The following is a 57,671-nucleotide window of genomic DNA, read 5'->3' as shown; positions in this document are numbered from 1 at the left end:
GGAATTGTCTTCTGAAAGGCTAAATTCAACACCGCTCTCTTCGCAGGCATTATTCCAGCCGCTGCCCGACGTCAATGTGGGACCGGAGATCCAGCTTCCTTTGAGTTCATTGGGTAGGGTCTTCGCCCAGAGCAGCGCCCGGTTGAGCGTCTTTGTGAGTGTTGTTTCTGTTCCCCTTTCGGGGCGATGAAGGCGAAGCGCATCCGGCCAGGCATGGGCTTTGCGGTTGCTTAATACCACCATTGAGACAGCATCAGCATCTTCTTCCCGGGGAGACGCCGGTAACGACAGCGTGATGGCAACCAGAATGCCTGGGTTGTCCCATCGCTTGTCCAGCCAGGCATCAAACGCCCCCAGCCCTTTTCCAGGCATCAGGCGAAAAATCCTGCCCGTCTTGAGTGAGAGATCGGCTTTTAGCTGCTCTTCAACCAGGGGATGCAGGTCACTGTCACAGTCCAGCATCAGCCAGCATGGCAGCTCTGGTGGAAGTGGCTGAACGATTACATCCACACGCGTGGTCAGCTTAGTGACTGCTGCTTTGAGCGCTTTCGATAAATCCGTTTGATATTCTGTTAAGGCCGCGTACCTGACCGGTTTGTCACATCCTCTTGGGTGCGAGAAATCGATAGCGGGAGCGGCGAGTTTCATTACTTCCAGCAGATCGTCGGTTTTGTTTCCGGCCGGAGCCTGGATGTGCGTACCGAGGATCCAGCCGCAGCGCTGACCGCGCAGAATTTCACTGTCAATAAGCGCTTCTCGCTCAACATTACGGGACTCGGCTCCCACCTGTTCGGCTTTATAGGCAAACCGGCGTAAACCGAAAAGAAGCCCCCAGGTGCAAAACGGAAGCCCCATCGCGGTGAACCAGAAGACAAATCCTGTTCTTTCTGACGTCCAGCACCATAGCGTGAGTGCTATGCCCCCCAGCATGAGAAATGCCAGGAACAGTACCCAGCGAAGAGTGCCGGGGCGAGCTACCTTAGGGGCCTGTTCAGGGATGGCATCCAGCCAGACGGGCATAATCAGGCAACCTTGGCAGCGGCAAATGAACTAATCAATGTGCAACCACAGGCACATTTGTGACCGTGAAAGGCTACCGGGATACCATGATCAAGGTAATCAGGGTTTCCTTCTACGATGGTTGTAGGGCCATGCCCCGGAACCGGGCAGGACACTTTGTCGCCTTTACGGGCAACACCGATACCACCGAATGTCATCGTATCGGAAGCGGTCAGGACCGAGCCGCCGTGAGTGGTTTTATCGCCTTTACGGATAATCTGGAGCATTATTAAATTCCTCTTCCTTGTCTCTTAACTAATTCATCATTATTTAATTCCCATGTCTCAGTTGGGATCTTTTTATCCGTGCCGTCAATAGAGATTGAAGGGACTTTTATTATGAATGTTTCTGGGCCACTGGTTATTGATGGGTAATGCCCGCCACAGAAGTCAATTGTCTTCAGATGTTTGAATTTCTCATCATCCGTTTTGCTAAACACATGTAATGGGCCTCCATCGCATGCATTCCCCATTGGACTATCAATAAATATTATTATTTGTTTGCTGGCTTCGTACAAATATGAATGCGACCATACTGATGGTGCGCGATAAAACTCACACTTGTAACCATCAACAAGTTCGTCATTAATTTTTATGCTACATGTATTATTTTCTGAAGACGTGTTTATCCTTAGTGTTTCATCTGCAATAGCAAGACTATTAAATGTGATAAAATACAGAGCAATAATTGTGTTGGTCTAAATCCCATTTGACTAGCCTAAATTAACATTTATTACTCAGTTAGGGTTGAGTTTATTAACTCAACCCTGGTCGCCCTCTGATGCATGCTGTATACGAATTTTACTACTGTCGCTTTCTCGTTATGCCGGAGCTTTATGAGAGGCTCATTGGTTGTTACACCCTTCCAATGATTCTATCAATTTCACATATCTACCATTATTAAAATTAAATAAGGCCGTTTTGCATACAGGACTATCACTCTTGTTGATTGAGATAGATTGACCGGTTATTGCAATCATAGAACTATTTTTATAAGCATCCATCTCAAATGGAAGGCCAACAGGGGTACCATTATCAGAAATATCTGCATAATTATAACCACCATTATTATCTGATGGTAGTGTTGCTACAACTTCCCCTGATAGTTTATCAATAACCCAGCCACATACCCAATTATCACGAAGGCATTCTTTACCATGACCTCCAAAGTCTGTATAGATTCTAAAGTGCCCTGCAAAGTTAACAGTTTTTTTTAGTTGCTCTTGGGCTGCATTTTTCCAGTGTGGCGAGTAGTTTTTCTGCTCTTTATTAAAGTGAATATTTTGTTCAAATGGACCGTTGCTTACGGGAACCAGGTAGTCAGTAAACTGAGGATTAGAACTGTCTTGTGAGTATGCTCCAAAAGACAAGAGCATACATGACACAAAAAGCAAAAATTTGTTTGATTTTTTATTGCATCCCATTTTTAGAATCCTCAAGTAATTTGAAGCATAAATTAACCTCATAATATTCAGTTAAGTTAGATAGAAGAAAATCAAGTCCTGATTCTGGACTGTTACTCTACTTTTTCATCCATAACTATGCTTTTGATTTCATCATTTTTAAGAGCAAATGACAGTTCGTTATTTTTAAATTTATATGTCACTTTATTTTTGTCTAATTTCAAAGGATTTCCATAGGCAGCAATTATATTTTGAGTTGTATCCCCTATGGTAATGCCTCTTCTGGTCATGTATTTTTTGTTGTTGACGGTGATTGTCGTTATTCTATAAGCGTCGTAATCAGTTCCTGTCTGCTGGAAGTTGATGTTTGATGAGCGAATTGAAAATCCACTCCAGAAGTTATCAAAATATTTATACGTTTCATTCCCCGCAGTAATAAAATTACCTGAAATTCCAATGTCAGGTTGTTTATTTACTTCGCAGTCTCCCCATATTTTATAGAATTGCTCGTATGAACTACCTAGCTCGATATTTTTATATGGCGAAATAATGACAAAGTCGGACCTTGACACTTCCGGTGGAGAATTCGACGATTTAGATGGGACAACAACTAATGTTTCAGATTTTAGCCAGCCACTTACAACAGTCCCATTTTTCCTAGTGTACGTTCCAAATGTGTAACCATTACTTTTTAAATAAGAGTTAAAATCATCCCCTTTAATCAAAAAGAGATCTGGTAACTTATGTTTTTCGGATGGCGCAGAATAATAGAAAGATTTATATTGAACGATGTTTTTATTTATGAATTGTGTCTGAGAAAATGTTTCCCAATGTTCGTCGCAATTTGCAAGTGCAGAACCTGACAATAAAAAAAGAAGCATTAAAGAATTGATTTTCACAATGAAGAGTCCTTATAAACTGGTATGTCAAAGGTAATATTCGCATCAGGGAATAAATCAAACATTTTTTTCATGTCATTTTTTTGGGCTAGTGCCCAGTTAATATCCGTAGCATACTGTCCTGTTGCAGGTGCTGCGGGGTTCCACCTCATCTTATATAAAGTATTTTTTGAGATTCCTTTTTTGTTGATGAAATTTTCGGATATCCATCTTGCTCCGCCATCAATGGCTTCATCAACAGAAAACCAACCCTTATTGTAGGCTAATTTTACGCCATTCTGAGGGTTGCTATTGAAAACACCAATCCCATACATGTTGTATACAGTTCGTCCATTGTATTCCTTGCTGCCATTCGCAAATGGGGCTCTACCATTATTGGTTTCAAGTAAAGAATGGGATACAAGATACACTTCACTAACGTGATATTTTGCAGCTGCTTCCAAATATATGGATGCTTTTCCGGAGAGAACTCCTTTACCGTCTAAAATTTTCGCAAGGTCATTTTCAGTCAAGCCAGAAGGTGCTGAAAGGTCAACGAATTGATAAATATCAGCGCCATTTATATGTTGCTCAGGGTTCATGTAATTACGAACCTGAGCTCTGGTAACAGCCCCCGTGTTACCGTAAACCGGACGATTGCCTCCAGCCAACGCCATTTGCTTACTTAGGGCTTCATCCAATGTACAATCATAATTGGTATAAATATAAGTAAAGCGGCTAATTTGTTTCAAACACCCTAAAAATTGTAATGGATGCATATGCCACAACGAAGGTCCCATTTTCTCAGTGGTCACATCCTGCATCCAGGCCATTTTATCAAGAAAATCTTCGCTATATTTCTTCCATTCTGGGGCTTCTTTTTTCAGCGCATTGAGGAAAGGTTGCCAGATAGCATCACCTTTTTTGAAGTACCAGTCGCTTGGATGTTTTACGATTGTTTTCTGAATAACGTCACGATAGTCGGGATTGTGAAGTGCTCTCCAGTACTCCATTGGCGAATATCGGTCACTTCCGCTGTCAATTTTATCCAGCAGACGCTGATAATTATGCTTCACGAGAGCATGACTGGTTCGCGTATCATCTATCGCGGCCTGGTAGAGCGAATCGATGAGGTTACGGAAGAATCCAGTAGGCTGGTTTTTCCCATCCAGGTAATCAAAACTGGTAGGCTCTGAGGTTTCAGTTCTGAAGCCTAGTTTCGCCAGATCATACTGTGACAGAAGTTGAGGCTCCGCCTGGCCTTTGGGCACATAGGCATTTTCCAGCCGTAGCTGCCAGTATTCTTGCTTTGTTGAGTTATCAGTTTCAGTTGTGACCTTACTCAACGGTAGAATGCCTGTCCGCGTTGTCGACGTCGAGCCCTTTGCGAAGGTGCCCTTCGCAACATCTTTTGTGAAAAGAGCAAGGCCAGGAGAATACTTCAACCAGAGCGGGTTTTTCTCCCCCACTTTTTCCGGGTTGGTCAGGAACTTCTCCAGATTATCATCCATGCTCGTGCATTCGATATGTACCTGGTATCGTGCCTCATAACTACCGTCTTTTGGTGCCTGATAGTAGCCCATGTGGCCAATCGGGTCACCGGCCTTAATAGCAAATGGAGAACTGAGGCTTACTGTCTTATCGAATACCATGACTTCCTTTGCGGGAGGAAGCAAATGCCGCCACCAGCCTGGACCGGCCCCCGGTGCTAGCTTAATATTGTTGTTATCCACAATAACCCAATAGCGCTGACCAGGTGTGAGGGTACTGCTGGTTTCTTCTGGTAATCCTTTCAGTGTTACAAGGCCATATTGTCGCTTGTTATTTCCTGTGGCGTTAAGATTGCTGTCTGCTGGGTCCCATTCCACTCTTACCCCTTTAGGCATGTGTCCGGCAATTTGTGGAGAAGTTTTATCTGAAGTCAGTTTCGCCGTCAGCCAGTCCATTTCAGAATATGCTCTTAGAGTATCCTGAATGACCCACTGATTTTCTGCTTCAGCTTCATAAGCTGAATACGGCGCAAGATGCATATACAGGGTATAGAAATGCAGCCCGCTGGATTCCTTCTCTCCCGGTTGAATAAAGTGTTTAACCAGAACAAACGAACCGGAAAAGCTAAGCGGACCTGATTCCCATGCAATCGTCAGATAATCCTTGCAGACACGGTAAGCAACCACTTCCCCGTCAGCCATGCATCGCACAGCCTGCTCACCTTTAAAGGGGACCGGGAAATCTATCGCTTCAAGTGGGGACTTACCACTAAGCGCACACCATGGCGTTGTGGCTTCGGTGATATGGATCCCACCATGCCACATGCCGCTGCGGCCTATCATGTACAGACCGGTAGATTCTCCGCCCAAATGAGAGAGGATCTCTTCCTGATTTTTGAACTCACTTCCCCGGTTATTGGAGGGGATCGGCCAGACAATTTTGGGTAAAACAGACACGATTCACACTCCCTGTCAGTCGTTAAATGACTTGCTGCTAATTTTGCTTTCCTGAGTGATATCCGTCAGGCTGAAATTGGGTGTGTCGTTGGGGAGATTTGCGCCTGAGCCTGGTACCAGATAGTCAGACGTCTTCATAATGAACTCACCAGATGAGCCATGTTCAATGCCGTTCTTACTCAGCCTCAGGTAAGATCCGCCGCCGTTAAGCGTCAGTGTTTCAGGCGTGCTGATAATAATTTCGTCTTCACTACTGGTCACCGTCAGCTGCTTTTCAGAAAACAGGGCCATCGTGTTGTGCTGAGCCTGAATCTCGATGTCACCCTGGTTGGCAACCAGCTTCGCCCCGTCTTTATGCACAAACAGACCAAGCGCTTTTTCAACGCTCACGGACAAATTTTTCATCGCACCGACATCAAGATGCTGCCCTGCATTGATCATGGTATTGCGGGTACTGCTGAGCTGAAGGTGTTCACCTGAGGTAAATGCCACGCCCTGTGGAGCACTCCCCAGCAGGACCGCAGACTGGAGGTCTTTGATTTTGTCGGTTACGAGGCTAATCTGGGTGCTGATGTCGGATACCAGGGCACCGGCTGCTTCAGCGGCGCTGTTCAGGGCCTGCATCTGGCTGTTGGCCTGGTTAATCTGGTTAATCGCAGGCGCCATTTCCAGAACCGGTCCCTGGGCTTTGGCCTGGGCATCCGCCGTCAGGAACAGCCCTTTTGCCGCACGTACAGCGCCATGTTCATCCGTTCGCAGTTCAAAACCGGCCCCGCGCTTTTCACGCTGGCTGTTGACCAGGTGTCCCATGTTCAGCTGCGTTTTGCCGTATTCCGTCGCGAGCTTGATATGCTCTTCCTGGCGCTTATCCTCCATCCGCAGCTTATTGTTCGCCGGAGTGCGCCAGACGTTCCGCGTATGATTGTCACTGGTGACGTGGTCCGGATGTTCTGAATCATGCAGGGCATAAGCAATGTAGGGACGATCCGGGTCTCCGCCGTCAAATACGATGGCCACTTCCGTTCCGTCGATAAGCGGGGAGTGGAATCCGTAGGTATCACCGGCATAGGGTTTTGCCAGCCGAAGCCACAAATAGGCATAGCCCTGTTCCGGACTGTTGCGGTCGAAGTCCAGTTTCACCCGGTAGCGCCCTTCCGGGTCGAGCCAGGAGTAGGTATCGCCTTTCTGAGTGCTTTCCACTCGGGCCGGAAGCGAGCCGGATATGACCGGGCGATTAAGTAATGCCGGACGCCAGCAGACGGTTTCGCTGTAGGGGATGCCCTCAAACGTCAGCGTAAAGCTACTTTTGCGTGAACCGCTGGTGCGTACCGTGGTGATGACGATACCGCCTTTTACGGCATCGGGTAATGAGCCGTCCGTTTCCAGTACCTGACCCGGTGCCAGATGAGGGCTGGAGGAATGACCTTTGACGTGATACTGCGCGTTCAGAATGCGTTCGTGACGCAGACGGGCGAAGTATGCCCCGGTATCTGTACTTTCAGCGTCACCTGCTGTCAGGAAGGGTTCCGCGTAATGATACGTTTCCCCGGTGGTGATCCCCTCTTTGCTGAAAATACTTTCGGCGCTGTCCTGAGGCGTCAGTGCATCACGGTAGTTGTAGTCACGGGTGGCCACACTTCCGCTTACCACGTTATATGCGGTCTGAATATCCCAGATGCTCTCCTGCCCGCTGTCACTCATCCCGGCCTGGTTGCGTAATGGCAGCGTGACACCAAATTCATATTGCTGCTGGCTGTCCTGAAAAATCACCACGTCCTGCTCAAGACGGCTGTCCATTTCATAGCGCCAGTAAATGCCCACCTCCGCCAGCAGGCGCTGGATAAATGCCAGATCGGTTTCCCGCCACTGGGTAATGAGTTCGCGGGCCGGATAGTCACGAGACAGATGGAACTCAAAATCAGGACCTTCAAGTCCGTGCTTACGCAATACCCGTTCAACCACTTCTGTAACTGACTGATTGAGGTAGATTTCGCTCCCTTTTGTATAGTCCAGAAGGGCGATACGGGGAACGATCGTCAGTGCGTAACGGGTCTCATCATTCGAGGTGGACACGCGCCGAAATGACTTAACCACGCCGAATATCGTCCGGACCGGCAGCGCTGGTGTCCCGTCAAACACGGGTGTCTGGAAAGTAAATGACGCCGGTTTCAGCAGTAACGTGTCGCAGGCGATATCCCCAGAGGTGCAGGTCACCGCCACGTCATACTGCCAGGGCTGGCTGAGTGACTCCACCGCACTGAAGCTCACCACATCCAGAAACTCAGTGCAGCCATGCACGTCAACGCGGTAGCGTGACTGGCCCAGCAGTTGTTGTATCTGGCTGTTTGCCTTGCTTATTAAAGAATCGGTCATGACGCCACCACTTCTGTATTTTCATCGAAGGCCAGCACAATGCCCTCTTCATCATCCCAGGTCAGCTGTAACGAGGAAGGCTTTTGTTTTGCTGCCATATGGCTTAGTAACTGCTGGCTCAGAACCGGCAGAATCTGCTGATTAAGCAGGCTGTCCACGTTGCGGGCCCCGGTATCCGGTAGCAGACAGGCGGTTGTCAGCGTGTCGATGAGGCTTTCATCAATGTGAGTGGAAATACCGTAGTGGCGTTGCAGGCGTGTGCTCACCTGTGCCAGCTTCATACCGACGATGGTACGCATGGCATCCGTTGCCAGCGGGCGGTATATCACCGTCTGGAAGCGAGCCAGCAGCGCTGGCTGGAAGTGATCGCGCAGGATCGGACGTAACAACTCGTGCAGATCGCTCTCAGTGGCTTCTGGTTGTTCTTCCAGCAACTGCATCAGCGGGTCACTGCCCAGGTTGGAGGTCATCAGGATCACGGTATTGCGGAAATCAATTTCACGCCCTTCCCCGTCGCGCATAAAGCCCCGGTCAAACACCTGATAAAACAGGTTCATCACATCCCGGTGTGCTTTCTCCACTTCATCCAGCAGCACCACGCTGTAGGGCCGCTTGCGCACAGCCTCGGTGAGAATGCCGCCCTGGCCGTATCCTACATACCCCGGTGGAGAGCCTTTCAGTTGCGAAACGGTGTGCGGCTCCTGGTATTCCGACAGGTTGATAGTAATGAGCGATTTTTCACCCCCATACATAACGTCAGCCAGCGCCAGTGCGGTTTCTGTTTTACCCACTCCGCTTGGACCCACCAGTAAAAACACACCCTGCGGACCGTTTTCCGGCGTCAGTCCGGTTTTTGACGCTCTCAGGCGCTGGGCAATGGCATTCAGTGCAGGACTCTGGCCAACTACACGGGTTGCCAGCTGTTCTTCAAGCGTCAGTAATTCGGTTTGCTCGTCCTTCATCAGCGACGAGAGAGGAACCCCTGTCCAGTCGGCGATCACGGTCGCGACGGTGCGGACATCAACATCCAGACCCAGCAGTGGACTGTTATTCTGAATCTGAGAAAGCTCGTGCTGAAGGGCGGAGAGTTCCTCCTGGCGGCTAATGTCTTCACGGCAGGCTTTCAGCGAGTCGGTGAGCTGCTTCTCGGTCTCATACTGTGACTGAAGGGCCATTTTTTGCTGACTGAGCGCCTGGGTCCGTTGTTCAATCTGCGGCAGACGACTGGCATCAACACTGTTACCCAGCGAAATATCTTCCAGTAACTCCTGCTGCTCCATGCCAAGCGCAGTCAGTTCAGCCTGCAACCGGGTAAGCTGTTCCGGCAGCGTGTCCAGGCTCATCCGCACCCGGGCCGCTGCGGTATCCAGCAGGTCCACTGCTTTATCTGGCAACTGGCGTCCGGTCAGATAACGACGGGACAACGTCACCGCTGCGCGGACGGCATCGCCGGTAATATGTACACCGTGGTGTTCGGCATAGCGTGATTTCAGGCCACGCAGCATCAGGCAGGCGGTGTCATCATCGGGCTCATCAACCTTGACCATCTGGAAGCGGCGCTCCAGGGCTGCGTCACGTTCGAAATACTGCTTGTACTCACTCCAGGTGGTGGCCGCAATGGTTCGCAGTTCGCCGCGAGCCAGAGCCGGTTTCAGCAGGTTGGCTGCATCTGCCCCGCCCGCCTGATTACCGGCACCAATGATGGTGTGTGCTTCATCGATAAAGAGCAGCACCGGCACCGGGGAGTGCTGGACGGCGTCGATGATATTCTTCAGTCGCTGCTCAAATTCACCCTTTACACCTGCTCCCGCCTGAAGCAAGCCCAGATCCAGGGTCCTGACGATGACAGGCTTAAGACTTTCGGGCACATTACCTTCAGCGATACGCAGCGCCAGTCCTTCAACCAGGGCCGTTTTACCCACGCCGGGTTCACCGACCAGGATCGGGTTGTTCTTACGGCGTCTGGAGAGAATGTCCACCATCTGACGGATTTCGTTATCGCGTCCAAAGACCGGGTCAATCTTTCCTTCCCGGGCACGGGCGGTCACATCGACCGTAAAGCGATTAAGAACGGACTCTTCCTGTGAAACGGCAGGCTGCGCACTTCCTCCTTCAGCCTGGTGTTGTGCTTCATGCTGTAACGGTGCGGCCCGCCCAATAATGCTGACATTGCAAGGCTTCTCACTGAGCGCAACGTCATGCCGCTCATCCGACTGGGCTTCCAGCAAGGGACGTAACCTTTCCAGCTGGCTGGTGGTCAGCGTCATCAAAGGCCAGAGGCCATCACAGCGTGTCAGCCCGGACGTTTCAACCATGGCCGCGAGCAAATGTACGCTGCGGATCTGCTCATCTCCGGCAAGCGTGGCGGCAAGCCAGGCCTGTTTCAGCAGGGTCTGGAGAGACACTGAGAGCTCCGGTCGGGTGCGGACAGAACGTGGCTGTGCATCCAGCCAGCTCAGGAGTGACTGCCAGACGGTATCCATATCCCATTCATAACGGCGGGCGAGAACGGTCAGATCACCTTCGCCCTGCTCCAGTAATTTTAACAACCAGTGCTCAGGTGTGATTTCTGCATGCGCACGGGTCTGGCATAAAGAGGCTGCACCTTCCAGCGCTCTGGCGCAGTAAGGGTTAAGTCGTCGTAACAGGACTGCTGAATGATGTTCCATGTCGTTCCCTCGTGTTCAGGCACGCTACCGCCCCTGGCCGTCAACCGATGCCCATAAGGTTCATGCCGATAAATGGTGAAACTGCTCTGCAAAGCGTCCGTCTGGCAGGCGCTGTGCGGAACAAAATAAAAGGCGGACAGAGGGAAACTGTCCGCCTGGTTTTTACGCGGTGGTTCTTTCGTTCCAGGAATCGGAATGAATGATGTTGCCGTCTTTGTAGGTCCAGGTGATTTTTTCGTAGCGCAGCTCGATCTGCTCAAGGTGGTTATGCTTCTCGAAGGAAGCATCCTTGATGTCGTGCATTTTTGGTGCAACTTTCACCAGCTTGACGTTTTCCAGTTTGGTGTTGAAATACTCAACTTCCTGACCGGCATCGTTGATCTTGTACCACTTGAACTCAGCAGACTTCAGGGTCTGGCCCGTGGTCACGGCTTTGTACAGATACGGGCTGGAAGAGTCGATTTCCTTGGTAAACAGGAATGGCGTGTGAATGCGGGTTCCGGTCAGCTTTCCAGTGTTGTTATCAGTCGGGATATACAGTGTGTGTTCCTGAGCAACAACTTCGATGCTTCCTTCGCGATCTTTCACATCTACAGAGCCCTTAATGTCAGCGCCGCCATCGTCTTTCAGCCACAGATAAACTGGGATTGCCATGTTTACTTCTCCATTTCTTGAGTTGAAACGTCACGTACATCCTGTGACGCATGTTTTGAGCCTGGCAGACGACAGGCGTCAGCCTGCGGTACCAGACTGATCTCGACACGCCGGTTATGCGCACGGCCATCAGGCGTATCGTTTGAAGCAATCGGTCGGCTGTTGCCGTAGCCCTGAACGGCAAAGCAACTCTCCGGGACGTCCCCGGTATCACGCATCCAGTTACGGACGGCTTCAGCGCGTTGTAAAGACAAGGTCTGATTGAGCTGTATGCTACCGGTATTGTCTGTGTGGCCGCTGACCACGATCAGCCAGCCCGGTTTGGCTTTGATCCCCACCAGCGCGTTGACGAGTATTTTGGTTGACCCCTCTTTGAGCGCTGATTTGCCGGAATCGAAAAGCGACATGCTATCGAGACGAACTATTTTCGGGACCGGTTTTGGTTCAGGGGCAGGTGGAGGTGTCCAGGTATCTATGGCCTGCTGCAAGGCCAGCCACAGGCGTTGTCCCGGGTAATAGCCCAAGCTGTAACGTAAAGGCTCTCCCTGCCGTTGCCAGCGTTCAAGCAGGAGTGCATCCTGTTTCAGAGCAGCCAGCGAGTCCGCTTTAGGACGGTAGTGATTCATCGGGATCGCGTTCCAGCGCTGTAAATCGGCACTCACCTGACGGATGAGGTCACGATTATTGAGCGCGGAAATACCCAATGCGGTCAGCGCGCACAGCCACATCAGCAGCACCAGGCGGCGGGTACGCTGCCCCCCCTGAACGGTTGATGCAAAAGGTGCCAGAAGTGGCAGAACGGCATCCGGGAAAAGGGTTGCCAGAACTGACTGACCGGGCTGGCGGGAAAAGTGCAAGCAGGTCCGGGCACAAAGCCAGGTGGACCAGACTGACTGAGCCTCAGGATTGACCACGCCGAGGCGCATGGCCACGGAAAAAACACGTACAAGCGGCGTTAGCCGGTCCGGTTTCTCCAGCTCGTCAGTCAGCGTATTACGGATAAAGGAAAATGCCTGGCTGACAGTTGGCAGTAGCAGGATATTGTCTTCCGCCTGCTGCCAGTCAATAAACGCCTGAGGCGAATCATTAACCGGACAGACTATCGGCTTGTCACCGCGAACGATGATCCACGGCGTTTCGGGCCCGGAAAATTCGGCATTCACCACCACCGGCAGTGTGAAACCCGTCAGGGATTTAATTTGTTTACACTGCTGGCGGAGCGTTTTCAGTGTGGAGCGCAGTACCGCTTCATCCTGATGTTCATCTGGCAGGCAGCGATACATCACCGAAAGCTGACCAACCTGCCGAGGGAATTGTTTCTGTATGCTGCGGACAACGTCAGTTAACCGGCTGACGTCACCGGCCCGAAGCCACCATCCCTGGGCTGTTTTACGCAGAGGGCCTCCCTGAAACAACGCTTCCAGCATGTCACCACACACCAGTACAACGGGGCTCTGGGTGTCGAGTAATGGCAGTTCAGCAGCCGGGAGGGTAACGTCAGATGTGTGCTCTTCACTCAGACAGTTTTTAAAAACAGTCCAGCCTGCCAGAAGGAGGATCAGCAGAGTGGCCAGGCCTTTAAAAACGGTGCCTGTCGGGATGAAATACCACAGCAACCACAGCAACGTGGCAACGGCTACCAGGGCGTGGAGGACGACCGGAATGATGACTGTTCTACGCATTAGCCATGCAGCTCCGGTATTTGTGCCGACAACAGTGACTGGAGCCAGAGGTGACCACCCCACCAGATAACGCCGGTAAGAATGACGCCGAGCGCTATCCAGAACCAGACTGAGCGCATCAGACTCCAGCGATGTTTCCCCATCCGGTGAACAACCAGAGACAGGTCTGCATCAGGCGGAGAAACCCGTTCAGAAAGGGCTTTCACTACCTCATCACGCTCCGACTGGCTGACCGCTTTCAGGCTGTATAACCCCTGAAAACCCAGCGCTATCACCCGGTGATAGCAGGTTAAAACGGCCGGATTAGGTGAGGGCTGACGCAGAACCTCTGCAATCCGATCCCACAACGCTTCGCCTGCCCGGAATGAGCCAAAAAAACGGGCCTGAAGCGGCGCTTTACGCCAGGCCACCTGGCCTTCATCAACTTTCGGCTCCTCTCCTTCCTCGCCTTTTTCAGACTTACGGCTCATCACCGTTTCGTCCAGCAAGGCACATTGTGCGTAGGAAATATGCTCCACACTGGCTTCGTCATACCCGGCACGCTCCAGCGCTTCCCGCACACTTTCAACCTGTTTAACGCATTTGTTGTAAAGCGCAGTGCCATTAAGCGTAACGGCACCTTTTTTAAGCATAGTGACGGTGAGCCAGGTCTCCGTCATCAGCAGGTCGATGTCGATATCCTGTCTCATGAGCGCAATACCGCGAACAGTTCTAGTTCAAGAGCACCAAGCAACTCAGGCACATAGAACATGCACACGCCCTGCTCCTGCATTTCATGCGCAGCGGGGCTTTCCATATCGAGTGCGAAGTACTGGTTTTCCATGCGTACAGGCAACGCTGCCGGGACCCTGCTCACCGGGATCAACGGGATACCCTTAAGTGCCGCGCCATAGATCTCGCTGACATCATCAGGTGAACCTGCCTGACAGAGTGCAGGGAATTTCTCGGCGACCTGCCAGGCCGGGATATCGGAGCGCACAGAGAGCCAGAGGTCGGCCTCTTCACGCAGGCGGATATCGTGGAGGTTGGCTTTCCATGTCTGTCCGTCCGGGCGTGACATTTCCAGGGCAATGACCCGGGATGGCAGACTGGCCTCCAGCAAACCCGTTATCAGATCAAACAGCGGAGGAAACGCATTGGCCGGTTCCTCGTGGTCATAACCCGGAATGGCGTCAAGATCATGGTTCAGGGAAAAGGTCAGCATACTGCCTGCCAGACGTGCAAGCTCCGCCCAAACCTGTTCAGGTGGCCGGGAAGGAAAACGTTCGTATTCTGTCAGCACTCTGGCGTGAGAATTCAGTGCATTCAGCAACCAGAAAAGGGAAACATCGGCGACGGCAAAATCGGCGAGCCTTTCGTTGCTTTCACGACGCATCGTCATCAGACGCTGGCGCCGGGAGCGTAACTGACGATTGAGTAGCACCAGACGTTCGCGAAGGACAGGGCTTGCCGCAAAAGACGCAACGGGCGGAATAAAGGACGGATCCAGTCGCCATGCATTTTGTCCATCACGGATCAGTCTGGCCACCGGGCACACTTTCCAGGAATCATTGCTTTCATGGGCAAACCGGATGGTGAAATTATACCGGGCAACGGCTATGGATTCTTCTTCGGACCCGAAGGCATCCTGCAACGTCACCCATTCCTCGCGATAGCGGAGCGGGCGGTCTGCGGTAACACCTTCCTGTTCTACGTTGGCAATACCCGGCTGCATGTGAGGCAGTGCGATGACAACGGTTACGGAATCGAGACCTGCCAGCTGGCTGGCATCTAACTCCCGTGGACGTGGAGGCAGATCGCTCCTTTGAGCATCAATCAGCGATCCATCGTCCAGCCAGAGGCGTAGCTGCGTAATCTGGATCAGACCAGACGAAAGAAGGCTGTCATTAAACTCAATCTTTTCTACCCCCCAGGGGAATGGGGATGCTAGCGCTGATGCACCGGCACCGCGAAAAGACTCCCATTCAGCCTGCTGCTGGAACTGTTGAGGGGACAGTAAAGCCCCCTCGTTCCACAGTGGACGATATATTTTCATCCCTGCTCCTGCCCTATGCTTTGGCTTTCGGCATCTGGGATACCAGTGACAGATTGACGTCCATCCCTTCTACCTGGAAGTGCGGCACGGCGTACAGCTTCACGCGGAAGAAGCCCGGGTTATCTTCGATATCTTCCACCACCACTTTCGCATCGCGCAGTGGGTGGGACGCCTGCAGCTCATCGCCGGGATCGGTCATTTCCGTCACCAGACCGCGAACCCAGGTGTTCAGCTCCAGCTCCAGAAGACGACGATCCTTAGTGGTGCCGATGTTTTCGCGCTGAATGAGCTTCAGGTAGTGCGCGATACGCGACAGCAGGAAGATGTAAGGCAGACGGGCGTTGATGCGGCTGTTGGCAGTAGCATCAGCGGTGTCATACGTGGCCGGCTTCTGCGTGGAGTTCGCCGAGAAGAAACAGCTGTAATCGCGATTCTTGTAGTAGGAAAGTGGAATGAAGCCCAGATTCGCGAACTCAAATTCGCGGGTTTCCGGGATCATCACTTCAGACGGGATTTTTACCTGATTGCCGGTACCGAGGTCGTACAGATGAATAGGCAGGTCCTGAACGGCGCCACCGGCCTGCGGGCCACGAATTTGTACACACCAGCCGTTGTTAATGAAGCTGCGTACCATGTTGGATGCAAAGGCAAACGAGGCGTTGGTCCACAGGTATTTGTCATGATCCGGACCTTTCACTTCTTCGACGTAGTTGAAGCTACGCACAGGTACGGTATCCGGACCATAAGGCAGGCGCCCCAGTACACGCGGCATAACCAGACCGATATAGCGGGAATCATCCGTCTCGCGAAAGGATTTCCACTTAATGTACTCAGCGCGGTCAAAGTAATTACCGATATCTTTAATGGCCGCCACGTCCTCCATATTGTCTTTCAGGAAGAATTTCTGGCCGGCAGAACCGATAAACGGCATATGTGCAGCCGCAGACACTTTAGAGATGTTGCGCAGCAGGGCTACATCCTGCGCAGACGCATCAAATTCGTAAGCGGAAATCAGCGCAGCAATCGGCTCGCCACCCGGGGTATCATACTCATCAATATATGTATGTTTATACAGCCCACTCTGGACGATTTCCGGGCAATCTTCAAAGTCCTGACGCAGGTCTTCTTTAGACATATCCAGGAGTTCAACTTTCACGTTCTGGCGAAAATCGGTTTTGTCGACAAGAGATTTCACACCGCGCCACAGACTTTCTACCGCCTGAAAGTCTTCATGATGCATAACAGCATCAAGCTGACGGCTGATCTGGTAATCCAGTTCCGCGATATGGTGGTCAATCAGGTTTTTGTCGAGTTTCTCAACTTTTGAGCCCGCTTTTGTCAGACATTCCAGGAACACCTTCATGCCGGCAGTTAAACGTTCGTCTGCTGTTGCATCCGACATCGCCTGTGCATCCTGCCAGATATCAAGCGCACTTAGCTCAGAGACAGGGTTAAGATTGATTTTTTCAAACAGGGACGCATATACCCCGCCTGCTGCAGGACGTTCAAGCACTACACTCTCGTTACCCGCGGCATTCTCATTTTTTACAGACATCAACATATTCCTTATTAATCCGTTAAAAGCATATGGCCGTTATGGCTGTTTCGGAGCCAGGGCTGAGAGTTCGGCTCTGAGTTCTGCACTTAATGCAGGGTCGAGAAGAATTTTTTCCAGCTCTTTTCGGAAAGCCTGGTTATCAAGCAGGTTTGCTTTTAAATCGCGAAGCAAATTGCGCATGGAGAGCATGGCCTTCAGCTGAGGTATTTGCCGCGAAACCTGCTCCGGAGAGAAATCATTAATACTCTGGAATGTCAGATTGATGTTGTCTTCACTGCCATCACCAGCAAGCGTGTTTTTAACGGTAATATTTACGATTGGGGAATATTCGGAAAGTACAGAGTCAAAGTTGTTTTTATTCAGATTAACTTTTTTGCGCTCCGATAGTGGTGCAGTCTCCTGACCATTACTGAAGTCTCCCGCCACCAGTAATTTCAGGGGGAGCTCAGTTTTCTTGCTCGCTCCGCCCGTATGCAAATCAAGCTTTAAATTAATACGTGCCTTGGGTATTTCGGACTGAAAAGAAGAGTTAGACATGGCTATCCCTGTTTTATGGAGTTATAAAAACGGTCAATGCCAGTGAGAAATTAATAAGAAAGGCAAACCCAGCCAGAACAACTTCCAGGCTCACGTCATCGGACGAAAATCAAAACCCCGGAATTAAAAGCGGGCACATTCCATTCACCAGCATATCGACATTGTGTTTTTGAGTATTTGTCTGAAATGAAAAAATTTCGGATAAGACCCAATGGCCGGAGTGTAGGAACGTTCCCCACCCGATCGGAAATCAAAAAATGTAACAAAATGCTTCCAATAGAAATCCTGACAGCCAAAGATCATCTTTCTGATTTATAAGAATTTTCTTGCATACCCCTTTAACCCTTATGAAATAAGGGTGTACAGTAAGTGATCAATTTAATTTAGGGACAACTTTGTATAAAATCTCATCAATAACATGAAATATCTGATTTTGTACTTTTATCAAAAAATGAAAGGCAGAACGTGCCTGCCTGTATGAAAAATTGGCGACATTTACTGGCCTTCACCATTTTTATTATTTATTTAAATGGGTCTTATTATTTTCATCAGAAAAACAAATATCACAGGGGATTTTTGCATGCCTCGCCCCAGTACTCGTGATATGTACATCTCAGGTATCGTTCGAGGTCTGGGTACGACCTTGAACAACAACCTGTTCTGTGTAGTTTGAAAAAATTCGGAAGGGTGTCGATCGTTCCGTAAGTTATATGCATAAGGGCGTACCTGTGAAGCTGATTCCCTTAGATCGTGTGGCTACATCCGATAACCATGAAAATGTAACCAGACGACTGAATGCTCTCATTGATGAAAACAGGCACTGCAATCGTGATGAAGATGAGATGTTTGCTATTAACTATTTTGAGAAGGGAACGACTCACGTCATTAAACGACCAGAACGGGTGGATAACCCCAATGACATCATCGCTGGCATTATCCTGGAACACCAGGAGCAAGATGTAACAGATGCCGGTTACTAATCCGTCCGATGAATTCTTAGCCCCACCGATACAAGCCAGACGGCAATGGCATACTGAAAACCGACAAAAACAAAAAACCCAGGTCGCATAACGACCTGGGTTTCAAATTTGGCGGAAGCGTAGAGATTCGAACTCTAGAACCCTTTCGGGTCGCCGGTTTTCAAGACCGGTGCCTTCAACCGCTCGGCCACGCTTCCAAAGTGAGGCGCACTATAAACATCTATTAGCGCCTTGTAAAGCAGGAATTTTTCTATTTTTTTTCTGCGGGTGCTATCCATGCCCCTTAAAAGCAAAAAGCCCCGCGATATGACTATCGCAGGGCTTTTATGTCTGGCGGAAGCGCAGAGATTCGAACTCTGGAACCCTTTCGGGTCGCCGGTTTTCAAGACCGGTGCCTTCAACCGCTCGGCCACACTTCCTAAGTGAGGCGAACTATAAACACCTCTCCGCATGCTGTAAAGAGTGACCGCATTCGTTCGCTTTAAAAATAGCCAAAACGCGTTTAATCGGTTGAATAGACAACGTATCGGCCATTTTATCAGCACAAAATTCAGCGTTCATGATCAGTGTTTTTTGATATACATGTCCCTGGTGAAATAGTACCCCAGCTTGTCCGGCGTGAATCCTCCCACCCACGGTTTGACCAGGTGCGTGCGGACATAGTGATAAACCGGAATGGCAGGCACATCGCGCGCCAGCAAATCTTCCGCCTGCTGATAGAACTTACCGCGCTCTGCCGGTGTTTTGGCTTTCGCGGCGTTCACCAGCGCCTGGTCATACTCCGGATTGCTGTACTGGCTGGTGTTTTCGCTGTCACCGGTACGGAAGTTGTTCAGGAAAGTGGCAGCATCGTCGTAATCGGCAATCCAGGCGTAGCGCACTGCGTCGAAGTCGTGGGTATGCATCGTATCGAGCATCGTTTTCCACTCCTGATTTTGCAGCTTCGCCTCCACCCCAAGGTTTTTCTTCCACATCGAACTGGCGGCAATCGCGATGCGCTGGTGCGATTCAGAGGTGTTATAGAGCAGGTTAAAACGCAGCGGATGGCTGGCGTTAAAGCCTGCTTCGGCCAGCAGCTTTTTCGCTTCTTCGATACGTTTATCCATCGGCCAGCTGGCATAGTCCGGGTTCTGGAGCGTCACACCGCCAATATCTGGCTGGCTGATAAGCCACGCCGGACGCTGCCCCTGCCCTAATACCTTCCCGGCAATGATCTCTTTATCCAGCGCCATGTTCAGCGCCTTACGTACACGCGCGTCGTTGAATGGCGGCCGGGTGGTGTTGAATTCATAGTAATAGGTGGCAAGCTGCGGGGAGACATCCAGCTGGCTACCCAGGGTTTTCTTGAGCTGGGCAAACTGGTTGATCGGCACCGTATAAACAATATCGATTTCACCTGCTTTAAAACGGTTTACATCCGAGGCCTCGGAGGTGATCGGCAGATAGGTCACCTTATTGATAACGGTATGTGCGTTATCCCAGTAGCGCGGGTTACGCTCCGCCACGATGCGCTCGTTAACCACCCACTGCGACAGTTTATACGCTCCGCTGGTGACGATATGCTCCGGTTTGGTCCACTTATCACCAAACCGACCAATCAGCACCTTATCCACCGGCACCAGCGACGGGTGGGCCAGCATGGCAAGGAATGCGGCATTAGGTTGAGTCAGCGTGACCTCAAGCGTGGTATCGTTAATGGCTTTTACACCCAGCGTATCCGGTGCTTTTTTCCCCTGAGCGATATCAGCGGCGTTGACAATATGCATGTTGCCCGGATAGCTGGCATACGGTGAGGCGGTTTTGGGGTCTGTCAGACGCTGCCAGCTCCAGACCACATCCTGCGCGGTAATCGCGGTGCCGTCACTCCATGTGATGCCTGGACGCAGATGAAAAGTCCAGACGGTGTTGTCTTTGTTCTCCCATTTTTCTGCCAGCCGTGGCTGTATTTCGCCAGTCGGAGAAACGCTAACCAGCCCTTCGAAGATATCGCTGATAATATTGAATTCGACATCGCTTTCGACTTTATGCGGGTCAAGTGAGGCCGGTTCATTACCGTTGTTTCTGACCAGTTCCTGTTTATCGGCCAGCTGTGTTCCTGCTGGCACGTTAGCCGCCCAGGTCGCCGTGCTGGCGCACAGGATCCCTGCCGTTAACAAAGAGAGTGTAAAGCGCGTGCGTGCTTGTGGTTTCATTTCCTTCGCCTTATTGTCTGTTTTTTGACGATCCGGAAATAACACTTAGCGCTCAACGTGTAATAACGCAATATTTTTCAGTAACCTATAAGAGCTTGATCTGAATAAATGAAGCAAACCGTTGTTCATTCTGCTGAAAAGGTTTTCTGAAGAATAAACAACCAGCAGTAACGCTAACGTCCTGAGTAAAGATGGGTAAAACCACTTTGAGACTGGCGCGCCGTTTCCTATTCTTTCCGCTAATTACATCTGTCATAAGAGAGTGACTCATGGATCGTATAATTACTTCTTCACGCGACCGCACATCGCTACTCAGTACCCACAAGGTGCTGCGCAATACCTATTTCATGCTCAGCCTGACGCTGGCATTCTCGGCGATGACCGCAACGGCCAGCACCGTGCTGATGCTGCCGTCACCGGGTCTGATCCTGACGCTGGTGGGGATGTATGGTCTGATGTTCCTGACCTACAAAACTGCTGATAAACCGGTGGGTATTCTGTCCGCGTTCGCCTTTACGGGTTTCCTGGGCTATATCCTGGGGCCCATCCTCAACGCCTATCTGTCCGCCGGTATGGGCGACGTGATTGGCATGGCGCTGGGCGGTACCGCGCTGGTGTTCTTCTGCTGTTCGGCCTATGTGCTGACCACCCGTAAGGACATGTCCTTCCTCGGCGGTATGCTGATGGCAGGCATCGTGGTGGTGCTGGTAGGTATGGTGGCAAACATCTTCCTGCAGCTGCCTGCCCTGCACCTGGCGATCAGCGCCGTGTTTATTCTGATTTCTTCTGGCGCAATCCTGTATGAAACCAGCAATATCATTCACGGCGGTGAGACGAACTATATCCGCGCCACCGTGAGCCTGTATGTATCGCTGTACAACATCTTTGTCAGCCTGTTGAGCATCCTGGGCTTCGCCAGCCGCGATTAATCAACAATGCTGTGAACCAGAGCCCCGCTTATGCGGGGCTTTGTTTTTTGGTACACTGCTGCGGTTTTTGACTGACGCGTGAATGACTATGTTGAGTTTTGAAGGTAAAGAGATTGAAACTGATAACGACGGTTATCTGAAAGAGAGCAGCCAGTGGAGCGAGCCGCTGGCGGAAAAAATCGCCGAAAACGAAGGTATCGCCCTCTCCCCGGAACACTGGGAAGTGGTGCGTTTTGTGCGCGAATTCTATCTCGAATTCAACACCTCACCGGCGATCCGCATGCTGGTCAAGGCGATGGCCAATAAATTCGGTGAAGAGAAAGGCAACAGCCGTTACCTGTATCGCCTGTTCCCGAAAGGCCCGGCAAAACAGGCCACCAAAATCGCCGGCCTGCCAAAACCGGTGAAATGCATTTAGTAGCGAATACCGAAGTTAACGTATTCCCGGCCGGGTTGATGGGGTTCGGTTAAAACCTTATCAACCTGCGCGCTGCGCGGCCCACCTGCTTTCAGCCACGCCACCAGCTTTTCAACCTGCTCCGCATCACCACAGGCAACCACCTCAACGCTGCCATCATCCCTGTTTCGCGCGTATCCCGTGAGCCCCAGTTGCATAGCTTCGCGCTGCGTGCTGTAACGGAATCCGACGCCCTGAACCATGCCGTGTACCCAGGCAATTGTGCAGATTTTTGACATTTTTCTACTCCTTAACGTAGCGTTTTTGGCAAACAGCCATAATGTTGCCGGAAACGGGCAGTAAAACGAGAGCTGGAAAGATAACCACATTGTAATGCGATTTCGCCAATAGGTAACCGGGTTGACTGTAAGTGTGACAGCGCAACGGCCATCCTCACCTCCTCAACAAGCTGGCGAAAACTCTGCGACTCTTCGCGTAACCGTCTGCGTAGCGTCGGCACGCTCAATGCCAGGCGGCTGGCAACATCCTGTGCAGTCCAGGCCCTGGCGGGCGACAGCATGATGAACTGCCGCACCTGCTCGGACAGGTGGCTATTACGCTCTATAAGCAACGGCCCTGCGACGCCGTCATGAAGCAATGCCAGCAAAAGGCCGAAAGCCTGATGCTTTTGTAACGCCTCCGGTAAATCCTGACGCACGGCATGCAGCAGGTTACTCCACATAAATGCCAGCCCCTCACTCAGGGGAGCACAGAGGGAATGTAATTCTGTGCGCGGCCAGGATTTCAGGTAATGCGTTTTAAACTCCGCCAGAAGCTCCGGTGACAACATCAATAAGTCAGAGCGAAAGAGACCATTCGCGGGTTGATTTATGATCTCCAGCGGCGTATTGGCGGGAATAATGATCAGCGACGCTTTCGTCGCCACCAGGCGGTTATCGTCCTGAACAATCACTTTACTGCCGTGAGTGATATGGCAAATGGCAGGAAGAAAGAGTTTAACCTGGTGCAGGTGATGCATTTTACTGGCGCTCACTTCACCGGCCGTCAAATGTTTATGTTGAAACTGGACTCCCTGCACCATGCCATCCTTATCTGCTGTAGGTAACGGTTAAGCTGGCCTTCGCCAGGACGTGACTGTTAAGCATAAAACCCACCAGCGCGCCGCTGGCATTCCTGTCGACAGGCAATTTATCCACATCCAGCGCCCAGACGGTAAACTGATAACGGTGCGGCTTATCCCCTTTGGGCGGACATGCGCCGCCGAAACCAGAATAACCGAAATCATTACGCCCCTGCACAACCCCGGCCGGTAATGTCTCCCCCTTCGGGTTTCCGGCATCGGCGGGAAGCGTCAGCGTCTGGAGGGGAATATTGACCACCGTCCAGTGCCACCATCCACTTCCGGTAGGGGCATCAGGGTCAAATACCGTGACTGCGAAACTTTTCGTCCCGACAGGCGGATTTTTCCACGCCAGTTGTGGAGAGTGATTCCCACCGTGACACCCAAACCCGTTAAACACCTGCTGTTGCGACAACGGGCGTTCACTGGCCAGATCCTGACTGCTGATGGTGAACGACGATGCCGCTAAAACATGAACACTGACCACCGCCAGGGTGGTTACTGCTATCGCACGGCGCTTTTTCATTTGTGTTTCCCTTTGCTATACCGGAAACCCTACTGTAAAGCCCACTGCAGTGCAGCACTGTGCCTAAGCGATTTGATTTTGTGCCGAAACGCTCAAAGGCATCCGCAGATGATTGCGACTTGCTGAATGTGCTACTCTACGCGCCATTTCCCTGGAATCGACAGAATAGCAAATTATGAGTGTACGTTTAGTGTTAGCCAAAGGGCGCGAGAAGTCATTATTGCGCCGCCATCCCTGGGTCTTTTCCGGTGCAGTAGCCCGTATGGAAGGCAAAGCCAGCCTCGGAGAGACCATCGATATCGTTGACCATCAGGGGAAATGGTTAGCGCGAGGCGCATATTCGCCAGCGTCCCAAATCCGCGCTCGCGTCTGGACCTTTGATAAAGATGAAACGATCGATATTGATTTCTTCGTTCGTCGTTTACAGCAGGCGCAGCAGTGGCGTGAGTGGCTGGCAACGCGTGACGGTCTGGACAGCTACCGTGTGATTGCCGGTGAGTCCGACGGTCTGCCTGGCGTGACGATCGACCGCTTCGGTAACTTCCTGGTACTGCAACTGTTAAGCGCAGGGGCTGAATATCAACGTGCTGCGCTGATCAGCGCGTTGCAATCGGTTTTCCCGGAATGCGCCATTTATGACCGCAGCGATGTGGCAGTGCGCAAAAAAGAGGGCATGGAGCTGACGCAAGGTCCGGTCACCGGAGAACTGCCGCCTGCCCTGTTGCCAATCGAAGAGCACGGTATGAAGCTGCTGGTGGATATCCAGGGCGGCCATAAAACGGGTTACTACCTGGACCAGCGTGACAGCCGCCTGGCCACTCGCCAGTATGTTGCCGACAAACGCGTGCTGAACTGCTTCTCCTATACCGGCGGTTTCGCCGTCTCGGCGCTGATGGGCGGCTGTGCCCAGGTTGTCAGCGTTGATACCTCTCAGGAAGCGCTGGACGTGGCGAAACAAAACGTCGAGCTGAACAAGCTGGATCTGAGCAAAGCCGAGTTTGTTCGCGATGACGTCTTCAAGCTGCTGCGTAAGTATCGCGATCAGGGCGAGAAATTCGACGTCATCGTGATGGATCCACCGAAGTTTGTGGAGAACAAAAGTCAGCTGATGGGTGCCTGCCGCGGCTATAAGGATATCAACATGCTGGCCATCCAGCTGCTGAGCCCGGGTGGAGTGCTTCTCACCTTCTCCTGCTCCGGCCTGATGACCACAGATTTATTTCAGAAAATCATCGCTGATGCCGCAATAGATGCTGGTCGTGATGTACAATTTATAGAACAGTTCCGTCAGGCAGCCGATCACCCGGTGATCGCTACCTACCCGGAAGGGCTGTATCTGAAAGGGTTTGCCTGTCGCGTCATGTAACTTGAAAAGAGAAATATTGCCCGCACATAACGTGTAAGTAGTGTTTCCCGGGAGGTGACTATGATTGCCAGCAAATTCGGTATCGGCCAGCAGGTCCGCCACACTTTGCTAGGGTATTTGGGTGTGGTCGTGGATATCGACCCGGAGTATTCCCTTGATGAACCGTCAGCGGATGAGCTGGCGGTTAACGCAGAGCTTCGCGCCGCGCCCTGGTATCATGTGGTGATGGAGGGAGATGATGGACAACCCGTTCACACCTACCTTGCTGAAGCGCAGCTGAGTAGCGAACTGCAGGATGAGCATCCAGAGCAACCCACGATGGATGAACTTGCTCAGACTATCCGCAAACAGTTACAGGCCCCGCGCCTGCGGAACTAAGCGTGTAAAAAAAGCCCGATAAACGGGCTTTTTTTTATGACTTCGCCAGCCCCAGACGGGGAATCTCAATCGCCGGACATCGGTCCATTACCACCGTCAGACCGGCTTCTCGCGCCAGCACCGCCGCCTGCTCGTTAATGACACCCAACTGCATCCACAGCGTTTTCGCGCCGATGGCGATGGCCTCTTGTGCCACTCCCCACGCCGCCTCGGAATTGCGGAAAACATCCACCATGTCGACTTTTTCAGGTACCTCGTTCAGCGTGGCGTATCCCTGCTGACCGAGTAAGGTTTTACCGGCCACTTTCGGCGACACAGGGATGACGTGATAGCCCTGATCGAGAAGGTATTTCATCACCCGGTAGCTTGGGCGATCCGGTTTATCGCTTGCCCCTACCAGTGCAATCGTGCGCGTCGATGTCAGAATCTCGGCAATTTCGTTCTCTTTCATGGTTTTCCTCCAGGCTTTTTTATGAGTGTACGTCAAAGCGCACATCTCAACCATGCATCCCATGCAGATGCATGAGGGCAAAACGGCAGAATATGTCTATATGTTAGTAAACGTGATTATCGAAATATTTGGATACATTACCGCGGCCGAGTCATTTCAACAGGAGCCCTCTATGAAAACCGGCATTGCCACTGCTGTGATTGCGTTAGTGATGCCAGTTTGCGTCTTTGCGACCACGCTACGGCTTACAACGGATATTGATCTGCTGGTGCTGGACGGAAAAAAAGTGTCCAGTTCCTTGTTGCGCGGTGCGGACAGCATCGAACTTGATAATGGGCCACACCAGCTGGTATTGCGGGTAGAAAAAACCATCGGCCTCGCTAATCATGAACAACGCATGTATATCTCTGCGCCGCTGATTGTCAGCTTTAATACCCAGCGGGTCAGTCAGGTGAACATTACCCTCCCGCGTCTTGAAACCGAAAAAGAGTCGGCGGCCTTTGACGCCTCTCCGCGCCTTGAACTGCTGGACGGGGATTCAATGCCGATTCCGGTAAAACTCGATATTCTGGCGTTAACCTCGTCCCCGAAAGGCACCGATTACGAGGCCGCGACCGAAATCTATAACAAGGCGGGCAAACGCGCTTCCCTTCCACAGTTTGCCACCAGGATGGCCGACGACAGTACGCTGCTGTCCGGTGTCTCAGAGCTGGATGTTATTCCGCCACAGTCCCAGACGCTGACGGAACAGCGTCTTAAATTCTGGTTCCAGCAGGCCGATCCTGAGACCCGGGCCCGTTTTTTACAGTGGGTAAAGCAACAACCTTCATCATAAGCCACATTTTTTTCGCCTTTCTCTTGCAGCGTCAGGCGGTTCCCGTCATCGTGTAGTCAGTTAACCTGATGGATAAGATTATGGAACTGACAACACGCACGCTACCGGAACGCAAACACATTGCTCTGGTTGCGCACGATCACTGTAAACAAATGCTGCTTAACTGGGTTCGCCGCCATCAGCCATTGCTGGAAAAGCATGCTCTCTCAGCGACCGGGACAACCGGTAACCTGATCCACCGCGAAACGGGTCTGGAGGTCAATGCCATGCTGAGTGGCCCGATGGGCGGCGACCAGCAGGTCGGCGCTCAGATTTCTGAAGGGAAAATTGATGTACTGATTTTCTTCTGGGATCCGCTGAATGCGGTTCCGCACGACCCGGATGTCAAAGCCCTGCTGCGTCTGGCAACGGTATGGAATATTCCGGTGGCGACGAACCTGTCGACGGCAGATTTCATCATTGAATCCCCGCACTTCAACTCACCGGTTGAGATCCTGATCCCGGATTATCAGCGCTATCTTTCCGAAAGACTGAAGTAGTTTTTTGCCCGGTGGCGACACGCTTACCGGGCCTGCAATATTACCGCTCCGCTATCCCGTTAAGGCTTCCTCGCCACTGGGACATCAATACTCTTCAGAATATCGACAAACACCGACGGCTCCTCTTTGTTGAACAGCAGCCACACGCGATGACGCGCGCGGGTCATCGCCACGTACAGCAAACGCCGCTCTTCGGCATCCGGAAAATCCTCCGGGACCGGCAGTAACGCCTGTTCCATTACCGACTCTCGTGCCGGAGCCGGGAAACCATCGCTCCCCTCTTTGAGCCCCATCACTATCACATAGTCGGCCTGCTGTCCTTTGCTGGCGTGGATGGTCATAAAATCGAGCTGCAGCTTCGGCCAGCGGGTCGCGGCTTTTTCCAGCGCCGCAGGCTTAAGATGGTGATAGCGTGCCAGCACCAGAATACGTTCATCCGGCTTCGCATAGCCGCTCAGTTTGTCCAGCAGCGGCTCCAGCTGATCGTCCGCCAGCAGGGTAACGGCTTTTTTGTCCCCGGCCCGGAGGCTATTTAGCGGTTTTGCCAGCTGATGCGGGTTCTGCTGGATAAAGCGGTTAGCAACTTCACCAATCCGGGAATTGAAGCGGTAGGTGGTATCCAGATCGCTGCGATCGCCTTCGCCAAAATAGTGATGGAATGCAGTCGTCAGGGAGAGCTGTGCCCCGCTGAAGCGATAGATAGCCTGCCAGTCATCGCCCACCGCAAACAGCGAGGTATGTTTATTTTGCGCCCTTAACGCCGAGAGCAGCGCGGCACGTTGCGGCGAGATATCCTGGAATTCATCCACCAGGATATGCTTCCACGGGCTGACAAAACGGCCTTTCTCAAGAATGATAATGGCCTGATGGATCAAACCGGAGAAATCGACGGCATTTTCCTCTTTCAGCGCGGTTTTCCAGGCTTTCAGTATCGGAGCCATCAGCTTAACCCGCTTCGAAAACAGGGCGCGGATCGTCTCCGGCGCGCTTTCAATCATCTCGGCCTGCGATCCGCCGTGCATCCGCATCAGGCTAACCCAGCGGTCGAGGCGAGAGCCCAGGCGACGAGCCAGTTTTTCATCCTGCCAGAAATTGCCTTCCGGTACGTCCCAGTTGAGTTCTTCTTCCAGCCACTGACGCCACCCTTTAGCCTGCGCCTTTTTCTCACTGCACTGCTGACGCCACGTTTTAATGAACAACGCCTGACGCGCCTGCGTGTCGTTTTCCAGCTTGCTGATGGCAGGCACTTTTTTACTGCCCTGCTGAATGATATGCAGCGCCAGGGCATGGAAGGTTCTGGCGGTAATATCCCGGGTATGCAGGCGTTCCTGTATGCGTTCGTCCATCTCCTCGGCTGCCTTACGGCCAAACGCCAGCAACAGTATCTGGTCGGCAACAGCCTCACCCGTTGTCAGTAGCCAACCCGCACGGGCCACCAGCACCGACGTTTTGCCGCTTCCGGCACCCGCCAGCACCAGCAGGGAATGCTCGCCGTTAACCACGGCGCGCGCCTGTGCAGGGTTAAGCGGTGAAGATTCAACCGTGCTGAAAAAGTCGGCATAACGGGTCAGCATGGCATCTGTCCACGCCTGGTTGTGCGCCAGCCGGCTCTTGTCTGTATCGCCAAGCCAGGCCTGACACTGACGCCAGGCGTCACGGCAATTGTCGAACTCGTCAAGACGCGTCACGGATAACGGCAGTGCCGCCAGCGCCTGCCTGATCTTTTGCTGCAACCCGGCCGTCTGCTGGCGGGTGAGCCACGTTTGTTGCTCATTACTTTGTGCAATATCGTTCAGTACCTGCTGCAGTACCTGAGCGGCAATCACGCTCATATCCTGGCTCCACTGCTGCCAGAGCAGATTCAGGTGATGATGGAAGCGCTGGGTCTCAGCCCACTCGGTACCGTGAAGGCGCACGACTTTATCGTCAGGCAGGACAAACTCCAGTTCGCCCCAGACCAACCCGCGTTTACAGTGGATAGCCAGCAGTTGATTAAACGGAATGAGGTATTCGTGGCGTTCTCCGGAGACTTTCACTCCGGCATTAAGGAGGACAACCCTGTCGTAGGGGTGTTGCGCCAGGCGTTTGCCTAATGATGTTGCTTTCAGTTCCATGTCCAGCCGAATCCACGAAGAGATAATTTACCTGACAGTTTAACTGCCAGTTTTAAGGTGCTCCAGCCTAAAAAAACGTTACAATCACTGGGCGTTAATCATATCGAAAGGAACTGAGGGTTTATGCGTACTGTTCTGAATGTTTTGAATTTTGTGTTAGGCGGTTTTGCCACCACTCTTGCCTGGCTTTTTGCCACGCTGGTGAGCATCGTCCTTATTTTTACGCTCCCCCTGACCCGCTCCTGCTGGGAAATCACCAAACTCTCTTTCATCCCGTACGGGAATGAAGCCGTCCACGTTGACGAACTGAACCCGGAAAGCAAAAACGCACTGCTTAACACGGGAGGCACGGTCCTCAATATTCTGTGGCTGGTTTTCTTCGGCTGGTGGCTGTGTGTGATGCATATCTTTGCCGGTATTGCCCAGTGCATATCCATTATTGGTATTCCGGTGGGGATCGCGAACTTTAAGATTGCCGCCATCGCGCTTTGGCCAGTCGGGCGCAGGGTCGTTCCGGTAGAAGTGGCACAGGCGGCACGTGAAGCAAACGCGCGTCGTCGTTTTCAGTAAATAAGGACTGGCCGTGCTTATGCTAAGCCCACTGCTTCGCCGTTATACCTGGAACAGCATCTGGCTTTATAACGTCAGAATATTTATCGCACTGTGCGGCACGGTTGCCCTGCCGTGGTGGCTGAATGACGTAAAACTCACCATCCCGCTCACGCTGGGAGTGGTTGCGGGGGCGCTGGCGGATCTGGACGATCGCCTTGCCGGGCGCCTGCGTAATCTTGTGATTACGCTGGTCTGTTTTTTTATCGCGTCAGCCTCCGTGGAGCTGCTCTTCCCCTGGCCCTGGCTGTTTGCCATTGGCCTTACGCTCTCTACCAGCGGATTTATTTTGCTTGGCGGCCTTGGGCAGCGCTATGCCACTATCGCCTTTGGTGCCCTGCTGATCGCCATTTACACCATGCTGGGTGTTTCCCTTTACGATCAATGGTACCAGCAACCCATACTGCTGTTGCTGGGGGCCATCTGGTATAACCTGCTGACGTTAACCGGGCATCTTATTTTTCCGGTTCGCCCTCTTCAGGACAACCTTGCCCGCAGCTTTGAGCAACTGGCCCACTATCTTGAGCTAAAATCCCGGCTCTTCGATCCGGATATCGAGGAGGAGAGCCAGTCTCCGCTTTACGATTTGGCTCTGGCCAACGGTCAACTGGTCGCCACACTTAACCAGACGAAAGCCTCACTGCTTACCCGTCTGCGAGGCGATCGCGGTCAGCGCGGAACGCGAAGAACCTTGCACTACTATTTCGCGGCGCAGGATATACATGAGCGTGCCAGCTCCTCGCACGTTCAGTATGCTGCCCTGCGCGAGAAGTTCCGCTACAGCGACGTGATGTTCCGCTTCCAGCGCCTGCTGTCGATGCAGTCTCAGGCATGCCAGCAGCTGGCACGCTCCATTTTGCTGCGTACGCCCTATCAACATGACCCGCGCTTCGAACGCGTATTTAGCCATCTTGATGCGGCGCTCGATCGCGTTCAGGCCAGTGGAACATCGCCGGAACATATTAAAGCATTGGGATTTTTGCTGAATAACCTGCGGGCGATAGATGCTCAACTGGCTACCATTGAATCCGAGCAGGCGATGGTGCTCCCCGATAAAGATGTGGAGAATCAGCTTGCTGATGACAGCGTGCATAGCTTCAGCGATATGTGGCTGCGACTGAGCCGCAACTTTACGCCGGAATCGGCACTGTTTCGCCATGCGGTGAGGATGTCACTGGTGCTGTGCGTGGGTTATGCCATCATTCAGATAACCGGGTTACATCACGGTTACTGGATCCTGCTGACCAGCCTGTTTGTTTGCCAGCCAAACTATAACGCCACCCGCCACCGCCTTGCGCTACGTATTATCGGTACGCTGGTGGGCGTCGCTATTGGGCTGCCGGTGCTCTATTTCGTGCCCTCTGTCGAAGGCCAGCTGATCCTGATCGTGATCACCGGTGTGTTGTTCTTCGCCTTTCGTAATGTGCAGTACGCGCATGCCACAATGTTCATCACGCTGCTGGTGCTACTCTGCTTTAACCTGCTGGGTGAAGGATTTGAAGTGGCCCTGCCCCGCGTGATAGATACGCTGATTGGCTGCGCTATCGCCTGGGCGGCGGTCAGTTTTATCTGGCCGGACTGGCGGTTCCGTAATTTACCGCGTGTGGTAGACAGGGCGATGAACGCGAACTGTCGATACCTTGATGCCATCCTTGAGCAGTATCATCAGGGTCGCGATAACCGTCTGGCTTATCGTATCGCGCGTCGCGATGCGCATAACTGTGATGCTGAACTGGCTTCAGTGGTCTCTAACATGTCCACGGAGCCTCGCGCCACGGCAGAAATTCGGGAAACGGCTTTCCGCCTGCTCTGTCTGAACCATACCTTCACCAGCTATATTTCGACGCTGGGTGCCCACCGTGAGAAATTGACTCACCCGGCCATCCTCGCCCTGCTGGATGATGCCGTATGCTATGTCGATGACGCGCTTCATCACCGACCAGCCGATGAGCCTCGCGTTCAACACGCGCTGGATGAACTGGCTCAGCGTATTACGCATATTGACCCGGGAAGCGACAGCAAAGCACCGCTGGTTCTTCAGCAGATTGGCCTCCTTATCGCTCTGCTGCCAGAAATTTGCCGACTGCAATTGCAGATCGCTACCTGGAGGAGTGATTCTCCTGTGGCTCAGGCAGCGCATTAAACCACTCCGTTAACTCCCGGCGAATTCCCGCCGGGAGTGCCGCTTCATGAAGTCCGGCGATGGCCCCTTCCAGTGCGAAGAGCACTTTAATGCTGAGCGCTTTATTTTTCGCCCGCATCTTTAGCCAGCTCGCACGGGCACCCAACTCCCGCAGCGTCTCTTCATCAGTGATTCCGGCTTCAAAGAGCAGCACTTCAAGCTGAAAGGTGAGATTGGGCAAGTCCTTGAGGCGGTTTCGCCGATCACGCTGCGAACGCTCTTTTCGTGCCGCATTGAGTGCGAACGAGGAGAGCTGAAGCAGCCGTTCTCTGTCCTGCCACAGTCCGTCATCGACACGATAATAATTGAGCAGCACCGGGCGACCCCGTTTCATCAGGGTTAAGAATGACGAGGCATTTTTTACACAGTATTTTGCACTTTCCTCACAGGCCCGGAGATACAGTTCCCCATCGGAGACCATAGCGAAGACGGCATCATCTACGGCCAGGGTATACCCCCCGAACAGCGCACGATGGTGGATTTCACCTAAGGGTGAAAGGTATTCCTGGGATTTATAAATCCGTTCATAAGATATCTTTTTCATGATATTTCCCTTCAAAATCATAAAGTAACAACGAAATTTCTTACTAGCGGATCCGTTAGCAGGAAAATAGGCAACTTATCGTCGTTGAGCAAGATGATTTTTCCAGGCACATCAATAATGAATGAATTTTGCGAGTCGCTTTCCGAAAATGAGGTTGATCTTTATGCATACAGGGGTTACTGTATATCCATACAGTAACTACAGGGCTGGAATGAATATGTACACTTCAGGCTATGCAAATCGCTCAACCTCTCTCTCTTCTTCCGCTGGCAATGTCACGCAGAATTCCACCGGGCGTGTTTCGACAGGGCTTATCAGTGAAGTGGTTTATCGTGAAGACCAGCCCCTGCTCACTCAACTTCTGCTGTTGCCGTTATTACAACAGCTTGGTCAGCAGTCGCGCTGGCAGCTTTGGCTGACGCCTCAACAAAAACTGAGCCGTGAATGGGTGCAGTCCGCAGGCCTGCCGCTGACAAAGGTCATGCAAATTAACCAACTCTCTCCCTGCGATACTGTGGAATCGATGATCCGGGCGTTACGTACGGGGAATTACAGCGTGGTGATTGGATGGTTATCCGACGAATTGACCGATGAGGATCATTTTCGGCTGACGGAAGCGGCTGAAGAAGGTAGTGCGATCGGGTTGATCATGCGCCCGGTTCGACCAGATTCTTATCGCAGAGGACAACTTTCTGGCCTAAAAATTCACTCAAATTTGTATCATTGAGGAAAATTAAGATTATTCCTGGAATTTTTTTTGACCACAAGATGCGATTTTAGTTCCAGGCGCCAAAACTGCGGCAAGGCTTGTCTGGTGCGGTTCTCCTTAATTTTATTGCACAAAACTCGTTCGAAAAATGTTAAATAATCGGTATACGGAACTTTTTTTTTCATATGCCTGACGGACTTCACACTTGTAAGTTTTCAGCTACGTTGTAGACTTTACATCGCCAGGGGTGCTCGGCCTAAGCCGAAGATATCGGTAGATTTATATTTGACCACGCCCCCCGGTGAAGGATTTAACCGTGAATCTCTATTGAGACCTTCATGGCGAATTTTGGATGATAACGAGGCGCAAAAAATGAAAAAGACAGCTATCGCGATTGCAGTGGCACTGGCTGGCTTCGCTACCGTAGCGCAGGCCGCTCCGAAAGATAATACCTGGTATGCAGGTGGTAAACTGGGCTGGTCTCAGTTCCATGACACCGGCTGGTACAACAGCAGCCTGAACAACGATGGCCCTACTCACGAGAGCCAGCTTGGTGCAGGTGCGTTCGGTGGCTATCAGGTTAACCCGTATGTTGGTTTTGAAATGGGTTACGACTGGTTAGGTCGTATGCCATACAAAGGCGACAACGTAAACGGCGCTTTTAAAGCTCAGGGCGTACAGCTGACCGCTAAACTGGGTTACCCAGTAACTGACGATCTGGACGTGTACACTCGTCTGGGCGGCATGGTATGGCGCGCTGACTCCAGCAACAGCATCGCTGGCGACGACCATGACACCGGTGTTTCCCCAGTATTCGCTGGTGGCGTTGAGTGGGCTATGACCCGTGATATCGCTACCCGTCTGGAATACCAGTGGGTTAACAACATCGGCGACGGCAACACCGTTGGTGTTCGTCCGGACAACGGCATGCTGAGCGTAGGTGTTTCCTACCGTTTCGGCCAGCAGGAAGATGCAGCGCCAATCGTTGCTCCAGCGCCGGCTCCAGCTCCAGAAGTACAGACCAAGCACTTCACTCTGAAGTCTGACGTTCTGTTCAACTTCAACAAAGCTACCCTGAAACCAGAAGGTCAGCAGGCACTGGATCAGCTGTACACCCAGCTGAGCAACCTGGATCCTAAAGACGGTTCTGTAGTGGTTCTGGGCTTCACCGACCGTATCGGTTCTGACGCTTACAACCAGAAACTGTCTGAGAAACGTGCTCAGTCTGTTGTTGATTACCTGATCTCTAAAGGTATCCCAGCTAACAAGATCTCCCCACGTGGTATGGGCGAAGCTAACCCAGTTACTGGCAACACCTGTGACAACGTTAAAGCTCGCGCTGCACTGATCGACTGCCTGGCTCCAGATCGTCGCGTAGAGATCGAAGTTAAAGGCATCAAAGACGTTGTAACTCAGCCAGCGGCATAAGTTATCGTCTTATAAAAAAACCCCGCATTGCGGGGTTTTTTATTATCTGAATCTGAAGAAAACAAAAATCTATTTCTTACCCAACAGAGCCTGAAGATCATTCTTCAGCGTCGACATCTGGTTGGCGTACTTCTCTTTATGCTCGGCATCTTCAATCAACTGCACTATCGTTTCTGACAGCGTTTTCCCACGCCGTTGCGCAAGCCCTGCCAGACGTTGCCAGACCATAAACTCCAGGTCGATGGATTTTTTGCGAGTGTGCTGATGCTCCGCATTAAAATGCCGCTTGCGACGCGCACGAATAGTTTGCTTCATCCGGTTTAACAACGCAGGATTAATGTGTTTCTCAATCCAGCCGTTAACCTGTACCGGTTCATTTTCGAGGGTCAGCAAAATATCCACGGCTTCTTGCGCTGCGCTGGCTTCGATGTAGCAGGTGATCAGCTCCCCTTCACGGTGCTTTTTGACCAGGTACTTCCATTTCCAGCCGCTTTCGAGATTTTCCAGTTGTTGATATTTCATTGCGATCTCAGTGTTACCACGTAACTCTGTTCAGAATATCAGTTTTTTGGCAATCTGCTGAAAAGAAATCATATCCTGTGAGTGAATGCAGCCAATCACCCTGCCGAAATGCCCAATCCTGCTTGGGTAGAGCCCCCCGCTTACGGTATACTCCACGCTTTTACATCTAACTAAAAAACATCAACTTTGACCATTACGAAACTTGCATGGCGTGACCTCGTTCCGGATACCGAGAGCTATCAGGAACTGTTTGCACGACCCGATCTCGCAAAAGAACACGAATTCATCCTTAGCGATACGCAACCCCGTTTGCATTATGCGCTGGAGCAGGTGTTAAGCCCCTGGGCAACATCACCCTTCATGATGCTCAAGGCCCCGGAAGAAGCGGAATATCTGACGCTTCTGGGTGATGCCATGCGCCAGTTGCGACCGCAAGCGAACGCCGTCTTTGGCGGCCAATATCGTATCGCGGGACATGATGTCACATTCGAACCGGCAGAGCAGCCCGACGACCGCTTTGCTGCCAGGGGTGAAGTGATTACCGCTAACTGGGTCGAGGCTGAACAACTCTTTGGTTGTCTGCGCCAGTTTAACGGTGAGCTCTCGCTGCAACCTGGGCTGGTGCACCGCGCGAATGGCGGCGTATTGATCATCTCGTTGCGCACCCTTCTCTCACAACCTCTGCTGTGGATGCGCCTGAAAACGGTGGTTAATCAGCAGCGTTTTGACTGGGTTGGCTACGACGAGTCTCGTCCCCTGCCTGTCTCAGTTCCTTCAATGCCGCTGTCGCTGACCGTGGTGCTGACGGGTGATCGTGAATCGCTGGCTGACTTCCAGGAGATGGAGCCCGAACTGGCTGAGCAGGCGGTCTACAGCGAATACGAAGATAACATCCAGATTACCGATGCCGATGATATGGCACAGTGGTGCCAGTGGGTGTTGAGCGTTGCGGAACGTTTCGCACTGCCAACGCCGGCCGCCGACGCCTGGCCTGGTTTGATCCGCGAAGCGGTTCGCTATACCGGTGACCAGGAGACGCTGCCGCTCTGCCCGCTGTGGATCGGCAAGCAGTTACGTGAAGTGGGTGTCGTCAGCGGTAACGGCGCATTCACCGGTGAGCAGCTTACGCAGATGCTGGCGCAGCGTGAGTGGCGTGAAGGCTATCTTGCTGACCGTATGCAGGATGAAATTCTGCTGGAACAAATTCTGGTTGAGACCGAAGGCGAACGTATCGGGCAGATCAATGCCCTGTCGGTGATTGAATTCCCCGGCCACCCGCGCGCCTTCGGAGAGCCTTCCCGTATCAGCTGCGTTGTGCATGTCGGTGACGGTGAGTTCACTGATATCGAACGCAAAGCCGAGTTGGGCGGCAACATTCACGCTAAAGGCATGATGATCATGCAGGCGTTCCTGATGTCAGAGCTGCAGCTTGAGCAGCAAATCCCCTTCTCCGCCTCGCTGACGTTTGAGCAATCATACAGTGAAGTCGACGGTGATAGCGCCTCTATGGCGGAGCTGTGCGCCTTAATCAGCGCCCTGGCAGAAGTGCCAGTTAATCAGAACATCGCGATCACCGGCTCGGTCGATCAGTTTGGTCGTGCGCAGCCAGTGGGTGGTCTGAACGAAAAGATTGAAGGCTTCTTCTCGATTTGTCAGCAGCGTGGGTTAAACGGCAAACAGGGGGTGATTATTCCTGCCCCTAACGCGCGCCATTTGAGCCTCAGCCAGGACATTCTGGATGCCGTGGAACAGGAACAATTCACCATCTGGGCCATCGAAGGCATTGATGATGCACTACCCTTACTGACAAACCTGGTATGGGACGGCGAAGGGCAAACAACCCTGATGCAGACTATCCAGGAGCGCATTGCTCAGGCGACGCAGCAGGATGCTCGTCATCGTTATCCCTGGCCGTTACGCTGGTTAGGCTGGTTTAGTTCAAACTGATCGGACTTGTTCAGCGTACACGTGTTAGCTATCCTGCGTCCTTCACTAAAATAAGGCTTACTGAGAACATGGTAGATAAACGCGAATCCTATACAAAAGAAGACCTTCTTGCCTCTGGTCGCGGTGAACTGTTTGGCGCTAACGGCCCACAGTTACCGGCCCCGAACATGCTGATGATGGACCGTGTCGTGAAAATGACCGAAACCGGCGGCAACTTCGATAAGGGTTACGTAGAAGCAGAACTCGATATCAACCCGGACCTGTGGTTCTTCGGTTGCCACTTTATTGGCGATCCGGTAATGCCTGGGTGTCTGGGTCTGGATGCAATGTGGCAGCTGGTTGGCTTCTATCTGGGTTGGCTGGGTGGTGAAGGTAAAGGCCGTGCGCTGGGTGTGGGCGAAGTGAAATTTACCGGACAGGTTCTGCCTACTGCGAAGAAAGTGACCTATCGTATTCACTTCAAACGCATCGTTAACCGCCGCCTGATTATGGGCCTGGCAGATGGCGAAGTGCTGGTAGACGGTCGTCAGATTTATACCGCAAACGACCTGAAAGTGGGTCTGTTCCAGGACACTTCCGCGTTCTGATTTCGCGTTGAGCGACCCCATAAAGGCGAAACCTCCGCAGTGCGGAGGTTTCTTTTTTTGAAAGAGACGTTATCAGGCTATGAGTGCCCTGTCGCCGATGGCTTCTCGCCAGCCTCCAAGCCATTGTGACCTTTGATTTATCGTCTGATAAGGACACATTTCTTTAGATCGTCCAGCGATGCCGGCCTGATAACCACGTTGATGAGCCCGTTCCAGGCGATCTCGTTTCTGTCTCTTCATGCCTCGTTTCCCTCATTCTTTTGTCTGGTGGAAAGAAAACAGTGTCTGTACAAACTTGCGCAGGCACAGATAACGAATACCCCGAATTAGTCGCAGCGTCAATGTTCAAAATTCATACGGGTGTCATATTTGTGAGCTACCTGGAAGATCATTTGTACAAAAATTGTGACCCGGCACAAGTAACGGTCTGAAGTGAAACTGAAAAAAAAACCGCAATCAGCAACAGGCCGACTGCGGTTTTTACCGATGAATTTTACTTATGGCAGCCGGGAAATCTCCCTGGCGATGCTGGCCGACTCTTGCGCCCACCCCTGGGCCAGCACTTTCACCATTTCATCGTAGCCATCTTTCTGCTGTTTCAGCTCAAGATGGAAAGGACGCTTAATCATCTGGCCCTGATGGTTCAGCAACCACTCTCCGCTAATCACCACCGTACCGTCATAACGGCCATGGAAACCCGTAACCGTGACGTTCAGCGTATCCTGGTCGTTACCCAGCGGCTGCGACGCGACAACCCAACCCGGAAGCTGGCTGCCCAGATTGGCCACCAGCGTGTTGCGCAGCTGCTGATCCAGCGGGCTGGCCCACAGGTTGTTTGTCGCAATCACGTATTTTACGTCGCTGGTCTGGTAGACCACGCCGTTGCCTGCCAGATAATCCGGCACGGCAACCTGCTCAACCCACAGCAGACGGTTTCCCTGACTGGCGGTACTTTGTACCCCGTTTTGCGCTGCAAGAGGCAACTGATAGTAGCTCTTGTTCTCCACGCCTGAACTGCACGCCGTTAACAGCAGAGCGCCAACCATTAATAGCCATTTATTCATTCTTTTGCCCTCTTAGGCTCAGGATCCTTTTTATCTTTCGCTTCGAACACCAGCGCGTTGCTCTTCTCATTGAGCGTTTTCAGAACCGGCTGCAGTTCACGCAAGACCTGATCAAGACGTTGCATATCTGCCACCATCTTGTTGTACGCCGCCGAGCCAGGCTGGAAGCCCTGCATACTGCGGTTAAGCTCACGCAGCGTTTTCTGCATATCCTGTGGCAACTGCTGCATACTCTGGCTTGCGGTGATCTTGTTGATGTTATCCAGCGTGGTTTGCAGGCGACGCATCGTTGCCTGACTTTCGCTGAGCGAACTGGTCGCGGCTTCAATCATCGGATTCAGTGGCAGATTGTTAATCTTATCCAGTGTCTCCATCAGACGCTGCTGGATCTGTGCCAGGCCGCTGCTCACCGTCGGGATGATCTTATAACCACCGAACTCCCGGATACCGGTAATCGGCGGGGCTTTTGGATAGAAGTCCATATCCACATACAGCGCACCGGTCACCAGGTTGCCCGTCTTCAGCGACCCACGCAGACCCCGGTTCATCAGTTCGGTAATATGCGTACCAATATCCTGATTCTCGCCAATCTGGTTGAGCAGACGTTCCGGCTCAATGCGAATCAGCACCGGAATGCGGTAATCGTCATCCAGTACCTGCTGCAGACCCGGTACAAAGAACGGAACTTGCCCCACCGTACCCAGGCGAATGCCGCGGAATTCAACAGGGGCGCCCGGTTGAAGGCCACGGACGGAATCTTTAAAGAACATCAGGAAGTCGATGTGATCGGTATAGAGTGCGTCCTGAATGCTGCGTTGATCGTCAAAGAGCCTGAACGCCGTTTTCTCTGCAACCGGCTGTCCCAAATCTTGCCCTTCCGGCACATCAAAGCTTACACCGCCACCAAACAGCGTGGTCAGGGAGCCCATCTCCACGCGCATTCCCGCTGACGTCAGATCAACCGCGATCCCGCTGTCCTTCCAGAAACGGACGTTGCTGGTGACCAGCCGATCGTTTGGCGCATTGATGAACAGCTGATAGCTGATGGTGCGCTTTTGCGGATCAAAGGTACTTGTTTCAACCGATCCCACGCGATAACCACGGAACAGCACGGGATCGCCCGCCGTTAACTGGCCCGCTTTTTTACTGTCCAGGATCACGCGGATGCCTTTCGCATCTGGCGGCGCAAGCGGTGGCGAGTCAAGCAGCTGGTATTGCGCCGGCTGGCTTCCTTTTTTACCCGGCTGAAGTTCAATGTAGGCGCCGGAGAGCAGCGTACCTAAGCCGCTGATGCCTTCACGTCCTACCTGCGGCTTGACCACCCAGAAAGCAGAATCACCGTGCAGCAGTTTTTCCATGCCCGCGTTCAGGCGTGCCTTGATTTCCACATGGGTTAAATCGTCGGTCAGGGTTGCACTTTCAACCACGCCCACATCGACGCTACGGCTTTTGATGGTCGTTTTACCGCCCTCAATCCCCTCGGCATTGGTGGTGATGAGCGTCACTTCCGGTCCCTGATGGCTGTAATGATAAAACAGGATCCATGCACCGATCAGCGCGGTCACGATGGGGAAAATCCACACCGGCGACCAGTTTTTGACCTTCTGCACTTTCGCCTCTCCACTCTTATTTTCCATGCTCTTACTGTTCCTCATGGCTTGATTCAGGCTCACGATCCCACGATAAACGAGGGTCGAAGGTCATGGCCGCGAACATGGTCATAATAACGACCAGCGCAAACATTAATGCCCCCATCGCGGGATAAATACTCATCAATCCGCCCATCCGCACCAGTGCAGAGAGAACGGCAATAACAAACACATCAATCATTGACCAGCGTCCAACAAACTCGACGACTTCATAAATCAGGTGCATGCGTTCGCTGTCGCGTTTGCCATGGCCTTTCGCATCCCAGCAGAGCCAGGCAATGGCGATCATTTTTAACGTGGGTACCATAATACTGGCAATAAAGATCACCCCCGCAACGGGATAGGAGCCTTCACCCCACAGCAGTATTACCCCGGCAAGGATTGTCGAGGGCATTTTGTCACCGAGCAAATCGGTGATCATAATCGGCAGGATATTGGCCGGCAGGTACAACATGATGGAAGTCACCAGCAGCGCCATTGTCCACTGCAGGCTATTTTTACGTCGCACGTATCCTTTTGTTTCGCAACGCGGGCACACATCCAGATCGGCTGGCAGCACAGCGGTGCAGCATGGGCAAGAACGAAGCCCCTGACGGATGCCTGGCACCCCCACCTTTACCGTCTGCACCAGCCTCGGTGCCGGCGCGATATCGTCCCACGCCCAACGTCTGTCCACACACTGGAAGGCGCGCAGTTGCAGCACGCAGTACAGACACCAGGGAACAAAACTGCTGCCGATACCCACATCGCCATACGCCATCAGTTTGACGAAACTGACCAGGATACCTGCCAGAAAGATTTCGGCCATACCCCAGCTTTTTAACTGGAACAGGATACGCGCGAGCCAGATTTTAAGCGCGAGGGGCATCGCGACGCGGTTCACCAGCAACAGAATGACGACCAGACAAAAAGCCGGGACGATCTGTACGAACAGGAGGAAAAAGGTGCCGAGGCTGGCATAGTCTTCCGAGAACATAACCCCCGGAATTTCAAGCAAATCGACCTGGCTGGTCATCCCTCCCACCTTCATATAAATGAAGGGGAAGAGATTGGAAAGCAGCAGCATGAACAACGCCGCCAGCGCATAAGCAGTGGGACGCTGCCTTGGTGCGTCCCACTCGGTTGTCAACGTCGTACCGCAACGGGGACACAGGGCTTTATGTCCGTGACCAAGCTCTGGCAACGCCACGAGCATATCGCATTGAGAGCATAATATATGCCTGTCGGCATGGTGCTGGTCACACATATTGTATCCCTGTTTATGCGCCGTTCTTCAGAGACTCAAGGTACTCCCAGCGCTCAAATGCTTCTTCCAGGGCTTTTTCAGCCGCGGACAGTTCTGCCAGTACTTTTTGAGTATAGTCATGCGATTGGGTAAAGAATGACGCATCAGCGACCTGCGCCTGCAGATCTTCAAGTGCGGCTTCCAGCTCTTCAAGACGCTGAGGGAGTCCTTCCAGTTCGCGCTGCAGGTTATAGCTTAGTTTAACCGAGGTTTTCTTGACAGTTTCTGCTTTTGTTACAGCAGGTTCGGAACTGGTTCTGGATTTAGCCTGTTTTAGCGCCTGAGACTGCGACTGCTGTCCTTTCGCATCGTGATAGCCGCCCACATACTGTCCGATTCGCCCTTCACCTTCGAAGATCCAGCACTCGGTCACGGTGTTATCGACGAACTGACGGTCGTGGCTTACCAGCATCACGGTTCCCTGATAGCCGTCGATCAGCTCTTCCAGCAGTTCGAGCGTTTCCACGTCCAGGTCGTTTGTTGGTTCATCGAGGATCAGCAGGTTACTTGGCTTCAGGAACAGACGTGCCAGCAGCAGACGATTTCGCTCACCGCCTGACAACGCGCGTACCGGCGTCAGCGCACGTTTCGGATGGAACAGGAAGTCCTGCAGGTAGCCCAGCACATGGCGCGGCTTACCGTTAACCATCACCTCTTGTTTACCTTCCGCCAGGTTATCCATCACCGTTCTGTCCGGATCCAGCTCCGCACGGTGCTGGTCGAAGTAAGCCACTTCGAGCTTAGTCCCGCAATGAATGCGGCCGCTGTCAGGCTTCAGCTGATCCAGCATCAGCTTCAACAGCGTGGTTTTACCGCAGCCATTCGGCCCGATCAGCGCGATTTTGTCCCCACGCTGAACCTGTGCGGAGAAGTCTTTCACCAGCACTTTGCCATCAACCTGATAGTTGACGTTTTCCATTTCGAAGACAATTTTGCCGGAACGGGAGGCCTCTTCAACCTGCATTCTGGCGCTGCCCATCACTTCGCGGCGCTCGCTGCGTTCACGACGCATCGCTTTCAGCGCGCGAACGCGGCCTTCATTACGGGTACGACGAGCTTTGATGCCCTGACGGATCCAGACCTCTTCCTGCGCCAGCTTGCGGTCGAATTCAGCGTTCTGCAACTCTTCCACACGCAGGTTTTCTTCTTTCTCCAGCAGATAGGTATCGTAATCGCCAGGGTAGGTCACCAGCTTGCCGCGATCGAGATCGACAATACGCGTGGCCATATTGCGGATAAACGAACGGTCGTGGGAGATAAAGATAATGGTCCCGTTGAAGGTTTTGAGGAACCCTTCCAGCCAGTCTATCGCTTCGATATCCAGGTGGTTCGTCGGTTCATCCAGCAGCAGTACTTTCGGCCCGCTGACCAGCGCGCGGCCAAGCGCGGCCTTACGCAGCCAGCCGCCTGAAAGCGCCGACAGCTCCATGTCCGGTTCCAGTCCGAGCTGCGCCAGCACTTCATTGATGCGGTTTTCGAGCTGCCACAGGCCGTGGTGATCGAGCATCTCCTGCACTTTCGCCAGTTCGTTAAGATTCTTGTCGCTCGGGTCGGTCATCACCAGGTGAGAAATCTCGTGATAACGCTTCAGGTATTCGGCCTGCTCAGAGATACCTTCGGCAACAAAATCGTAAACGCTGCCGGTCACGTGACGCGGCGGATCCTGCTGCAGGCGAGAGACGATAAGATCCTGCTCGTAAACAATACGCCCGTCGTCCAGGCCCTGTTCGCGGTTGAGGATTTTCATCAGCGTGGATTTACCCGCGCCGTTACGGCCGACCAGACAGACGCGCTCGTTGTCCTCGATGTGCAGTTCTGCATTGTCGAGAAGCGGCGAGTCGCTGAAAGAGAGCCACGCGCCGTGCATACTAATTAAAGACATGTATTATTCCTTTCAGACCGCGGAGATCAACCAGCAGTTATGGATCTGACGATTACGGGCAAAGTCCTGGGACAGCGTTTTTTGGCTAATTTCTTGTGCTTTCAGTCCCAGAGCAGCCAGCCCCTCATGATCCATGCGGAAGCCGCGTTTGTTATTCGAGAACATAATGGTACCGCCCTTACGCAGCAGGCGTTTCAGGTCGGTCATCAGGCGCAGGTGATCGCGTTGAACGTCAAAGCTATCTTCCATACGCTTGGAGTTAGAGAACGTTGGGGGATCGATGAAGATCAGATCAAATTGTTCGTCCGTTTCGCGTAGCCAGCCCAGCACGTCAGCCTGCATCAGACGATGCTGACGCCCGGTGAGACCGTTCAGGCGCAGGTTACGTTCTGCCCATTCCAGGTAAGTACGGGACATATCCACCGTGGTGGTACTGCGCGCGCCGCCAAGGCCAGCATGCACGCTGGCGCTGCCGGTATAGGAGAACAGGTTCAGGAAGTCTTTACCCTTGCTCATCTGGCCCAGCATGCGGCGGGCGATACGGTGGTCAAGGAACAGACCGGTATCCAGATAATCGGTCAGGTTAACCCACAGGCGCGCGTTGTATTCGCCCACCTCGATAAAGTCACCCTTCTCACCCATTTTCTGATACTGATTTTTCCCTTTCTGACGCTCGCGGGTTTTCAGCACCAGTTTGTTAGGCGCAATGCCCAGCACCGAAATTGTTGCCGCAATCACGTCCAGCATACGCTGACGCGCTTTTTGTGCATCAATCGTTTTTGGCGGCGCATATTCCTGCACCACAACCCAGTCAGCGTAACGGTCAACCGCCACGTTATACTCCGGCAGATCGGCATCATACAGGCGATAACATTCGATACCTTCCTGTTTCGCCCATTTTTCGAATTTCTTCAGATTCTTACGCAGGCGGTTAGCGTAATCTTCCGCCACACCCGATGGTTTACTGTCCGCCGCTTTCTCGTCCAGATGGTAGTTTTTCTGCACGCAGTCCAGCGGACCGTTTTTCGCCTTAAACTGGCGTTCGGCACGCAGTTGCAGACAGCTCAGCAGTTCTGGCGAGGCGCTAAACAGCGACAGGTTCCAGCCGCCAAAGTCATTTTTCATATTACGGCCCAGCAGGCTGTGCAGGGCAATCAGCGCCGGTTCGCTATCAAGACGCTCGCCGTAAGGCGGGTTGCTGATAACGGTACCGTATGGGCCTTTTGGCAGCGGATTGGTCAGGTTCGCCACGTCTTTCACTTCGAAGGTGACCAGCTCGCCGATACCGGCACGGCGGGCGTTGCTGCGCGCACGCTCAATGACGCGTGAGTCGCTGTCAGAGCCGTAGAAATGGGAGGTGTACTCCGCCAGACCTTTACGTGCACGGGTCTGCGCTTCGTCTTTGACCTCTTTCCACAGCGCCTCATCGTGCTGCGCCCAGCCGCTGAAGCCCCAATGGCCGCGGTGCAGGCCCGGTGCGCGGTCGGTGGCCAGCATAGCGGCCTCAATCAGCAGCGTACCGGAGCCACACATCGGGTCGAGCAGCGGTGTGCCTGGCTGCCAGCCGGAACGCATCACGATGGCGGCGGCGAGAGTCTCTTTGATGGGCGCCATACCGGTACGATCGCGATAACCACGCAGGTGCAGACCCGCGCCGCTCAGATCCAGAGAGATACTGGCGGTGTCGCCGTTGAGCCAGACGTTGATCCGCAGATCGGGATTTTCACGATCGACGTTTGGGCGTTCCTTATTTTTACGCGTGAAGCAGTCCACAATGGCGTCTTTAACGCGCAGGGCACCGTACTGGCTGTTGCGGATTTCATCGTTCACGCCATTAAAGTGCACGGCAAAGGTGGCATTCGGGGAGAAGATCTCTGTCCAGTCGATCATCTGTACGCCGGTATAGAGGTCAAGGTCGCTGTAAACCTTGCACTCTTTCATCGGCAGCATGATGCGTGATGCCAGACGGCTCCACATCAGGCTCTGGTAAATAAGCCGTGTGTCGCCCTCAAAATGGACACCACCCTGAACCACCTGGCACTCTTGCGCGCCCAGGGTTTCCAGTTCAGTTTTTAACAGCTCTTCCAGCCCACGGGCCGTACTGGCAAACAGAGAATTCATATCGTCACTTTTACTCTTAGAAAATTGTCGCGCATTATAGCTAATATGGCGTGTATGTCATAAAGTTGAAGGCTTATTTTCATTCGAGGGGCTGTGCAGTGGCGACGTTATCCAGGCTTTTTATTCATCCGGTGAAATCCATGCGCGGGATCGGCGTTTCACACGCGCTGGCCGACATGAGCGGATTTGCCTTCGATCGTATCTTTATGGTCACCGAACCTGACGGTACGTTCATTACCGCACGCCAGTTCCCACAAATGGTTCGCTTTACCCCTTCCCCGCTTTATGACGGTTTGCATCTCACCGCGCCGGATGGCTCCAGCGTGGTGATCCGCTTTGCTGATTTTGCGCCTGTCGAAGCGCCAACGGAAGTGTGGGGCAATCATTTTACCGCGCGCATCGCCCCGGATGACATTAACCGCTGGCTGAGCGGCTTCTTCTCCCGGGATGTGCAGCTGCGCTGGGTCGGCCCGGCGCTGACGCGGCGCGTTAAGCGCCACGAGGCGGTCCCGCTCTCATTCGCGGACGGCTTCCCCTTCCTGTTGACTAACGACGCCTCCCTGCGCGACCTGCAGCGTCGCTGTAAAGCCAGCGTTCAGATGGAGCAGTTTCGTCCCAACCTGGTTGTTACAGGCGCTGACGCCTGGGAAGAGGATACCTGGAAGGTGATACGTATCGGCAGCGTGGTATTTGATGTCGTGAAGCCTTGCAGCCGCTGTATCTTTACCACCGTCAGTCCCGAAAAAGGCCAGAAACACCCTTCCGGCGAGCCGTTAAAAACCCTGCAGTCATTCCGCACAGCGCAGGACAATGGCGATGTGGATTTCGGCCAGAACCTCATTCCGCGCTCAAGCGGCGTCATCCGCGTGGGCGACGAAGTCGAAATTCTCGCCCGTGGACCCGCAAGAGTGTATGGCGCAGGTCAGGAAGAAGAGTTCGTCGACGTTGAGACGCCGGCCAGCTCGCCCGTAGACATTCACTGGCAGGGCACCGTTATCCGCGGCAACAATCAGCAGGTTTTACTTGAACAGCTGGAACAAGCGGGGATCCGCGTACCTTACTCCTGCCGGGCAGGCATCTGTGGGTGCTGTCGAATCAAGCTGGTCGAAGGGGAAGTCAGCGCGCTGAAAAAATCCGCGATTGGCGATGATGGTACAATTCTGTGCTGCAGCTGTATTCCGAAAACGTCGGTACAGCTGGAAGCTTAAACGGCCTGCTCGAGGCTGAAAGCGTCTACGCGTTGCTGCGGTTTCAGCCTGTCATTCATTACCTTAATGGCATCCCCCAGTTGCATCGTCCGCCCGGCAATGGTCACACCGGGCTGGGCCAGCAGACAGAGTGCGGCATTTTCGCCAGGCTCAACCACCAGCAGGCTCACCTCTTCAGCGGTATCGCTCAGGTTTACGCTTGCCGCATCGCCGGTGGCGGGGGTCCAGTTCATGCTGTGCGGTAAAAAATGCCAGCTTTTCGGCATTTGCGGTTTCAGGAATCGAATAGCCACTAACGCGTTTAATACCAGTTCGGCACGCTGCTCTTTAGAAAGCACCAGGTCGCGGCATTTTTCTTCAAAGGAGAAATAAAGCGCAGCGTCGTCAACACAAAAGCCTGACGGGGAGAAGGCGTCCGGGGTTAACATTCGGCGAGCAAAACGGGAACGAAACAACATACCATTGGCTAAATCGAGCATCATGCGGTCATGCTCGTCACAAAAATACCAGCGCCAGTTATCGTCAGGTTTAATTCGCATGTTTCTCTCCCGTCCCCAAACTTCCTGTACTAAAAATGTCCTGTTCGCCGCTTCGTTTATAACACCATTAATAAAAGACTATAATGACTAAATAAGCAACAATGACGGAATATAAAACAACCAGGGCTGGAAATAAAGCCCTGGTTGTCTGATAAAGAGAAAAGATTAGATATGAGTAACGATTTCTTTAATCAGCTGCGGTCCTTTAAAAATAAAACCGGAATAGATTTGCACCAGTGAGGCACCCGCCGCCATCTTCTCGCGAGCCGCAATCACGGAGTCGATACCACCGACGCCAATAATCGGCAGTCGTCCTTTTAATTCTGCTGACAGGGCACGAATAATTTCTGTGCTTTTTAATTGTACCGGACGTCCACTTAACCCACCCGCTTCGTCACAGTTTTTCATTCCCTGAACGAGCGAGCGATCGAGTGTGGTATTGGTCGCAATCACCCCGTCAATATTATGGCGAACTAAACTGTCGGCAACCTGGATCAATTCTTCAGCAGAAAGATCCGGTGCGATCTTAACCGCGACCGGAACATATTTATGGTGGATCGCCTGGAGCTCATTTTGTTTATTTTTAATGGCACTCAGAAGATCGTCCAGTGCTTCGCCATATTGTAAAGAGCGCAGACCTGGGGTATTTGGTGAGGAAATATTCACCGCAATATACCCCGCGTAGGCATAGACTTTTTCCATACAAATCAGATAGTCATCTTTACCCTGCTCTACCGGCGTGTCTTTATTTTTGCCAATATTGATGCCTAATACACCATCAAAATGGGCTTTTTTTACGTTCTCAACAAGGTGATCAACGCCGAGGTTATTAAAGCCCATGCGGTTGATCAGCCCTTCGGCTTCGACCAGGCGGAACAGACGCGGCTTATCATTACCTGGCTGCGGACGCGGCGTGACGGTACCGATTTCGATGGAGCCAAAGCCCATCGCGCCCAGGGCATCAATGCACTCACCATTTTTATCCAGACCCGCCGCGAGACCCAGCGGATTTTTAAAGGTCAGGCCCATGCATTGCACAGGTTTTTCCGGCACGTTTTGACGCACCAGTGCGGCCAGCGGCGTTCCGGTAATACGACGTAACTGCTGGAATGTAAATTCATGAGCGCGCTCAGGATCGAGCTGGAAAAGGGCTTTACGAACGAAGGGGTAGTACATGAACTCTCCTGGATTCCCGGTGTGCAAACCGGGAGGGGATTATGTGCGATCCGGCCCGGAAAGGGAATTGACCTGTGGCAAAAAAAACACCGTTAGACGCAATCGTTTACCTTGCAGCCCCGTTCTTATGCGCTTTTTCGCATTTTAATTGCAGATAAATCATTTAGTGGAATAACCGGGCAGTGTCACACTCCTGAAAATTGTTATGAATGTTAGATAAAAGCAAACAATTAGTTATAAGGAGCATGCATGCGCGTCATAACCCTGGCCGGAAGTCCACGATTCCCCTCTCGCTCCAGCGCACTGCTGGAATATGCCCGTGAAAAGCTCAATGCTCTGGATGTGGAAGTATGCCACTGGAATCTGCATAACTTCGACCCCGAGGATCTGCTCTACGCCCGTTTTGACAGTCCGGCGCTGCAAACGCTGACTGAACAGCTTAAAGGGGCTGATGGCTTAATCGTGGCGACGCCTATCTATAAAGCTTCGTTTTCCGGGGCCCTGAAAACGCTGCTCGATCTGCTGCCTGAACGTGCGCTGGACGGCAAAGTGGTTCTGCCACTGGCAACGGGCGGCACGGTGGCCCATTTACTGGCGGTGGATTATGCCCTCAAGCCGGTACTCAATGCGCTAAAAGCGCAGGAGATCCTCCACGGCGTCTTTGCCGACGACTCGCAGGTTATCGATTATCAACACAAGCCTCGCTTCACGCCGAATCTGCAAACCCGCCTCGACAGCGCCCTGGAAACCTTCTGGCATGCCCTGCACCGCAGAGATATCCACGCCCCGGCGTTTAACCCGTCACAGGGAGTCGCCCATGTTTAAAAGATTAACCCGTCTCGGACTGGCCGGGCTGTTAGCGCTCACCTCGCTGGCCCACGCGGCAGAGACGGCGCCTGAACATTTACGCATCGGCTATCAGAAAGGCAGCGTCAGTATGGTGCTGGCCAAAAGCCATCAGCTTCTGGAAAAACGCTTCCCGAAGACCACATTCTCCTGGATTGAGTTCCCTGCTGGCCCGCAAATGCTGGAAGCCCTGAATGTCGGAAGCATCGACCTCGGCAGCACCGGGGATATTCCGCCAATATTCGCGCAGGCGGCGGGGGCCGACCTGGTTTATGTCGGCGTTGAGCCGGCCAAGCCGAAGGCTGAGGTCATTCTGGTCCCTGAAAATAGCACCATTAAGACGGTCGCCGATCTCAAAGGCCACAAGGTTGCATTCCAGAAAGGCTCCAGCTCGCATAACCTGCTGCTGCGGGCCCTGCAGGAGGCCGGGCTTAAATTCACCGACATTCAACCCGTTTATTTGACGCCGGCTGATGCTCGCGCCGCTTTCCAGCAGGGCAATGTCGACGCGTGGGCTATCTGGGATCCCTACTACTCCGCAGCTTTACTGCAGGGTGGCGTGCGGGTATTAAAAGATGGCACCACGCTGAAACAAACCGGCTCGTTCTACCTCGCCGCGCGCCCGTATGCGGAAAAGAATGGCGCTTTTATTCAGGATGTTCTTAACACCTTTACTCAGGCGGATGCGCTAACGCAAAGCCAACGTCAGGAGAGCATTACCCTGCTGGCGAAAACCATGGGCTTACCTGAGCCGGTGATCGCGAGCTATCTCGATCACCGTCCACAGACCACCATTACCCCGGTGGACGCACACGTCGCTGCGCTCCAGCAGCAAACCGCAGATATCTTCTATCAAAATCGCCTTGTTCCAAAACAGGTGAATATTCGCGAACGCATCTGGCAACCCGCAGGCAAAGAAGGAACCAAATCATGAGTCTGAATCTTTTCTGGTTTTTACCCACCCACGGTGATGGACACTATCTTGGTACAGAAGAGGGTTCACGCCCGGTTGACCACGGCTATCTGCAGCAGATTGCGCAGGCAGCTGACCGAATCGGTTTTACCGGCGTACTGATCCCCACCGGACGCTCGTGCGAGGATGCGTGGCTGGTAGCCGCATCGATGATCCCCGTGACCCAACGCCTGAAGTTCCTCGTGGCACTGCGCCCGAGCGTGGTCTCCCCGACCGTCGCGGCGCGCCAGGCGGCAACGCTCGACCGGCTCTCTAACGGCCGGGCCCTGTTTAACCTGGTCACCGGAAGCGATCCGCAGGAGCTGGCGGGTGACGGCGTGTTCCTCGATCACACCGAACGCTATGAAGCGTCCGCCGAGTTCACCCGCGTCTGGCGACGTCTGTTGGAGGGGGAAACCGTCACCTTCGAAGGTAAACATATTCACGTTCGCGACGCCAGGCTCTACTTCCCGCCGGTGCAGCAGCCGCGCCCTCCTCTTTACTTCGGTGGCTCATCAGATGTGGCGCAGGATCTGGCGGCTGAACAGGTTGATCTCTACCTCACCTGGGGTGAGCCGCCCGAGCTGGTCAAAGAGAAAATTGCCCAGGTGCGCGCCAAAGCGGCAGCGCATGGTCGCAAGGTGCGCTTTGGTATTCGCCTGCATGTGATTGTGCGTGAAACCAATGAAGAAGCCTGGCAGGCGGCCGACCGGCTGATCGCGCATCTGGATGATGAGACTATCGCTAAAGCTCAGGCGGCGTTTGCGAAAACCGACTCCGTCGGCCAGCACAGAATGGCGTCATTGCACAACGGTAAGCGCGAGAATCTGGAGATCAGCCCGAACCTGTGGGCGGGCGTCGGCCTGGTGCGCGGCGGTGCGGGTACCGCGCTGGTCGGCGACGGTCCAACGGTGGCTGCGCGGATCAATGAATACGCGGACCTGGGTATCGACAGTTTTATCCTCTCCGGTTATCCGCACCTGGAAGAGGCCTACAAAGTGGGCGAGCTGTTATTCCCGCATCTGGATGTCGCCATCCCGGACGTACCGCAGCCCCGCCAGCTCCAGCTTCAGGGCGAAGCCGTGGCTAACGAGTTTATCCCGCGAAGAGCCGCACAAAGCTAAGGAGTTGCCATGTCTGCCCCCTCACAAAAATGGTTGCTACGTGCCGCCCCATGGTTTTTACCCGTTGGCATTGTGCTTGTCTGGCAACTGGCATCCTCTGCCGGCTGGCTGTCGAGCCGTATTCTGCCCTCTCCGGAGGGCGTAATAGAGGCATTCTGGTCGCTGAGCGTCAGCGGCGAACTCTGGCAGCATTTGGCCATCAGCTCATGGCGCGCGGTAATTGGTTTTTCGATTGGTGGAAGCATCGGCCTGGTACTGGGTCTGATCAGCGGGCTTTCTCGCTGGGGCGAGCGGCTGCTCGATACCTCCATTCAGATGCTGCGTAACGTGCCGCATCTGGCGCTGATCCCGCTGGTCATTTTGTGGTTTGGTATTGATGAGAGCGCCAAAATTTTTCTCGTCGCGCTGGGCACGCTGTTCCCGATTTACATTAATACCTGGCATGGGATCCGCAACATCGATCGCGGACTGGTCGAAATGGCACGCAGTTACGGCCTGTCCGGTTTTGCCCTCTTTATGCATGTGATCCTGCCGGGCGCCCTGCCCTCCATAATGGTCGGCGTGCGCTTTGCGCTCGGCCTGATGTGGCTGACGCTGATTGTGGCAGAGACCATCTCTGCAAACTCAGGGATTGGCTATCTGGCGATGAACGCCCGCGAATTTCTGCAAACGGACGTGGTGGTGGTGGCCATTATCCTCTATGCCCTGCTCGGCAAACTTGCCGACGTCAGCGCCCAGTGGCTGGAACGCAGCTGGCTGCGCTGGAATCCAGCCTATATTTCACAGGAGGCTAAAGCATGAATACTGCCCGACTGACTCAGGGTACACCGCTGCTCCTTAACGGTGTCACGAAGCGCTATGGCGAAAACACGATTCTCAACGCGCTGGATCTGCATATTCCTGCCGGACAATTTGTCGCCATTGTGGGCCGCAGCGGCGGCGGCAAGAGTACGTTGTTACGCCTTTTAGCCGGGCTGGAATCCCCCAACGGCGGCGAAATTCTGGCAGGCGCGACACCGCTGGCCACTATTCAGGATGATACCCGCATGATGTTTCAGGACGCGCGCCTGCTGCCCTGGAAAACGGTGATTGATAATGTCGGACTGGGCCTCAACGGCAACTGGCGGGATGAAGCCCGCCAGGCGCTGGCCGCCGTAGGGCTGGAAAACCGTGCGGGTGAATGGCCTGCGGCGCTCTCCGGCGGGCAGAAGCAACGCGTGGCGCTGGCGCGGGCGCTGATACATCGTCCGGGCTTGCTGCTGCTGGATGAGCCACTCGGCGCGCTCGACGCCCTGACGCGAATCGAAATGCAGGACCTGATTGCCGCACTCTGGCAAAAGCATGGCTTTACGGTGCTTCTGGTGACGCACGACGTGAGCGAAGCCGTCGCGATGGCAGACCGCGTGCTGCTAATAGAAGAAGGGAAAATCGGTCTTGATGTCACGGTCGATATTGCGCGTCCGCGCCGCGTAGGGTCGGCAAGACTGGCAGAGCTGGAGGCGGAAGTGCTGAATCGGGTGATGAAGCGCGGGGTCAGCGAGCGAGCGTTAATGACGGCTCACGGCTGACATCCTCCCTCTCCCACCGGGAGAGGGAGGATGGGTCTTTCGATCAGGCCAGTGCCTTAGCGATCTTCTCGTACAGATCGCCAGACAGGTTTTCCAGCCCTTTCAGTTGCTCAAGCGCAGCACGCATTTTCGCCTGGCGCTGTGCATCATAGCGTTTCAGACGGATCAGCGGCTCAATCAGGCGTGACGCCACCTGTGGGTTACGGCTGTTCAGCTCGGTCAACATTTCCACCATAAACTGATAACCGCTGCCATCTTCCGCATGGAACGCCGCCGGGTTGCTGCTGGCAAACGCGCCAATCAGGGAACGCACGCGGTTTGGGTTGCTCATGGTGAAGGAGCGATGCTTCAGCAGACTGCGTACATTGCTGAGGGCATCGGCCGCCGGGCTGGTGGCCTGCAGGATGAACCACTTGTCCATCACCAGACCATCCTGATGCCACTTGTCATCGTACTCCTGCATCAGCGCATCACGGCACGGCAGTTCGGCGGCAACACTTGCAGCCAGGGCTGCCAGCGCGTCGGTCATGTTGTCTGCTTCGTGATACTGCTTGCTCACCAGCGTGTTTGCCAGCTCGCGCTCACCAAAGGCCAGATAACGCAGGCAGGTGTTACGCAGGGAACGTTTACCGATGTCAGCATGTTCCACACGATAAGCGTCAAGCTTATTGGCGTTGTAGATTGCGAGGAATTCGTCTGCAAGCTCGTTCGCCAGCGTACGGGTCAGCGCTTCACGCACCGCCACAATGGCAATCGGATCGATGATGTCGAACAGTTCGGCGATTTCGCCTGCGGATGGCAACGTCAGAATTTCAGCCGCCAGCGCCGGGTCAATCTTCTCATCCAGCAGGACTGCGCGGAATGCATCCGCAACGTGAACCGGCAGCGACAGCGGCTGGCCCTGCTGATGACGATTAACGTTCAGCCTGATGTAGGTCGCCAGCAGGCTTTGCGCCGCATCCCAGCGTGAGAAGTCATTGCGCGCATGGCGCATCAGGAACGTCAGTTGCTGGTCGCTCCACTTATATTCCAGTTTCACGGGCGCAGAGAATTCACACAGCAGCGCGGGAACCGGCTGGAAATAGACGTTATCAAAGATAAAGGTCTGTTCCGCCTGGGTCACGTTCAGGACGTGGTGGACCGGATGACCGCCCTTCTGCAGCGGGATCATGTTACCCTCGTTGTCATACAGTTCAATACTGAACGGAATGTGCAGCGGGTGTTTTTCTTCCTGCTCTGCCGTTGGCGGTGTGCGCTGGCTGATGGTCAGGGTGTACTGCTCGGTTTCCGGGTTGTAGTCGTCTTTGACGGTGACAATCGGCGTCCCGGCCTGGCTGTACCAGCGGCGGAAATGGGAAAGATCGACATTAGACGCATCCTCCATCGCTTGCACAAAATCGTCGCAGGTGGCTGCGCTGCCGTCATGACGCTCGAAGTAGAGCTGCATCCCTTTCTGGAAGTTCTCTTCACCCAGCAGGGTATGGATCATACGGATAATTTCCGCCCCTTTTTCGTACACCGTCAGGGTGTAGAAGTTATTCATCTCGATGACTTTATCGGGACGGATAGGGTGTGCCATTGGGCTGGCATCTTCCGCAAACTGCAGGCCACGCATGGTGCGCACGTTGTTAATGCGGTTCACCGCACGGGAACCCAGATCGGAACTGAACTCCTGGTCACGGAAGACGGTCAGGCCCTCTTTCAGGCTCAGTTGGAACCAGTCACGACAGGTGACGCGGTTTCCGGTCCAGTTATGGAAATACTCGTGTCCGATGACGCGTTCAATATCCAGGTAATCTTTATCGGTTGCGGTATCGGTACGTGCCAGCACGTATTTGGAGTTAAAGACGTTAAGACCTTTATTCTCCATCGCGCCCATGTTGAAGAAGTCGACAGCAACGATCATATAGATGTCGAGGTCATACTCGAGGCCAAAGCGCTCTTCATCCCACTTCATGGAGTTGATAAGCGAGGTCATCGCCCATGGCGCGCGGTCCAGGTTGCCGCGGTCGACGAACAACTCCAGCGCGACGTCGCGGCCTGAACGGGTTTTGAACGTATCACGCAGCACGTCGAAATCACCCGCCACCAGCGCAAACAGGTAGCACGGTTTCGGGAACGGATCCTGCCACTGTACCCAGTGGCGACCGTTTTCCAGCTCGCCTTCACCTACGCGGTTGCCGTTGGAAAGCAGGAACGGATAGAGGGTTTTATCGGCGATGATTTTCGTTGTAAAGCGTGCCAGCACGTCCGGGCGGTCAAGATACCAGGTAATGTGGCGGAAACCTTCGGCCTCACACTGGGTGCACAGGGCGACGCCAGACTGGTAAAGCCCTTCCAGCGCCGTGTTGGCAGCCGGGCTGATTTCATTCACGATGCGCAGCGTAAAGCGTTCCGGCAGGTTGTCGATAACCAGCTGGTTGCCTTCTATTTTATAGTCAGACCATGCTTGATCATTGATCTGCACGGAGACCAGCGTCAGGTCTTCACCATCCAGACGCAGCGGCACAGCCGTCGCGCTCTGGCGCGTGAGCTGGCTTACCGCCGTGACAACGGTTTTAGTGGCATCCAGGTCAAAAGTCAGATCGATATCGCTAATCAGGTAATCCGGCGCACGGTAGTCGTGGCGGTATTTGGCTTGTGGCTGTTGTGTCATAGAAAACCTTATGCATCGTTTGTCGAATAACGAATCCAGTCTATTCCTGTTGTGTAAAACGCGCTATGCAGAATGTTCATCTTTTCAGGTACAAACACCTTTTTCGCTACATTTGTATAACACGGGGCACAAAATGCCCTCGACCATAAAGAGCGCTTATGTTGTGATCGGGGTTCAATAAATCACTAAACAAGGTATACTCCGGAGTTGTTTATTGTACTAAACGCTCCTGTGAGAGGATGCTACTGCGCACCTATGACTCAATTCGCTTCTCCTGTTCTGCATACATTGCTGGATACCGACGCGTATAAACTGCATATGCAGCAAGCCGTTTTCCACCATTACTATGACGTCCATGTCGCGGCGGAATTCCGCTGCCGTGGTGACGACTTGCTCGGTATCTACGCAGACTCCATTCGTGAACAGGTCGATGCTATGCAGCATCTGACGCTGCAGGACGACGAATATCAGTGGCTCTCTGGCCTGCCCTTCTTTAAAGCTGACTACCTGAACTGGCTGCGCGACTTCCGCTATAAGCCGGAGCAGGTGACCGTGGTCAATGATAACGGCAAGCTGGATATTCGTCTTGAAGGCCCGTGGCGTGAAGTGATCATGTGGGAAGTTCCGCTTCTCGCGGTGATCAGTGAACTGGCCCACCGCTACCGTTCGCCGGAAACCGGCGTTGAGCAGGCGGTCGCGTCGCTGGAAAATAAACTGGCCGCATTCTCAACGCTGACCGAAGGGCTGGATATGTCCCGCTTCCGCCTGATGGATTTTGGCACGCGTCGCCGTTTCTCTCGCGAAGTGCAGCTGGCTATTGTGAAGCGTCTGCAGCAGGAGCCGTGGTTCGTGGGCACCAGCAACTACGATCTGGCACGTCGTCTGGATCTGACCCCGATGGGCACCCAGGCGCATGAGTGGTTCCAGGCGCATCAGCAGATAAGCCCGGACCTGGCAAACAGCCAACGTGCCGCACTGGCCGCGTGGCTGGAAGAATATCCCAATCAACTGGGCATCGCGCTTACCGACTGTATTACGATGGACGCGTTCCTGCGTGATTTTGGCCCTGAATTTGCCGAACGTTATCAGGGATTACGCCATGATTCCGGGGATCCGGTTGAATGGGGTGAAAAGGCCATTGCCCATTACGAAAAACTGGGCATTGACCCAATGAGCAAGGTGCTGGTCTTCTCCGATAACCTCGATCTGGCGAAAGCGGTCGATCTCTATCGTCATTTCACCTCCAGAATTAACCTGAGCTTTGGGATTGGCACCCGTCTGACCTGCGACATCCCTCAGGTAAAACCTCTGAACATCGTGATAAAACTGGTGGAATGTAACGGTAAGCCGGTAGCGAAGCTCTCCGATAGCCCCGGTAAAACCATCTGCCATGACAAAGCCTTTGTGCGCGCATTACGCAAAGCATTCGATCTGCCGCAGATCAAAAAAGCCAGTTAACTGCTTTCGGGAGCCTTTCAGGCTCCCCTCTCCTCAATTTATTTCTTAATTCTTCTCTTTTGACTGCGAAATCTGCTTGTCTGATGGCGGATGCCAGGTAACATAGATATCCCCCCCAGTAAGGGTGGACAAGTGTTTATTTTTTCCGACTATTAACAGAGAGAATATTATGAGCGTTGTGCCTGTAGCCGACGTACTCCAGGGCCGTGTCGCCGTTGACCAAGAAGTCACCGTGCGCGGATGGGTGCGTACTCGCCGAGATTCTAAAGCTGGCATCTCCTTCCTTGCCGTCTATGACGGTTCCTGCTTTGATCCTGTACAGGCCGTCATTAATAATTCTCTGCCCAATTACAATGATGACGTTCTGCGCCTGACAACGGGTTGTTCCGTTATCGTAACCGGTGTTGTTGTGGCATCGCCTGGTCAGGGTCAGAGTTTCGAAATTCAGGCCTCTGCCATTGAAGTCACTGGCT

General features: G+C 53.1%; 51 protein-coding genes and 2 tRNA genes (2 of these 53 running past the window's edge). 21 read left to right on the top strand and 32 right to left on the bottom strand.

Features of this window, described 5'->3' with window-relative positions; genetic code table 11:
* The 13 genes from HV242_RS07790 to tssB all read right to left on the bottom strand — a co-directional run.
* Nucleotides 1–1,020, bottom strand: the 5' portion of a protein-coding gene (locus tag HV242_RS07790) for a hypothetical protein (RefSeq protein WP_050736598.1). It extends 189 nt beyond the left edge of the window; only the first 1,020 of its 1,209 coding nucleotides appear in the window; the start codon lies at nucleotides 1,018–1,020; the stop codon falls past the left edge of the window.
* Nucleotides 1,021–1,022: 2 nt separating this feature from the next.
* On the bottom strand, nucleotides 1,023–1,286 hold the full coding sequence (locus tag HV242_RS07785; RefSeq protein ID WP_050736597.1) for a PAAR domain-containing protein: 264 nt from the start codon (nucleotides 1,284–1,286) through the stop codon (nucleotides 1,023–1,025).
* A 617-nt stretch (nucleotides 1,287–1,903) separates the two neighbouring features.
* On the bottom strand, nucleotides 1,904–2,482 hold the full coding sequence (locus tag HV242_RS07780; RefSeq protein ID WP_072126364.1) for a hypothetical protein: 579 nt from the start codon (nucleotides 2,480–2,482) through the stop codon (nucleotides 1,904–1,906).
* A 92-nt stretch (nucleotides 2,483–2,574) separates the two neighbouring features.
* A complete protein-coding gene (locus HV242_RS07775; protein WP_050736596.1) occupies nucleotides 2,575–3,360 on the bottom strand; it encodes a hypothetical protein in 786 nt (261 codons plus the stop codon).
* Nucleotides 3,357–5,786, bottom strand: coding sequence for an N-acetylglucosaminidase (locus HV242_RS07770; protein WP_080471942.1), 2,430 nt, complete (start codon nucleotides 5,784–5,786; stop codon nucleotides 3,357–3,359). Before HV242_RS07770 ends, HV242_RS07775 begins: the two co-directional genes overlap by 4 nt.
* Nucleotides 5,787–5,801: 15 nt before the next feature.
* A complete protein-coding gene (locus HV242_RS07765) occupies nucleotides 5,802–8,159 on the bottom strand; it encodes a type VI secretion system Vgr family protein (RefSeq protein WP_050736595.1) in 2,358 nt (785 codons plus the stop codon).
* Complete coding sequence (gene tssH / locus HV242_RS07760; protein WP_050736594.1) at nucleotides 8,156–10,828, bottom strand: type VI secretion system ATPase TssH; 2,673 nt, start codon at nucleotides 10,826–10,828, stop codon at nucleotides 8,156–8,158. The genes HV242_RS07765 and tssH overlap by 4 nt, the downstream gene beginning before the upstream one ends.
* 162 nt (nucleotides 10,829–10,990) lie before the next feature.
* On the bottom strand, nucleotides 10,991–11,482 hold the full coding sequence (locus tag HV242_RS07755; protein ID WP_001007312.1) for an Hcp family type VI secretion system effector: 492 nt from the start codon (nucleotides 11,480–11,482) through the stop codon (nucleotides 10,991–10,993).
* Nucleotides 11,483–11,484: 2 nt separating this feature from the next.
* Entirely contained in the window at nucleotides 11,485–13,164 is a 1,680-nt protein-coding gene (locus HV242_RS07750) for an OmpA family protein (RefSeq protein ID WP_050736593.1), read from the bottom strand.
* Nucleotides 13,164–13,853: a type VI secretion system protein TssL, short form gene (gene tssL, locus HV242_RS07745; RefSeq protein ID WP_050736592.1), complete on the bottom strand. Its 690-nt coding sequence runs from the start codon at nucleotides 13,851–13,853 to the stop codon at nucleotides 13,164–13,166. Before tssL ends, HV242_RS07750 begins: the two co-directional genes overlap by 1 nt.
* Nucleotides 13,850–15,199, bottom strand: coding sequence for a type VI secretion system baseplate subunit TssK (tssK, locus tag HV242_RS07740; protein WP_050736591.1), 1,350 nt, complete (start codon nucleotides 15,197–15,199; stop codon nucleotides 13,850–13,852). The genes tssL and tssK overlap by 4 nt, the downstream gene beginning before the upstream one ends.
* Before the next feature lie 13 nt (nucleotides 15,200–15,212).
* Nucleotides 15,213–16,760 (bottom strand): type VI secretion system contractile sheath large subunit, encoded by a 1,548-nt coding sequence (tssC, locus tag HV242_RS07735; RefSeq protein ID WP_050736590.1) that lies wholly within the window; start codon nucleotides 16,758–16,760, stop codon nucleotides 15,213–15,215.
* 33 nt (nucleotides 16,761–16,793) lie between these two features.
* Entirely contained in the window at nucleotides 16,794–17,294 is a 501-nt protein-coding gene (gene tssB, locus HV242_RS07730; RefSeq protein ID WP_025204527.1) for a type VI secretion system contractile sheath small subunit, read from the bottom strand.
* Nucleotides 17,295–18,022: 728 nt separating this feature from the next.
* Here tssB and HV242_RS07725 point away from each other — a divergent pair.
* Complete coding sequence (locus HV242_RS07725) at nucleotides 18,023–18,274, top strand: DUF4942 domain-containing protein (RefSeq protein WP_305963117.1); 252 nt, start codon at nucleotides 18,023–18,025, stop codon at nucleotides 18,272–18,274.
* A 109-nt stretch (nucleotides 18,275–18,383) separates the two neighbouring features.
* Here the strand turns inward: HV242_RS07725 and HV242_RS07720 are convergent.
* The 3 genes from HV242_RS07720 to HV242_RS07710 form a co-directional block, all read right to left on the bottom strand.
* Nucleotides 18,384–18,471 (bottom strand) — tRNA-Ser (locus HV242_RS07720).
* Between the two features lie 134 nt (nucleotides 18,472–18,605).
* Nucleotides 18,606–18,693: transfer RNA gene (locus HV242_RS07715), tRNA-Ser, on the bottom strand.
* A gap of 144 nt (nucleotides 18,694–18,837) precedes the next feature.
* Nucleotides 18,838–20,466, bottom strand: a complete 1,629-nt coding sequence (locus tag HV242_RS07710) for an ABC transporter substrate-binding protein (RefSeq protein ID WP_025204529.1) — start codon at nucleotides 20,464–20,466, stop codon at nucleotides 18,838–18,840.
* A 269-nt stretch (nucleotides 20,467–20,735) separates the two neighbouring features.
* Here HV242_RS07710 and yccA point away from each other — a divergent pair, with 269 nt between their 5' ends.
* Both yccA and tusE read left to right on the top strand, forming a co-directional pair.
* Nucleotides 20,736–21,395: an FtsH protease modulator YccA gene (yccA, locus tag HV242_RS07705; RefSeq protein ID WP_014169445.1), complete on the top strand. Its 660-nt coding sequence runs from the start codon at nucleotides 20,736–20,738 to the stop codon at nucleotides 21,393–21,395.
* An 88-nt stretch (nucleotides 21,396–21,483) separates the two neighbouring features.
* Complete coding sequence (gene tusE, locus HV242_RS07700; RefSeq protein ID WP_020884782.1) at nucleotides 21,484–21,813, top strand: sulfurtransferase TusE; 330 nt, start codon at nucleotides 21,484–21,486, stop codon at nucleotides 21,811–21,813.
* Here tusE and yccX read toward each other — a convergent pair.
* From yccX to HV242_RS07685, 3 genes are read right to left on the bottom strand one after another with little or no spacing between them, the layout of a single operon-like run.
* Entirely contained in the window at nucleotides 21,810–22,091 is a 282-nt protein-coding gene (yccX, locus tag HV242_RS07695) for an acylphosphatase (RefSeq protein ID WP_050736589.1), read from the bottom strand. The genes tusE and yccX overlap by 4 nt on opposite strands.
* 11 nt (nucleotides 22,092–22,102) lie before the next feature.
* Nucleotides 22,103–22,894 (bottom strand): helix-turn-helix transcriptional regulator, encoded by a 792-nt coding sequence (locus HV242_RS07690; RefSeq protein WP_050736588.1) that lies wholly within the window; start codon nucleotides 22,892–22,894, stop codon nucleotides 22,103–22,105.
* A 7-nt stretch (nucleotides 22,895–22,901) separates the two neighbouring features.
* Nucleotides 22,902–23,459 (bottom strand): kinase inhibitor, encoded by a 558-nt coding sequence (locus tag HV242_RS07685; protein ID WP_050736587.1) that lies wholly within the window; start codon nucleotides 23,457–23,459, stop codon nucleotides 22,902–22,904.
* 175 nt (nucleotides 23,460–23,634) lie between these two features.
* Here HV242_RS07685 and rlmI point away from each other — a divergent pair, with 175 nt between their 5' ends.
* Both rlmI and hspQ read left to right on the top strand, forming a co-directional pair.
* A complete protein-coding gene (gene rlmI, locus HV242_RS07680; RefSeq protein ID WP_050736586.1) occupies nucleotides 23,635–24,825 on the top strand; it encodes a 23S rRNA (cytosine(1962)-C(5))-methyltransferase RlmI in 1,191 nt (396 codons plus the stop codon).
* Nucleotides 24,826–24,885: 60 nt separating this feature from the next.
* The gene (gene hspQ, locus HV242_RS07675) at nucleotides 24,886–25,203 is read left to right on the top strand and encodes a heat shock protein HspQ (protein WP_013097248.1); all 318 of its coding nucleotides are present in this window, start codon (nucleotides 24,886–24,888) and stop codon (nucleotides 25,201–25,203) included.
* A gap of 34 nt (nucleotides 25,204–25,237) precedes the next feature.
* Here the strand turns inward: hspQ and HV242_RS07670 are convergent, their stop codons facing one another.
* On the bottom strand, nucleotides 25,238–25,654 hold the full coding sequence (locus HV242_RS07670; protein WP_025204532.1) for a CoA-binding protein: 417 nt from the start codon (nucleotides 25,652–25,654) through the stop codon (nucleotides 25,238–25,240).
* 172 nt (nucleotides 25,655–25,826) lie between these two features.
* On the opposite strand from HV242_RS07670, the gene csgI reads away from it, so the two are divergent.
* A complete protein-coding gene (gene csgI / locus HV242_RS07665; RefSeq protein ID WP_032679662.1) occupies nucleotides 25,827–26,489 on the top strand; it encodes a curli synthesis inhibitor in 663 nt (220 codons plus the stop codon).
* Between the two features lie 80 nt (nucleotides 26,490–26,569).
* Nucleotides 26,570–27,028, top strand: a complete 459-nt coding sequence (mgsA, locus tag HV242_RS07660) for a methylglyoxal synthase (protein ID WP_020884788.1) — start codon at nucleotides 26,570–26,572, stop codon at nucleotides 27,026–27,028.
* A gap of 59 nt (nucleotides 27,029–27,087) precedes the next feature.
* Here the strand turns inward: mgsA and helD are convergent, their stop codons facing one another.
* Nucleotides 27,088–29,142, bottom strand: coding sequence for a DNA helicase IV (helD, locus tag HV242_RS07655; RefSeq protein ID WP_050736585.1), 2,055 nt, complete (start codon nucleotides 29,140–29,142; stop codon nucleotides 27,088–27,090).
* Nucleotides 29,143–29,265: 123 nt separating this feature from the next.
* On the opposite strand from helD, the gene HV242_RS07650 reads away from it, so the two are divergent.
* Nucleotides 29,266–29,712 carry a YccF domain-containing protein gene (locus HV242_RS07650; protein WP_025204535.1) on the top strand — a complete coding sequence of 149 codons (447 nt, stop codon included), beginning with the start codon at nucleotides 29,266–29,268 and terminating at the stop codon, nucleotides 29,710–29,712.
* A gap of 19 nt (nucleotides 29,713–29,731) precedes the next feature.
* Nucleotides 29,732–31,894, top strand: coding sequence for a YccS family putative transporter (gene yccS, locus HV242_RS07645; RefSeq protein ID WP_063858514.1), 2,163 nt, complete (start codon nucleotides 29,732–29,734; stop codon nucleotides 31,892–31,894).
* Here yccS and HV242_RS07640 read toward each other — a convergent pair.
* Nucleotides 31,851–32,477: a TfoX/Sxy family DNA transformation protein gene (locus tag HV242_RS07640; RefSeq protein WP_020884792.1), complete on the bottom strand. Its 627-nt coding sequence runs from the start codon at nucleotides 32,475–32,477 to the stop codon at nucleotides 31,851–31,853. The two genes, yccS and HV242_RS07640, sit on opposite strands and share 44 nt — an antisense overlap.
* Before the next feature lie 217 nt (nucleotides 32,478–32,694).
* On the opposite strand from HV242_RS07640, the gene sulA reads away from it, so the two are divergent.
* Together sulA and ompA are read left to right on the top strand one after the other, a co-directional pair.
* Nucleotides 32,695–33,204: an SOS-induced cell division inhibitor SulA gene (gene sulA / locus HV242_RS07635; protein ID WP_025204536.1), complete on the top strand. Its 510-nt coding sequence runs from the start codon at nucleotides 32,695–32,697 to the stop codon at nucleotides 33,202–33,204.
* Nucleotides 33,205–33,558: 354 nt separating this feature from the next.
* Nucleotides 33,559–34,614, top strand: a complete 1,056-nt coding sequence (gene ompA, locus HV242_RS07630) for a porin OmpA (RefSeq protein ID WP_020884794.1) — start codon at nucleotides 33,559–33,561, stop codon at nucleotides 34,612–34,614.
* Nucleotides 34,615–34,683: 69 nt separating this feature from the next.
* On the opposite strand, the gene matP is transcribed toward ompA, so the two are convergent.
* Nucleotides 34,684–35,136: a macrodomain Ter protein MatP gene (gene matP / locus HV242_RS07625; protein WP_014169429.1), complete on the bottom strand. Its 453-nt coding sequence runs from the start codon at nucleotides 35,134–35,136 to the stop codon at nucleotides 34,684–34,686.
* 186 nt (nucleotides 35,137–35,322) lie between these two features.
* Between matP and HV242_RS07620 the strand changes: the two genes are divergently transcribed.
* Both HV242_RS07620 and fabA read left to right on the top strand, forming a co-directional pair.
* A complete protein-coding gene (locus HV242_RS07620) occupies nucleotides 35,323–37,083 on the top strand; it encodes an AAA family ATPase (protein ID WP_032681323.1) in 1,761 nt (586 codons plus the stop codon).
* A gap of 68 nt (nucleotides 37,084–37,151) precedes the next feature.
* Nucleotides 37,152–37,670 (top strand): bifunctional 3-hydroxydecanoyl-ACP dehydratase/trans-2-decenoyl-ACP isomerase, encoded by a 519-nt coding sequence (fabA, locus tag HV242_RS07615; protein ID WP_014169427.1) that lies wholly within the window; start codon nucleotides 37,152–37,154, stop codon nucleotides 37,668–37,670.
* A gap of 72 nt (nucleotides 37,671–37,742) precedes the next feature.
* Here the strand turns inward: fabA and rmf are convergent, their stop codons facing one another.
* From rmf to rlmKL, 6 genes are all read right to left on the bottom strand, one after another.
* Complete coding sequence (gene rmf / locus HV242_RS07610; RefSeq protein WP_013097261.1) at nucleotides 37,743–37,910, bottom strand: ribosome modulation factor; 168 nt, start codon at nucleotides 37,908–37,910, stop codon at nucleotides 37,743–37,745.
* A 257-nt stretch (nucleotides 37,911–38,167) separates the two neighbouring features.
* Nucleotides 38,168–38,734 (bottom strand): membrane integrity-associated transporter subunit PqiC, encoded by a 567-nt coding sequence (gene pqiC, locus HV242_RS07605; protein ID WP_044868078.1) that lies wholly within the window; start codon nucleotides 38,732–38,734, stop codon nucleotides 38,168–38,170.
* On the bottom strand, nucleotides 38,731–40,371 hold the full coding sequence (gene pqiB, locus HV242_RS07600; RefSeq protein WP_020884796.1) for an intermembrane transport protein PqiB: 1,641 nt from the start codon (nucleotides 40,369–40,371) through the stop codon (nucleotides 38,731–38,733). The genes pqiC and pqiB overlap by 4 nt, the downstream gene beginning before the upstream one ends.
* A gap of 4 nt (nucleotides 40,372–40,375) precedes the next feature.
* Nucleotides 40,376–41,629, bottom strand: coding sequence for a membrane integrity-associated transporter subunit PqiA (pqiA, locus tag HV242_RS07595; protein ID WP_014169424.1), 1,254 nt, complete (start codon nucleotides 41,627–41,629; stop codon nucleotides 40,376–40,378).
* 13 nt (nucleotides 41,630–41,642) lie between these two features.
* On the bottom strand, nucleotides 41,643–43,550 hold the full coding sequence (locus HV242_RS07590) for an ABC transporter ATP-binding protein (RefSeq protein WP_014169423.1): 1,908 nt from the start codon (nucleotides 43,548–43,550) through the stop codon (nucleotides 41,643–41,645).
* 12 nt (nucleotides 43,551–43,562) lie between these two features.
* Nucleotides 43,563–45,671, bottom strand: coding sequence for a bifunctional 23S rRNA (guanine(2069)-N(7))-methyltransferase RlmK/23S rRNA (guanine(2445)-N(2))-methyltransferase RlmL (gene rlmKL / locus HV242_RS07585; RefSeq protein WP_050736583.1), 2,109 nt, complete (start codon nucleotides 45,669–45,671; stop codon nucleotides 43,563–43,565).
* 98 nt (nucleotides 45,672–45,769) lie between these two features.
* Here rlmKL and HV242_RS07580 point away from each other — a divergent pair, with 98 nt between their 5' ends.
* Nucleotides 45,770–46,879, top strand: a complete 1,110-nt coding sequence (locus HV242_RS07580; RefSeq protein ID WP_025204540.1) for a YcbX family protein — start codon at nucleotides 45,770–45,772, stop codon at nucleotides 46,877–46,879.
* Here the strand turns inward: HV242_RS07580 and zapC are convergent.
* Together zapC and pyrD are read right to left on the bottom strand one after the other, a co-directional pair.
* On the bottom strand, nucleotides 46,876–47,418 hold the full coding sequence (gene zapC, locus HV242_RS07575; protein ID WP_025204541.1) for a cell division protein ZapC: 543 nt from the start codon (nucleotides 47,416–47,418) through the stop codon (nucleotides 46,876–46,878). The two genes, HV242_RS07580 and zapC, sit on opposite strands and share 4 nt — an antisense overlap.
* A gap of 165 nt (nucleotides 47,419–47,583) precedes the next feature.
* A complete protein-coding gene (gene pyrD / locus HV242_RS07570) occupies nucleotides 47,584–48,594 on the bottom strand; it encodes a quinone-dependent dihydroorotate dehydrogenase (RefSeq protein WP_020884800.1) in 1,011 nt (336 codons plus the stop codon).
* 249 nt (nucleotides 48,595–48,843) lie between these two features.
* Between pyrD and ssuE the strand changes: the two genes are divergently transcribed.
* The 5 genes from ssuE to ssuB are packed head-to-tail and all read left to right on the top strand — an operon-like array spanning nucleotide 48,844 to nucleotide 53,084.
* Nucleotides 48,844–49,419 (top strand): NADPH-dependent FMN reductase, encoded by a 576-nt coding sequence (ssuE, locus tag HV242_RS07565; protein ID WP_025204542.1) that lies wholly within the window; start codon nucleotides 48,844–48,846, stop codon nucleotides 49,417–49,419.
* Nucleotides 49,412–50,374, top strand: a complete 963-nt coding sequence (locus HV242_RS07560; protein ID WP_044866351.1) for a sulfonate ABC transporter substrate-binding protein — start codon at nucleotides 49,412–49,414, stop codon at nucleotides 50,372–50,374. The genes ssuE and HV242_RS07560 overlap by 8 nt, the downstream gene beginning before the upstream one ends.
* Entirely contained in the window at nucleotides 50,371–51,516 is a 1,146-nt protein-coding gene (gene ssuD, locus HV242_RS07555; RefSeq protein WP_014169416.1) for an FMNH2-dependent alkanesulfonate monooxygenase, read from the top strand. Before HV242_RS07560 ends, ssuD begins: the two co-directional genes overlap by 4 nt.
* 9 nt (nucleotides 51,517–51,525) lie before the next feature.
* Nucleotides 51,526–52,317 (top strand): aliphatic sulfonate ABC transporter permease SsuC, encoded by a 792-nt coding sequence (ssuC, locus tag HV242_RS07550; protein ID WP_044866350.1) that lies wholly within the window; start codon nucleotides 51,526–51,528, stop codon nucleotides 52,315–52,317.
* Nucleotides 52,314–53,084, top strand: coding sequence for an aliphatic sulfonates ABC transporter ATP-binding protein (gene ssuB / locus HV242_RS07545; protein WP_025204544.1), 771 nt, complete (start codon nucleotides 52,314–52,316; stop codon nucleotides 53,082–53,084). Before ssuC ends, ssuB begins: the two co-directional genes overlap by 4 nt.
* A 43-nt stretch (nucleotides 53,085–53,127) precedes the next feature.
* On the opposite strand, the gene pepN is transcribed toward ssuB, so the two are convergent.
* Nucleotides 53,128–55,740 (bottom strand): aminopeptidase N, encoded by a 2,613-nt coding sequence (pepN, locus tag HV242_RS07540; RefSeq protein ID WP_050736582.1) that lies wholly within the window; start codon nucleotides 55,738–55,740, stop codon nucleotides 53,128–53,130.
* Nucleotides 55,741–55,995: 255 nt separating this feature from the next.
* On the opposite strand from pepN, the gene pncB reads away from it, so the two are divergent.
* Nucleotides 55,996–57,198 (top strand): nicotinate phosphoribosyltransferase, encoded by a 1,203-nt coding sequence (pncB, locus tag HV242_RS07535; RefSeq protein WP_050736581.1) that lies wholly within the window; start codon nucleotides 55,996–55,998, stop codon nucleotides 57,196–57,198.
* Between the two features lie 169 nt (nucleotides 57,199–57,367).
* Nucleotides 57,368–57,671: the beginning of an asparagine--tRNA ligase gene (gene asnS, locus HV242_RS07530; RefSeq protein ID WP_032677806.1), read on the top strand. 1,097 nt of this gene lie beyond the right edge of the window; the window shows 304 of its 1,401 coding nt (coding positions 1–304); the start codon lies at nucleotides 57,368–57,370; its stop codon lies beyond the right edge, outside the window.

This window comes from Enterobacter sp. RHBSTW-00593, assembly GCF_013784105.1.
GTDB lineage: Bacteria > Pseudomonadota > Gammaproteobacteria > Enterobacterales > Enterobacteriaceae > Enterobacter > Enterobacter ludwigii.
This window is presented reverse-complemented; position numbering and strand designations above follow the sequence as displayed.

Bases quoted from the DNA above. Each gene is read 5' to 3' on its own strand.
- hspQ (WP_013097248.1), top strand. From the start codon at position 24,886: ATGATTGCCAGCAAATTCGGTATCGGCCAGCAGGTCCGCCACACTTTG.
- helD (WP_050736585.1), bottom strand. From the start codon at position 29,142: ATGGAACTGAAAGCAACATCATTAGGCAAACGCCTGGCGCAACACCCC.
- rmf (WP_013097261.1), bottom strand. From the start codon at position 37,910: ATGAAGAGACAGAAACGAGATCGCCTGGAACGGGCTCATCAACGTGGT.
- HV242_RS07755 (WP_001007312.1), bottom strand. From the start codon at position 11,482: ATGGCAATCCCAGTTTATCTGTGGCTGAAAGACGATGGCGGCGCTGAC.
- HV242_RS07650 (WP_025204535.1), top strand. From the start codon at position 29,266: ATGCGTACTGTTCTGAATGTTTTGAATTTTGTGTTAGGCGGTTTTGCC.
- tssC (WP_050736590.1), bottom strand. From the start codon at position 16,760: ATGTTGATGTCTGTAAAAAATGAGAATGCCGCGGGTAACGAGAGTGTA.
- yccA (WP_014169445.1), top strand. From the start codon at position 20,736: ATGGATCGTATAATTACTTCTTCACGCGACCGCACATCGCTACTCAGT.
- tssL (WP_050736592.1), bottom strand. From the start codon at position 13,853: ATGAGACAGGATATCGACATCGACCTGCTGATGACGGAGACCTGGCTC.
- sulA (WP_025204536.1), top strand. From the start codon at position 32,695: ATGTACACTTCAGGCTATGCAAATCGCTCAACCTCTCTCTCTTCTTCC.
- HV242_RS07765 (WP_050736595.1), bottom strand. From the start codon at position 8,159: ATGACCGATTCTTTAATAAGCAAGGCAAACAGCCAGATACAACAACTG.
- HV242_RS07710 (WP_025204529.1), bottom strand. From the start codon at position 20,466: ATGAAACCACAAGCACGCACGCGCTTTACACTCTCTTTGTTAACGGCA.
- HV242_RS07785 (WP_050736597.1), bottom strand. From the start codon at position 1,286: ATGCTCCAGATTATCCGTAAAGGCGATAAAACCACTCACGGCGGCTCG.
- matP (WP_014169429.1), bottom strand. From the start codon at position 35,136: ATGAAATATCAACAACTGGAAAATCTCGAAAGCGGCTGGAAATGGAAG.
- tssB (WP_025204527.1), bottom strand. From the start codon at position 17,294: ATGTCTAACTCTTCTTTTCAGTCCGAAATACCCAAGGCACGTATTAAT.
- tssH (WP_050736594.1), bottom strand. From the start codon at position 10,828: ATGGAACATCATTCAGCAGTCCTGTTACGACGACTTAACCCTTACTGC.
- HV242_RS07560 (WP_044866351.1), top strand. From the start codon at position 49,412: ATGTTTAAAAGATTAACCCGTCTCGGACTGGCCGGGCTGTTAGCGCTC.
- HV242_RS07640 (WP_020884792.1), bottom strand. From the start codon at position 32,477: ATGAAAAAGATATCTTATGAACGGATTTATAAATCCCAGGAATACCTT.
- pqiB (WP_020884796.1), bottom strand. From the start codon at position 40,371: ATGGAAAATAAGAGTGGAGAGGCGAAAGTGCAGAAGGTCAAAAACTGG.
- ssuC (WP_044866350.1), top strand. From the start codon at position 51,526: ATGTCTGCCCCCTCACAAAAATGGTTGCTACGTGCCGCCCCATGGTTT.
- tusE (WP_020884782.1), top strand. From the start codon at position 21,484: ATGTTGAGTTTTGAAGGTAAAGAGATTGAAACTGATAACGACGGTTAT.
- ompA (WP_020884794.1), top strand. From the start codon at position 33,559: ATGAAAAAGACAGCTATCGCGATTGCAGTGGCACTGGCTGGCTTCGCT.
- mgsA (WP_020884788.1), top strand. From the start codon at position 26,570: ATGGAACTGACAACACGCACGCTACCGGAACGCAAACACATTGCTCTG.
- pqiA (WP_014169424.1), bottom strand. From the start codon at position 41,629: ATGTGTGACCAGCACCATGCCGACAGGCATATATTATGCTCTCAATGC.
- rlmKL (WP_050736583.1), bottom strand. From the start codon at position 45,671: ATGAATTCTCTGTTTGCCAGTACGGCCCGTGGGCTGGAAGAGCTGTTA.
- fabA (WP_014169427.1), top strand. From the start codon at position 37,152: ATGGTAGATAAACGCGAATCCTATACAAAAGAAGACCTTCTTGCCTCT.
- HV242_RS07685 (WP_050736587.1), bottom strand. From the start codon at position 23,459: ATGAAAAAGCGCCGTGCGATAGCAGTAACCACCCTGGCGGTGGTCAGT.
- pncB (WP_050736581.1), top strand. From the start codon at position 55,996: ATGACTCAATTCGCTTCTCCTGTTCTGCATACATTGCTGGATACCGAC.
- ssuE (WP_025204542.1), top strand. From the start codon at position 48,844: ATGCGCGTCATAACCCTGGCCGGAAGTCCACGATTCCCCTCTCGCTCC.
- HV242_RS07690 (WP_050736588.1), bottom strand. From the start codon at position 22,894: ATGGTGCAGGGAGTCCAGTTTCAACATAAACATTTGACGGCCGGTGAA.
- rlmI (WP_050736586.1), top strand. From the start codon at position 23,635: ATGAGTGTACGTTTAGTGTTAGCCAAAGGGCGCGAGAAGTCATTATTG.
- pyrD (WP_020884800.1), bottom strand. From the start codon at position 48,594: ATGTACTACCCCTTCGTTCGTAAAGCCCTTTTCCAGCTCGATCCTGAG.
- HV242_RS07750 (WP_050736593.1), bottom strand. From the start codon at position 13,164: ATGCGTAGAACAGTCATCATTCCGGTCGTCCTCCACGCCCTGGTAGCC.
- ssuD (WP_014169416.1), top strand. From the start codon at position 50,371: ATGAGTCTGAATCTTTTCTGGTTTTTACCCACCCACGGTGATGGACAC.
- ssuB (WP_025204544.1), top strand. From the start codon at position 52,314: ATGAATACTGCCCGACTGACTCAGGGTACACCGCTGCTCCTTAACGGT.
- pepN (WP_050736582.1), bottom strand. From the start codon at position 55,740: ATGACACAACAGCCACAAGCCAAATACCGCCACGACTACCGTGCGCCG.
- yccX (WP_050736589.1), bottom strand. From the start codon at position 22,091: ATGTCAAAAATCTGCACAATTGCCTGGGTACACGGCATGGTTCAGGGC.
- HV242_RS07670 (WP_025204532.1), bottom strand. From the start codon at position 25,654: ATGAAAGAGAACGAAATTGCCGAGATTCTGACATCGACGCGCACGATT.
- HV242_RS07590 (WP_014169423.1), bottom strand. From the start codon at position 43,550: ATGTCTTTAATTAGTATGCACGGCGCGTGGCTCTCTTTCAGCGACTCG.
- csgI (WP_032679662.1), top strand. From the start codon at position 25,827: ATGAAAACCGGCATTGCCACTGCTGTGATTGCGTTAGTGATGCCAGTT.
- pqiC (WP_044868078.1), bottom strand. From the start codon at position 38,734: ATGAATAAATGGCTATTAATGGTTGGCGCTCTGCTGTTAACGGCGTGC.
- HV242_RS07780 (WP_072126364.1), bottom strand. From the start codon at position 2,482: ATGGGATGCAATAAAAAATCAAACAAATTTTTGCTTTTTGTGTCATGT.
- yccS (WP_063858514.1), top strand. From the start codon at position 29,732: ATGCTAAGCCCACTGCTTCGCCGTTATACCTGGAACAGCATCTGGCTT.
- tssK (WP_050736591.1), bottom strand. From the start codon at position 15,199: ATGAAAATATATCGTCCACTGTGGAACGAGGGGGCTTTACTGTCCCCT.
- zapC (WP_025204541.1), bottom strand. From the start codon at position 47,418: ATGCGAATTAAACCTGACGATAACTGGCGCTGGTATTTTTGTGACGAG.